General features: G+C 60.1%; 53 protein-coding genes (2 of these 53 cut by a window edge). 27 read left to right on the top strand and 26 right to left on the bottom strand.

Annotated elements, in window-relative coordinates:
- The 6 genes from MRBLMR1_RS29910 to MRBLMR1_RS29885 all read left to right on the top strand — a co-directional run.
- A protein-coding gene (locus tag MRBLMR1_RS29910) for an ATP-binding protein (RefSeq protein ID WP_500067227.1) crosses the window boundary here: on the top strand, positions 1–165 show its 3' portion. 1,866 nt of this gene lie to the left of the window's left edge; only the last 165 of its 2,031 coding nucleotides appear in the window; its start codon lies beyond the left edge, outside the window; it ends in the stop codon at positions 163–165.
- A gap of 201 nt (positions 166–366) precedes the next feature.
- On the top strand, positions 367–1,122 hold the full coding sequence (locus MRBLMR1_RS29905; protein WP_500067226.1) for a helix-turn-helix domain-containing protein: 756 nt from the start codon (positions 367–369) through the stop codon (positions 1,120–1,122).
- Between the two features lie 201 nt (positions 1,123–1,323).
- Complete coding sequence (locus MRBLMR1_RS29900) at positions 1,324–4,623, top strand: DEAD/DEAH box helicase (RefSeq protein ID WP_500067225.1); 3,300 nt, start codon at positions 1,324–1,326, stop codon at positions 4,621–4,623.
- A 198-nt stretch (positions 4,624–4,821) separates the two neighbouring features.
- Positions 4,822–5,151 (top strand): hypothetical protein, encoded by a 330-nt coding sequence (locus MRBLMR1_RS29895; RefSeq protein WP_500067224.1) that lies wholly within the window; start codon positions 4,822–4,824, stop codon positions 5,149–5,151.
- 192 nt (positions 5,152–5,343) lie between these two features.
- Positions 5,344–6,390 (top strand): AAA family ATPase, encoded by a 1,047-nt coding sequence (locus MRBLMR1_RS29890; RefSeq protein ID WP_500067223.1) that lies wholly within the window; start codon positions 5,344–5,346, stop codon positions 6,388–6,390.
- Positions 6,390–7,235 (top strand): HNH endonuclease, encoded by an 846-nt coding sequence (locus tag MRBLMR1_RS29885; protein WP_500067222.1) that lies wholly within the window; start codon positions 6,390–6,392, stop codon positions 7,233–7,235. The genes MRBLMR1_RS29890 and MRBLMR1_RS29885 overlap by 1 nt, the downstream gene beginning before the upstream one ends.
- A gap of 261 nt (positions 7,236–7,496) precedes the next feature.
- Here the strand turns inward: MRBLMR1_RS29885 and MRBLMR1_RS29880 are convergent, their stop codons facing one another.
- The 9 genes from MRBLMR1_RS29880 to MRBLMR1_RS29840 form a co-directional block, all read right to left on the bottom strand.
- Entirely contained in the window at positions 7,497–7,790 is a 294-nt protein-coding gene (locus MRBLMR1_RS29880; RefSeq protein WP_500067221.1) for a hypothetical protein, read from the bottom strand.
- A 229-nt stretch (positions 7,791–8,019) separates the two neighbouring features.
- Positions 8,020–9,411, bottom strand: a complete 1,392-nt coding sequence (locus MRBLMR1_RS29875; protein WP_500067220.1) for a GntP family permease — start codon at positions 9,409–9,411, stop codon at positions 8,020–8,022.
- A gap of 170 nt (positions 9,412–9,581) precedes the next feature.
- A complete protein-coding gene (locus MRBLMR1_RS29870; RefSeq protein ID WP_500067219.1) occupies positions 9,582–10,157 on the bottom strand; it encodes a hypothetical protein in 576 nt (191 codons plus the stop codon).
- Positions 10,158–10,520: 363 nt separating this feature from the next.
- On the bottom strand, positions 10,521–12,038 hold the full coding sequence (locus MRBLMR1_RS29865) for a long-chain-fatty-acid--CoA ligase (RefSeq protein WP_500067218.1): 1,518 nt from the start codon (positions 12,036–12,038) through the stop codon (positions 10,521–10,523).
- A gap of 95 nt (positions 12,039–12,133) precedes the next feature.
- Positions 12,134–13,075: a 3-hydroxyacyl-CoA dehydrogenase NAD-binding domain-containing protein gene (locus MRBLMR1_RS29860; RefSeq protein WP_500067217.1), complete on the bottom strand. Its 942-nt coding sequence runs from the start codon at positions 13,073–13,075 to the stop codon at positions 12,134–12,136.
- A 22-nt stretch (positions 13,076–13,097) separates the two neighbouring features.
- Complete coding sequence (locus MRBLMR1_RS29855; protein ID WP_500067216.1) at positions 13,098–14,021, bottom strand: 3-hydroxyacyl-CoA dehydrogenase; 924 nt, start codon at positions 14,019–14,021, stop codon at positions 13,098–13,100.
- A gap of 90 nt (positions 14,022–14,111) precedes the next feature.
- Complete coding sequence (locus tag MRBLMR1_RS29850; protein WP_500067215.1) at positions 14,112–15,338, bottom strand: CaiB/BaiF CoA transferase family protein; 1,227 nt, start codon at positions 15,336–15,338, stop codon at positions 14,112–14,114.
- Between the two features lie 32 nt (positions 15,339–15,370).
- Complete coding sequence (locus tag MRBLMR1_RS29845; protein ID WP_500067214.1) at positions 15,371–16,225, bottom strand: enoyl-CoA hydratase-related protein; 855 nt, start codon at positions 16,223–16,225, stop codon at positions 15,371–15,373.
- Between the two features lie 56 nt (positions 16,226–16,281).
- Entirely contained in the window at positions 16,282–17,487 is a 1,206-nt protein-coding gene (locus MRBLMR1_RS29840) for an acyl-CoA dehydrogenase family protein (protein ID WP_500067213.1), read from the bottom strand.
- Positions 17,488–18,082: 595 nt separating this feature from the next.
- On the opposite strand from MRBLMR1_RS29840, the gene MRBLMR1_RS29835 reads away from it, so the two are divergent.
- Entirely contained in the window at positions 18,083–18,268 is a 186-nt protein-coding gene (locus MRBLMR1_RS29835; RefSeq protein ID WP_500067212.1) for a hypothetical protein, read from the top strand.
- Between the two features lie 260 nt (positions 18,269–18,528).
- Positions 18,529–20,256 carry a ubiquinone-dependent pyruvate dehydrogenase gene (gene poxB / locus MRBLMR1_RS29830; protein WP_500067211.1) on the top strand — a complete coding sequence of 576 codons (1,728 nt, stop codon included), beginning with the start codon at positions 18,529–18,531 and terminating at the stop codon, positions 20,254–20,256.
- A 43-nt stretch (positions 20,257–20,299) separates the two neighbouring features.
- Here poxB and MRBLMR1_RS29825 read toward each other — a convergent pair whose 3' ends face one another.
- Entirely contained in the window at positions 20,300–21,670 is a 1,371-nt protein-coding gene (locus MRBLMR1_RS29825) for a sensor histidine kinase (protein ID WP_500067210.1), read from the bottom strand.
- Positions 21,671–22,065: 395 nt separating this feature from the next.
- Between MRBLMR1_RS29825 and MRBLMR1_RS29820 the strand changes: the two genes are divergently transcribed.
- Entirely contained in the window at positions 22,066–22,920 is an 855-nt protein-coding gene (locus MRBLMR1_RS29820) for an alpha/beta fold hydrolase (protein WP_500067209.1), read from the top strand.
- A 67-nt stretch (positions 22,921–22,987) separates the two neighbouring features.
- Here MRBLMR1_RS29820 and MRBLMR1_RS29815 read toward each other — a convergent pair whose 3' ends face one another.
- Both MRBLMR1_RS29815 and MRBLMR1_RS29810 read right to left on the bottom strand, forming a co-directional pair.
- On the bottom strand, positions 22,988–23,290 hold the full coding sequence (locus MRBLMR1_RS29815) for a putative quinol monooxygenase (protein WP_500067208.1): 303 nt from the start codon (positions 23,288–23,290) through the stop codon (positions 22,988–22,990).
- Positions 23,291–23,392: 102 nt separating this feature from the next.
- Positions 23,393–24,406 carry a zinc-binding alcohol dehydrogenase family protein gene (locus MRBLMR1_RS29810; protein ID WP_500067207.1) on the bottom strand — a complete coding sequence of 338 codons (1,014 nt, stop codon included), beginning with the start codon at positions 24,404–24,406 and terminating at the stop codon, positions 23,393–23,395.
- A gap of 98 nt (positions 24,407–24,504) precedes the next feature.
- On the opposite strand from MRBLMR1_RS29810, the gene MRBLMR1_RS29805 reads away from it, so the two are divergent.
- Together MRBLMR1_RS29805 and MRBLMR1_RS29800 are read left to right on the top strand one after the other, a co-directional pair.
- Positions 24,505–24,891, top strand: a complete 387-nt coding sequence (locus MRBLMR1_RS29805) for a winged helix-turn-helix transcriptional regulator (RefSeq protein WP_500067206.1) — start codon at positions 24,505–24,507, stop codon at positions 24,889–24,891.
- 18 nt (positions 24,892–24,909) lie between these two features.
- Entirely contained in the window at positions 24,910–25,152 is a 243-nt protein-coding gene (locus MRBLMR1_RS29800; protein ID WP_500067205.1) for a hypothetical protein, read from the top strand.
- Positions 25,153–25,229: 77 nt separating this feature from the next.
- Here MRBLMR1_RS29800 and MRBLMR1_RS29795 read toward each other — a convergent pair whose 3' ends face one another.
- From MRBLMR1_RS29795 to MRBLMR1_RS29780, 4 genes are all read right to left on the bottom strand, one after another.
- Complete coding sequence (locus MRBLMR1_RS29795) at positions 25,230–26,006, bottom strand: alpha/beta fold hydrolase (protein ID WP_500067204.1); 777 nt, start codon at positions 26,004–26,006, stop codon at positions 25,230–25,232.
- Positions 26,007–26,140: 134 nt separating this feature from the next.
- A complete protein-coding gene (locus MRBLMR1_RS29790; protein WP_500067203.1) occupies positions 26,141–28,195 on the bottom strand; it encodes a hypothetical protein in 2,055 nt (684 codons plus the stop codon).
- A gap of 62 nt (positions 28,196–28,257) precedes the next feature.
- Positions 28,258–29,127 (bottom strand): pPIWI-associating nuclease domain-containing protein, encoded by an 870-nt coding sequence (locus MRBLMR1_RS29785; protein WP_500067202.1) that lies wholly within the window; start codon positions 29,125–29,127, stop codon positions 28,258–28,260.
- Between the two features lie 37 nt (positions 29,128–29,164).
- The gene (locus MRBLMR1_RS29780; protein WP_500067201.1) at positions 29,165–31,921 is read right to left on the bottom strand and encodes an ATP-binding protein; all 2,757 of its coding nucleotides are present in this window, start codon (positions 31,919–31,921) and stop codon (positions 29,165–29,167) included.
- 168 nt (positions 31,922–32,089) lie between these two features.
- On the opposite strand from MRBLMR1_RS29780, the gene MRBLMR1_RS29775 reads away from it, so the two are divergent.
- Together MRBLMR1_RS29775 and MRBLMR1_RS29770 are read left to right on the top strand one after the other, a co-directional pair.
- Complete coding sequence (locus MRBLMR1_RS29775; protein ID WP_500067200.1) at positions 32,090–32,953, top strand: MBL fold metallo-hydrolase; 864 nt, start codon at positions 32,090–32,092, stop codon at positions 32,951–32,953.
- Positions 32,954–33,129: 176 nt separating this feature from the next.
- Positions 33,130–33,564 carry a PAS domain-containing protein gene (locus MRBLMR1_RS29770; RefSeq protein WP_500067199.1) on the top strand — a complete coding sequence of 145 codons (435 nt, stop codon included), beginning with the start codon at positions 33,130–33,132 and terminating at the stop codon, positions 33,562–33,564.
- 40 nt (positions 33,565–33,604) lie between these two features.
- On the opposite strand, the gene MRBLMR1_RS29765 is transcribed toward MRBLMR1_RS29770, so the two are convergent.
- The 3 genes from MRBLMR1_RS29765 to MRBLMR1_RS29755 all read right to left on the bottom strand — a co-directional run bounded on the left by MRBLMR1_RS29765 (position 33,605) and on the right by MRBLMR1_RS29755 (position 35,955).
- Positions 33,605–34,447 (bottom strand): alpha/beta fold hydrolase, encoded by an 843-nt coding sequence (locus MRBLMR1_RS29765; protein ID WP_500067198.1) that lies wholly within the window; start codon positions 34,445–34,447, stop codon positions 33,605–33,607.
- A gap of 245 nt (positions 34,448–34,692) precedes the next feature.
- Positions 34,693–34,920 carry a hypothetical protein gene (locus MRBLMR1_RS29760; protein ID WP_500067197.1) on the bottom strand — a complete coding sequence of 76 codons (228 nt, stop codon included), beginning with the start codon at positions 34,918–34,920 and terminating at the stop codon, positions 34,693–34,695.
- Between the two features lie 96 nt (positions 34,921–35,016).
- Positions 35,017–35,955 (bottom strand): LysR family transcriptional regulator, encoded by a 939-nt coding sequence (locus tag MRBLMR1_RS29755; RefSeq protein WP_500067196.1) that lies wholly within the window; start codon positions 35,953–35,955, stop codon positions 35,017–35,019.
- Between the two features lie 97 nt (positions 35,956–36,052).
- Between MRBLMR1_RS29755 and MRBLMR1_RS29750 the strand changes: the two genes are divergently transcribed.
- From MRBLMR1_RS29750 to MRBLMR1_RS29735, 4 genes are all read left to right on the top strand, one after another.
- Complete coding sequence (locus MRBLMR1_RS29750; RefSeq protein ID WP_500067195.1) at positions 36,053–36,886, top strand: SDR family oxidoreductase; 834 nt, start codon at positions 36,053–36,055, stop codon at positions 36,884–36,886.
- Between the two features lie 184 nt (positions 36,887–37,070).
- Entirely contained in the window at positions 37,071–38,768 is a 1,698-nt protein-coding gene (locus tag MRBLMR1_RS29745; protein WP_500067194.1) for an MFS transporter, read from the top strand.
- 137 nt (positions 38,769–38,905) lie between these two features.
- Positions 38,906–39,895, top strand: a complete 990-nt coding sequence (locus MRBLMR1_RS29740) for an HlyD family secretion protein (protein ID WP_500067193.1) — start codon at positions 38,906–38,908, stop codon at positions 39,893–39,895.
- Positions 39,896–39,916: 21 nt separating this feature from the next.
- Positions 39,917–41,575 (top strand): FAD-dependent oxidoreductase, encoded by a 1,659-nt coding sequence (locus MRBLMR1_RS29735; protein WP_500067192.1) that lies wholly within the window; start codon positions 39,917–39,919, stop codon positions 41,573–41,575.
- Between the two features lie 152 nt (positions 41,576–41,727).
- Here the strand turns inward: MRBLMR1_RS29735 and MRBLMR1_RS29730 are convergent, their stop codons facing one another.
- A complete protein-coding gene (locus MRBLMR1_RS29730) occupies positions 41,728–41,928 on the bottom strand; it encodes a hypothetical protein (RefSeq protein WP_500067191.1) in 201 nt (66 codons plus the stop codon).
- A gap of 267 nt (positions 41,929–42,195) precedes the next feature.
- Here MRBLMR1_RS29730 and MRBLMR1_RS29725 point away from each other — a divergent pair, with 267 nt between their 5' ends.
- The gene (locus tag MRBLMR1_RS29725) at positions 42,196–42,528 is read left to right on the top strand and encodes a four-helix bundle copper-binding protein (RefSeq protein WP_500067190.1); all 333 of its coding nucleotides are present in this window, start codon (positions 42,196–42,198) and stop codon (positions 42,526–42,528) included.
- A 62-nt stretch (positions 42,529–42,590) separates the two neighbouring features.
- Here the strand turns inward: MRBLMR1_RS29725 and MRBLMR1_RS29720 are convergent, their stop codons facing one another.
- Positions 42,591–43,139: an OsmC family protein gene (locus MRBLMR1_RS29720; protein ID WP_500067189.1), complete on the bottom strand. Its 549-nt coding sequence runs from the start codon at positions 43,137–43,139 to the stop codon at positions 42,591–42,593.
- Positions 43,140–43,297: 158 nt separating this feature from the next.
- Positions 43,298–43,546: a hypothetical protein gene (locus MRBLMR1_RS29715; RefSeq protein WP_500067188.1), complete on the bottom strand. Its 249-nt coding sequence runs from the start codon at positions 43,544–43,546 to the stop codon at positions 43,298–43,300.
- Between the two features lie 214 nt (positions 43,547–43,760).
- On the opposite strand from MRBLMR1_RS29715, the gene MRBLMR1_RS29710 reads away from it, so the two are divergent.
- The 3 genes from MRBLMR1_RS29710 to MRBLMR1_RS29700 all read left to right on the top strand — a co-directional run bounded on the left by MRBLMR1_RS29710 (position 43,761) and on the right by MRBLMR1_RS29700 (position 47,278).
- On the top strand, positions 43,761–44,606 hold the full coding sequence (locus tag MRBLMR1_RS29710; protein WP_500067187.1) for an alpha/beta fold hydrolase: 846 nt from the start codon (positions 43,761–43,763) through the stop codon (positions 44,604–44,606).
- Positions 44,607–44,767: 161 nt separating this feature from the next.
- Positions 44,768–45,370: an NAD(P)H-dependent oxidoreductase gene (locus tag MRBLMR1_RS29705; protein ID WP_500067186.1), complete on the top strand. Its 603-nt coding sequence runs from the start codon at positions 44,768–44,770 to the stop codon at positions 45,368–45,370.
- Positions 45,371–45,373: 3 nt separating this feature from the next.
- Positions 45,374–47,278, top strand: a complete 1,905-nt coding sequence (locus MRBLMR1_RS29700) for a cation:proton antiporter domain-containing protein (protein ID WP_500067185.1) — start codon at positions 45,374–45,376, stop codon at positions 47,276–47,278.
- 121 nt (positions 47,279–47,399) lie between these two features.
- Here MRBLMR1_RS29700 and MRBLMR1_RS29695 read toward each other — a convergent pair whose 3' ends face one another.
- On the bottom strand, positions 47,400–48,374 hold the full coding sequence (locus MRBLMR1_RS29695; RefSeq protein ID WP_500067184.1) for a TIR domain-containing protein: 975 nt from the start codon (positions 48,372–48,374) through the stop codon (positions 47,400–47,402).
- Between the two features lie 309 nt (positions 48,375–48,683).
- Positions 48,684–49,112 (bottom strand): hypothetical protein, encoded by a 429-nt coding sequence (locus tag MRBLMR1_RS29690; protein WP_500067183.1) that lies wholly within the window; start codon positions 49,110–49,112, stop codon positions 48,684–48,686.
- Between the two features lie 304 nt (positions 49,113–49,416).
- Here MRBLMR1_RS29690 and MRBLMR1_RS29685 point away from each other — a divergent pair, with 304 nt between their 5' ends.
- From MRBLMR1_RS29685 to MRBLMR1_RS29675, 3 genes are all read left to right on the top strand, one after another.
- Positions 49,417–49,968 carry a helix-turn-helix domain-containing protein gene (locus MRBLMR1_RS29685; protein WP_500067182.1) on the top strand — a complete coding sequence of 184 codons (552 nt, stop codon included), beginning with the start codon at positions 49,417–49,419 and terminating at the stop codon, positions 49,966–49,968.
- A gap of 166 nt (positions 49,969–50,134) precedes the next feature.
- Complete coding sequence (locus MRBLMR1_RS29680; protein ID WP_500067181.1) at positions 50,135–50,602, top strand: DUF992 domain-containing protein; 468 nt, start codon at positions 50,135–50,137, stop codon at positions 50,600–50,602.
- 170 nt (positions 50,603–50,772) lie between these two features.
- Positions 50,773–51,324 (top strand): ester cyclase, encoded by a 552-nt coding sequence (locus MRBLMR1_RS29675; RefSeq protein WP_500067180.1) that lies wholly within the window; start codon positions 50,773–50,775, stop codon positions 51,322–51,324.
- A 35-nt stretch (positions 51,325–51,359) separates the two neighbouring features.
- On the opposite strand, the gene MRBLMR1_RS29670 is transcribed toward MRBLMR1_RS29675, so the two are convergent.
- Both MRBLMR1_RS29670 and MRBLMR1_RS29665 read right to left on the bottom strand, forming a co-directional pair.
- The gene (locus MRBLMR1_RS29670; protein WP_500067179.1) at positions 51,360–51,722 is read right to left on the bottom strand and encodes a response regulator; all 363 of its coding nucleotides are present in this window, start codon (positions 51,720–51,722) and stop codon (positions 51,360–51,362) included.
- A gap of 146 nt (positions 51,723–51,868) precedes the next feature.
- Positions 51,869–52,528 carry a response regulator transcription factor gene (locus tag MRBLMR1_RS29665; protein ID WP_500067178.1) on the bottom strand — a complete coding sequence of 220 codons (660 nt, stop codon included), beginning with the start codon at positions 52,526–52,528 and terminating at the stop codon, positions 51,869–51,871.
- A 208-nt stretch (positions 52,529–52,736) separates the two neighbouring features.
- On the opposite strand from MRBLMR1_RS29665, the gene MRBLMR1_RS29660 reads away from it, so the two are divergent.
- From MRBLMR1_RS29660 to MRBLMR1_RS29650, 3 genes are all read left to right on the top strand, one after another.
- The gene (locus MRBLMR1_RS29660) at positions 52,737–55,283 is read left to right on the top strand and encodes an MFS transporter (RefSeq protein ID WP_500067177.1); all 2,547 of its coding nucleotides are present in this window, start codon (positions 52,737–52,739) and stop codon (positions 55,281–55,283) included.
- Between the two features lie 152 nt (positions 55,284–55,435).
- Positions 55,436–55,942, top strand: coding sequence for a GlcG/HbpS family heme-binding protein (locus MRBLMR1_RS29655; protein ID WP_500067176.1), 507 nt, complete (start codon positions 55,436–55,438; stop codon positions 55,940–55,942).
- Positions 55,943–56,627: 685 nt separating this feature from the next.
- Positions 56,628–56,903, top strand: the beginning of a protein-coding gene (locus tag MRBLMR1_RS29650; RefSeq protein WP_500067175.1) for a hypothetical protein. It continues 597 nt past the right edge of the window; only the first 276 of its 873 coding nucleotides appear in the window; it begins with the start codon at positions 56,628–56,630; its stop codon lies off the right edge, out of view.

The following is a 56,903-nucleotide window of genomic DNA, read 5'->3' as shown; positions in this document are numbered from 1 at the left end:
CATGCCACCCTGGTCTTCGATCCGTTCTTCTCCACCAAATCCAACCACCTCGGCTTCGGCCTTACGGTTTGCCAAAGCGTCGTGGAGGGCTTCGGCGGAACGCTCACACTGACCAATCGGCCGGGTGGCGGCGCGCTTGCACAGTTCACGATCCCAGTTCGATGAAGGTGCTGACAGCAGTCCCCCCGATCAAGCGACCGCCACCGTCGACTGTTCTGATAAAGCTCCAAGTCGAGTGTTCCGTGCTATCTCATGAGCTTGTTTGGGAAAGTGCTGCCTACCGGAAAAAATGCAGCTGAAGGATTTTTGGACCTCTTTTGATTTCCCAGCTTGAGGCAATCTACGGTTATCGAAAGGAACCGAACGATGTCTTTGAATGAGCTTCTGAATACCATAGGCAGCCTCCCCGAGCGTTCTCGCGAGATTCCGTCGCCGCCACCACTCGAAACAGTGGCTTTCTTTGTACGGTGGTCACGCGGACTGAAAAACTGGAAGGTGGCGACACTTGCAAATTTCGCTGGCGTTTCGGTTTCGACCGTGGAGCGGGTCGAGCGCGGTGAAAAGGTGAGTGTGGAGAACCTCGACAAGATCACTATCGCGCTGGGGTACGAGGCGGGCAAGCTCCACGCTCCCCGTATACCTCTCGGCCCGGACAAGGCTGCGGAAGACTTGATCGAGACTTACGGCTACCTGGAACAGGTGTCGGTAGTTCCATTGAAGAGCCAGAAGGCCATTCGAGATGCGGCGAAGTGCGCCGGAATGCTTGTTCACAAACACGCCGTACCGGACGATCATGACGACGACATCGCAAACCTGGCGGATTGGATCGACCTAGCCGGATTCATATTGAGCGAGGAAATCGAAGGGTCCGGTCAAGAGCCGAAGAAACGTCGGCTATACGGGGATATTCAGGACCATGTAACTAACATGGAGCGGCAAGGGCTAACGGTGCTCGTCGGGGTTATGGACGCGCCCCAGCCGGAACTTCCCGATGCGAAGATCGCGATACTCGCCATATCGACGAAAGCAGCTGATCCCGGCGCGATAAAACGGGAGCATGTCTGGGTCGATCGTCGCAACGTCAGCAATCTAAGCTTTGCTCCGCCCGGCATGGACCCGTAGGCGCTTTTTTGGTCGCCAATGCCATCGGGCCGGCACCCGACAACTTTCGGTCATCTCGTAGATACCGTTCTGTTCGAACTCTCTTGTGGAGCAGGTGGTTTTCAGAAAGCCGCCTGAGCCTCCCAGCGTTGCGGTCGCCTGGGAGCGCTACTACCTTCGAGGGTATAGACTAGGTTCCGCATCACATTCGCTGGAGGCGACGTGGACACGCTTTTCAAAGAAGATCTGGAAATTTCGCTTCCGCCACAATTCGCGATCGCAGGTAAAATCCACGGTGCCTTTGTCAGGAAACTTCGCCATCCGGGTCGCAAGCTAGTCGCTTCTGCGAACGAGTTCACGGAGAAGCGGGTTCGGGGATTGTTTCTCCGCAGTCCCGATGGACGGCGCGAGGTAGCCGTAATCCCCCGAAAAACCGACGTGGATCTGCCGAGCGGCGAGATATTGCGCCATCCGGCGGCCGCGAGCCTTCTGGAGTTCCGTAAAGACCCGACCCCCGGCGTCTGGATCAAGCCCGCCGCAGCCGATGCTTCGAGCATCTCGATCCAGGACCTCGAAGGCAGATGCGCCGAAATCCGCCAATCCTGGCGAGGGGCGTTCACATTTGCCGAAGAGCGCATCGTTGGCGACATAGTTATCCAGCCGGGTCTCAGGAAACCGCAAATAGGCGCGATTCATGCCGCGCTTGGCCATTGGACCGCGTCTTCCGCACCCGCGACCATCGTCATGCCCACTGGAACGGGCAAGACCGAGACGATGCTTGCGCTAATGGCTGTCGCGGAGGTCGAGCGGCTTCTCGTCGTCGTGCCGAGCGACGCTCTTCGAACGCAGATTTCGGATAAGTTTCTGAGCCTCGGGGTTCTCAAGGCCTGCGGATGCCTTGCTGAAGGCGCAGAGCTGCCCGTCGTCGCGACGCTCGGCGAGATCCCCAAGACGGTTGAAGAGGTCGACGATATTTTTAGACGGGTCAACGTCGTCGTCACGACGATGGATGCGGTCTCCAAGGCAAGCGGGGACGTCCAGCTGAAGATGGCGGAGCTTGTGAGCCACCTTTTCGTAGATGAAGCGCATCATATCGCCGCCAAGACGTGGCGGGAATTCAGGTCGCAGTTCGCGAACCGTGTCGTCCTCCAGTTCACCGCGACGCCATATCGCACAGACGGACGACGTGTAGACGGCAAGTTCATCTATAACTATCCGCTCGCAAAAGCCTTTGCCGAAGGATACTTCAAGAAAATACATTTCAGGCCGATCTACGGCCTCGACCGAGACGATGCCGACCTGCGGATTATCCAGGCTGTCAAGGCTTCACTGGTCCAAGACGAGGTAGATGGGCATTTTCATCTTGCGATGGCGCGTTGCCGGAAAATTGAAACCGCCGTCAAACTGCACCGTCTCTATTGCCAGCAGTTGCCCGCATACAACCCGGTTATCGTCTACAGCAGCCTCTCCTCGAAGGCCAAGATGGAAGCGCTCCGCAAGCTCAGGTCCGGAGAAAGCAGAATCGTCGTTTGCGTAGACATGCTGGGCGAAGGCTTCGACCTTCCCGAACTCAAGATCGCCGCGCTGCACGACAAGCATCAGAGCGAGGCAATCACCGTACAATTCGTTGGGCGGTTCACAAGAACGAGGAAGGACCTCGGTGACGCGACCGTCATCGCCAACGTCGTCGCCGCCGGCATGAGGGACAGCCTTCAAGCACTCTATAACGAAGACGCCGACTGGAATCATCTGCTCGAGGGGCTCGGAACCCGCAACACCGCGCGCGAAGAGCGGAGGCAGGAAGTATTCGAGGGCTTCGACCAGCCGCCGACTGACTTCCCGCTTGATCAAGTAACTCCTCGCCTAAGCGCGGTCGTCTACGAAACCGCTTGCGATAGGTGGGATCCGAACAAGATCATCGATGCCTATGGACCGGGTTCGATCATCGAAGGTCCGTCGATCAACTACGCCGAGCGGCTTGCGGTCTGGGTCTTGAAGACCGAAGAGAAGCTCAAGTGGACGTCCATGAGGCAGCCTGTGAACACGGCATACCATCTTTACGCCTGTCATTGGGATGACGAACGCCAGCTTTTGTATGTCAGCAGTTCGAACCTCAGCGATCTCCACGCCAGGCTGGCCGAAAAAGTTGTCGGAGGCGATGCGAAACGGATTCGCGGCGATGACGTCTTCAGGGTGCTCGACGGCTACAAGCGATTGATCCTAAGCCATCTCGGCCTATCGGAGGCCGTGCGCAAGCCGATCAGATATTCGCAGTTCATGGGCAGCGATATCGCACCTCAGCTCACCGATGACCCCGCCAATCGCGGGCGGATGAAAACGAACATCTTCGGCCAAGGATACACCACGAGCGGCAAGTCGACGATCGGATGTTCCACGAAGGGCAAGATCTGGTCATACGAGTCGGTACATGGATTTGCCGGATGGATGGAGTGGTGCAAGGTCATCGGTGCAAAACTACAGGACTCCTCCATCCAACCCGACGGTATTCTGAGACGCCTGGTTCAGCCGACCAAGCTAACCTCAATGCCCGACAAACACGCTGTCGCCATCAATTGGCCGGAGGCGGTTCTCCATGTTGATGATGATCGGGTGGATTTGGTATTCGGCGACGTCTCCGTTCCGTTCTATGACTGCGATATCCGCATCTTATCCCAGGTTCCCGGAACCGAGATCGTGATGAGGGTCGGCGGAGACGACAGGTTCGTCGATGTCACGATGACCATAGACGGTTCCGGCGCGCACTATAGCCCGACCTCCTCGAGCGGCGTTCGCATCGGAAAGAAAACCACTGATTTGGTATCGTGGTTCAAGGACGATCCGCCGCATATCTACTTCGCGGACGGGAACATGCTCTTGGCATCCGAGTTGCTCAAGCTGCCGGACGATCATGCGCCTCCGTTTGATCCTGACCGCCTGGTCGTCCGGGACTGGAGCGGCGTCAACATCAAGAAGGAATCGCAGGGCAGGAACAAGGATGCCACCAGCATCCAACGGCGCGTTATCGACGGGCTTCTGCAGAACGGCGGCTTCGACGTCGTTTTCGACGATGACGGCTCGGGAGAATCGGCGGATGTCGTGGCGATCAAGAAAGAGGGAGACGTCATCACGGTCGCCATGTTCCATTGCAAGTACGCGAGCGATCTCACGCCCTCGGCGAGGGTCGGCGATCTCTACGAGGTCTGTGGCCAGACGCAGAAGGCGATCCGCTGGCGAGAGCGGCCCGATCTCCTGTTCGCCCGGCTGAGGAAACGCGAGACGGCGATACAGAGGAAATTCGGGCTATCAAGATTGGAAAAGGGCAGCGTTATCGACCTGATCCAGTGGCACAACCGCTGGAGCGAGTTCGACTATCGCTTTGAAATGACCGCGGTCCAGCCCGGGTACTCGAAATCGGAGGCGATCCGTCAGCAGGACAAGGGCCAACTCGAGATTCTAGCCGCCACGCAGTCGTTGCTCATGGATACGTGGGCCATACCGTTCAAATTCGAGTGTAGCGCATGAGAACGGAGATCGCGATGTCGCGCGGGGCCTGGTAGCCGGAAGGAACAACTCTCGATGGGCGGGACGACACTCCGTGCTTCTTTCTCGATGAAGTCGCATATTAGGCCAAGACCACTTCTGCGTAGTGTTATTGAAATATAGAGTGGCGGGTGCTGTCGCCCAATCGGGGCAAGCCGCTCGCGAATTATGGATTGAAGCATGACCTTCAAGGTTGTCGATGCGTATACGTCAGCTGCAAACCCCGGCGATATCCTGCTCGTCAAGGATAAATGGAACGACTGGTTTACCTGGGTCACCCAGTTCTTCGCGGTCGTCATCCTGGATGACGGACGCCGATATGATATCGGCAGTGTCAAGATCGCACGGGCGGGTATGCACCCCAAAGACGCGATTACCAACCTTCCGTCAGAATTCCCCGCGCTGGGAGAAGGCTGGTTTTCGATCGGCCAGGGTGAGAACTACTATCAGACGCTTGAGACCCTTGGACCTCAGTACCGAAGCTGGTTCCTGGAGGCGCTACAGGATTGAGCCTACGATCTTGAGAGATTAGCCCGATATAGTGGCGAGGCAGTACTTAGGGAATCTCTCCTTCGGGACATCGAGAAGGAGCGGGTCCGCAATCGGTTTCATCGCCTCGCTCACGGAAATGCTGCGCTAACGCCATTTGCCTTCAACTACATCTTACCTCTCGATCCGGCTTCGATGGACCCACCGCCGGCGATGACCTTCAAAGTCACCCCCGGATCTCAGCCGCCAAGTAATATTCACGTTATCATTGGTCGAAATGGGGTCGGAAAAACGCGTTGTTTCGATCTACTTGCCCGCAACTTCATCGGTCGTGCTGCCATTGATGGCACGTCGTCCGGCGAGTTGAAATCGCTTTCCGTATTCGACAGTTCGCATGACTTTGCGGGTTTGGTGACGGTTTCCTTTAGTCCGTTCGACGAATACGGACCGCTTGTCCCGGAGCAGACTCCCCTTACCGTCCGGTATTCCTATGTCGGTCTGATCCAGGAGGTCGCACCAGACTTTTTCTCTGGGCCTCCGAGAGAGGCGCAGTCGAGCCTGACCATCAAAGGGCGCAAGGAACTCACCGAAGACTTCGTAAAAAGCGTTGGCATGTGCCGCGCCGGCGCGAGGAGGGAGCGATGGGAACAGGCGCTCAAGACGCTTGAAGCCGATCCGTTATTCGAGGAAGCGAACATTTCGACAATCGCCGACGAGACGCTTGAGGATTGGGAGCCAGTTGCGCGTAAGCTATTCAAACGTCTCAGCTCGGGCCATAGCGTCGTCATCCTCACGATAAGCAGGTTGGTGGAACTCGTCGAGGAAAAGTCCCTGGTACTTATCGACGAACCGGAAGGACACCTTCATCCTCCACTGCTTTCCGCGCTGGTGCGGGCATTGTCCGATCTGCTGATAAGCCGAAACGGTGTGGCGATCATCGCGACCCACTCTCCGGTCGTCCTTCAGGAAGTGCCATCCGATTGCGTTTGGGTACTCGGCCGTTCAGGACACTCGTCCCGAGCGGATAGGCCTGAAATAGAGACCTTCGGTGAAAATGTCGGAATATTGACCCGGGAAGTTTTCGGTCTCGAGGTGGTGCGGACCGGGTTCCACCGGATGATTTCCGAAGTAGCGGAGAGGAAGTCCTACGAGGACGTCGTCGGGGCTTTCGGCGACAAACTTGGTGCTGAAGCGCGCGGACTTGCCAGGATAATGACCTTGCCGTCGCCCGACGATTTCGACTTCGGAGACATCGAGTAGTGCGTTCTCTGCCATTGCCGCCGATCACATTTTCCGATGTCTTAGCTTTATGCATTTCCGGAATCGCCGACGCATCACTAAGCGCTCGCCTCAATTCGATATCACCGACGCTAAACACGTCTGCTGAGACGTATGGTACGCTCGCGACTTCTGAGCAGCTGCATCTCGTGCCGCGGATACTATCTGTTGGCGCGGTGACGAAGGAAGAATTGGTCAATTTATATTCGGATCACCTGAGTGCGACCAAAGGTGCGGCGCGCGCCGTCTATGACCAGATCCGAAACGCGGCCCCAAACAAGAAATGTCCGTTGTGCGGTGTCGGCACTGTGGGCGCTCTTGACCATCATCTGCCCAAATCCCGCTATCCTGATCTGTCGATCACGCCCGCCAACCTGGTTCCCGCTTGCCACTATTGCAACGATACCAAGAAGGCGAAGTTTCCGAAAAACGCCGGAGAGCAGACGCTTCATCCATACTTCGATCATCGCCTAATCGAAATGCAATGGCTTGGGGCGGTGGTCGATAGAGGGCCGCCCGCAACACTTGTATTCCGTGCTGAACCTCCGAGCATCTGGCCAGCTGTCGATCAGCAGAGGGTCAAGCGCCACGTCGCTGCGTGTGGTCTCGCGGTACTATACGCCTCCAATGCAAACGACGAGCTGCCAATTTTGAAGCCGACTCTCGCCGGGCTTTATGACCGCGGTGGACCGGTTCCGGTTCAGGAGCATCTGGAAGGAGAGCGGGACCGCTATCGCGTCCGACCGAACAGCTGGCAATTCGCGATGTACGACGCTCTTTCTTCCGACGACTGGTTTGTGGACGAGGGCTTCAGGAATATAGCCTGAGGGCTATCAAGAGCGGCAACGTGCTTCGGATAGCTGTCGCGAGTACCATGCACGATCCGATATGAACTGTCTTGATCGGGTCGTGCACGGCTAGAGCTGGACAAGGATAATCAAGGCTTCACGACCGATAGAGGGCCAGGGCGAGCGCAAGAAGCCCCATGCTCAAGAAGTACAGCCCGACGACCATAGAGAGGCTAGGAACGGCTTTCACGGCGACCAGCGCGACCGCGCCGCGGCGTCGTGGATATGACGGAGACATTGTCATCGCTGAGCCTCTTTCGCCTTGGAGGTGAGGGCGCTTGACGGTTCCTTCCGCATGGCCTTCGGAGCGGTTCCGCTCCCAATCTGGCGAGCGCCCGACGTCTTGTTGTCCTGCGCGGTGGACCCGGTGACGGTGCGTTCGGGCTTCGCCATCGGCGCGGGTACGGTTTCCGGGAACACGAGATCAGGGATCCACGTGGGGGAGGCTTCTGTTGTCGTCGCGGTCGTTGCGAGAAGCGCCGCCACCGCGGAGATGACAAGGATACGTCGGTTCTGCATGCTTTTCGGGGACATTCGCATTTCCTCTCTGTTGTGACGAAAGGGGTCGAATTCGTCATGAAGGAAGGATAAGGACCCAAGCGAAGGCGCGGTATTCTATACAGGTTTCGTCTGGGTAACCCCTTGGTATTAGGCATTTAATCTTACCGGACGCGTAAGCGCCCGCACGGTCGTCTTTCATGCGCGGCTGCTGCTGCGCGCGGCCTCGACGCCACTGTTTCCGTCGGCGAATTCTGCCGCCGTCCTAAACGAGCGGCGGGAGCAGGTTCATCAGCAGCACCATCACCAGGCCGACGACCGAAACGATCGACTGGATGGCGGATATCGTCTTTGTCGCCTCGCCCATCGTCATGCCGAAGGACTCCTTCACCAGCCAGAAGCCCGCGTGGTTGGCGTAGTTGAAAAAGAGGGACCCGCATCCGATCGCCAGAGCGAGGAGGGGGGTGTTCACGGGCTCGGCCATGGCAAGGGGCGCAAGCAGTCCTGACGCGCCGACAATGCCGACAGTCGCCGATCCCGTGGATACGGACAGCAGCATCGAGATCAGCCAGCCGAGCATCAACGGCGATAGCGCGAACTGTTGGCTGAGATGGACGATGGCGTCTCCGACCTTCGCATCGGTCAAGACGTGCTGGAAAGCCCCGCCGCCCGCGATAATCACGAGCACGTTTGCAATCGGCTTTAGACTGGACGACAGGGCGTTTCTCAGCTTTTCGGCATCGCCCGACCTGGTATAGACGAGGACAGTCGCGGCGAACACGACGCCGACAAGCATCGCGATTACCGGATCGCCAACAAAAGCTGCGGCACGCGCCATTGCCGTGTCCTTGGGCAGGATGAGTTCGAGTATCGCGTTCAACAACATCAGCAAGGCAGGAAGCAGGGCGACGACCACGCTCAGCGCGAGGCCCGGATGCCGTTGCCGCGAGGCCAGGCCGTCCCCATCGGAAGCTGAGAACTGTTTCACAAGGGACGCGTCCGGCCTAACGGCAAGGCGGGGCGTGATGAACGCTCCATATATCGGGCCGCCGAGGACGATCGCCGGGATCGCGGCCACGAAGCCGTAAAGCATGGTCGCGCCGATATTCGTCTTGAGCGATGCGATCGCGGTCAGGGGGCCGGGGTGCGGCGGAACCATGCCATGCATCGAAGCGAGGGCGGCTATCACCGGAACACCCACATAGACGTATGCCGATCCCTTGATGCTGGCTGTTTCGTCGAGCTTCCTCGCCACGCTGAAAACGAGCGGCAGCAGCACGACAAGGCCTACCTCGAAGAACATCGGTATCCCGATGATAAAGGCGACACCCGACATCGCCCAGGGCAACATGCGGATCGAGGTTTTCTTGATGATCGTCTCGGCGATGCCGTCGGTAACCCCTGTCTCGGCGAGTATATTCCCGAGCATCGCGCCGAGCGCCACCACGAGGCCTACAGCGCCGAGCGTGCCGCCAGCTCCGCTTTCGATCGACTTGATGACTTTGTCCATCGGCATCCCGGCGGCCAACCCGACCAGTACCGAGGTGAGGATCAGCGCCAGAAGCGGATGCATCCTTGCGCGCGAGACGATCAGCGTCACAAGTAGAAACACTCCTCCCACCGCGATCGCGAGAAGCTGGATATCGGAGCTATTCATTTGCATTTCCCGAGAATAGAGCCGTCCGGCCAGCGTCGTCGGACGCCGCCGGGACTGGAGTAGGTTTTTTCAGAAATCCGCCCGATTTTCTTGTACCAATCGCGCTTGCCGCGCTTCGGCGGACGCGCGAATTCTCTCTCGCGACGGTACGTGATAAACGGCAAAGAGGCCTACCGTCGCATCACGTCGGCGAGCGCAGCCAATGCGCTGGAGACGGCCGCATAGGTCTTGGTCGCGTTCCCGGTGGCGTCTCCAGTCTTGAGGAGGCGTGCTTCTGTCTGGTCGAGGGACCCGAGGGCTTGGGTTTTTGCACGATCCAAGCCGCTCTGAGCCACGGGAGTGTAGTAACGCCGCGCCTTGAACCGGGGATTGGTGCCGGGCGGGACCACCATACGCTCCTGTGTGCGATCCGCATTGAGATCGACGATATCGGCGAATGACGCCTCGCTCTCGCGTAGCGCTTCACGGATTTGACCGTACTCTCCGTGGAAGGGTATGCGACGCGACGTCAGATCGATACCCTGGCGCACGCAGTCCAACCTGTAGACCCGCGCCGCCGCCATGCACTCGACCCGTACCGCGTCAAGGTCCCGCGAGACGCTACCCGTGACGAGGTCATTGAACGTCAGATCATACTCCGACGTCTCAGTTCCACCGCGCTCGCCTCCTTGGCCGCCTTCGGACTGCGCCCCGGTTGCCGCAAGCACGCCGCAGAGGGCTACGGTGATGAGGGTCTTGGTTCCCATCGTCTTCTCCAGTTCATTTGATGGCGGACAGACTGGATGAATAGCGGCGACTGTTATTGTCCGATGGCGTCGCGGCCGAGATTTGAGAGCGCGTCGCGTCCCCGGCAGCAGCCCGCTGGTTCGCCAATTCGGCGCGAGGTGACGGTAGGGTGAATATGCGGGGGCGCGCCCGGGCTTATCCGAGGTGATCCGGCTATACTGGAAGCCTGCTCTCTACTCGCGCCTGATCGGCTGCACACCCATAGACGCGCCGAAGCTGCTTCTTGTCGAATTTGCCGACACTGGTCCTCGGCAGGCTATCGACGAACTCGATCCTGTCGGGAATGCCGAATTTCGGAATGATGCCGTCGGCGACCAGCGAATTCAGGCGGGCCTTGATGTCGGCCTCCGAGAGCTCGCTGCTCCTGTCACGCTCTTCACCACCAATGCCAGCGGCCGTTCGCCCCATTTGGCATCGTCGACGCCGATGACAGCCACTTCCGCGACGCCGTGGCACTCGGAAATGAGTTCCTCGATCTGTAGCGACGATACCCATTCCCCGCCGCTTTTGATCACGTCCTTGATCCGGTCGACGACCACAAGCGAACCGTCGGACTCCATCACGCCGATATCGCCACTGTGCATGTAGCCTCCGGCCCACAAGTCGTCCGATGCTTCCGCGTTGTCGACGTAACCAGGGGTGAGCCACGGAGCACGCACGACGATCTCGCCAGGCGTCCGCCCGTCATGCGGGACCGCGTTCCCCGCCGCGTCAACGAGACGGAGATCGACAAGAGGCGCGGCAATGCCCGCTCGGGTCCTGATGTCGACCTGCTGCGCCGGGTCTTTTCCAAGATCCCCGGATTTCACCTGTACCGACGTCAGGAGAGGCGCGCTTTCCGACAGTCCGTAGCCGGAATAGATATCGACGCCGAGCTCCATCGCCCGGGCGGCAAGCGATTTCGGGAGCTCCGATCCGCCGACCGCCATCTTGAGGCCAGCGAGGTCGGTCCCGGCGGAGGCCGCCGCGGTGAGGACCATCTCGAGAACCGTCGGCACGCCGTGGGTGAAGGTCACTCCTTCCGTTTTGATGAGCTTGAGCAGAAGCGCGGGATCGTAGCGTCCCGGATAGACCTGCTTGATGCCCGCCAGGGTCGACGTCCATGGAAAACCCCAGGCATGGGAGTGGAACATCGGGGTGACGGGCATGTAGACGTCATCGCGCGACAGACGGCCCTGGCGGGCGGCGACACCCGAGAAAGCCATCTGGGCCAAGGTGTGGAGAACAAGCTGTCTATGGCTAAAAGACACTCCCTTAGGCAGCCCCGTCGTCCCGCTCGTGTAGAACGTGGTCGCGAGCGCGTTCTCGTCGAAATCCGGAAAATCGTAGCTGGCGGAGGCGGAAGCGAGCAGGGCTTCGTATTCGCCGACAAACTCTAGGCGACCCGTATGCGGATCAGCCCGGTCCGACATGACGACGAGGCTCTTCACCCTGGGCAGTTTGTCCCGGATCTCCTCGAGCAGCGGTACGAAGTCGTCGTTGACGAGAAGAACGGCAGCGCGTCCGTGATCGATCGTGTAGGCCACGTTTTCAGCAGGCAAGCGGACATTGACGGTCTGCAGGACGGCACCCATCATCGGAACGGCAAAGTAGGCTTCGAGGAAGCGGTTGCTGTCCCAGTCGAGAACGCCGACGGTGTCTCCCGGCCGGACGCCGAGCTGCGCAAGCGAGGAAGCGAGACGACCGATCCGCTCGTGGAGCTGGCGATAGGTAAAGCGGGCGATGTCGCGATAGACGATCATCTGGTCGGGGGCCTGCTGGAGCGTCGTGTGCCACAGTTGCTTGATCAGCAGCGGGTACTGGTATGCCGAGGCGGAGCCTTCCGAAAGTCGCGCGTTCATGATCATTTCTTTCGGAAGGCTCGTGGGAGATCGGGATTGGCGGCTGAAACCGGGCGGGAAGTACAAGCCCGGCCTGCCATGAGGTTGGCGCGTTTTCAGGTCGCGTTGGCCCGCAACTGAAGAATGCCGATCAGCAGTTCGTCGCGTGCGGCCGCGAGCTCCTCGATGGTGCGCGAGCCGACTTCCGCGTGGACGCTGTCGACCAGCTTTTTCTGCACTTCCGGTGTCAGTTCCGGCGACCCGAGGCTGCCCCAGGAGGTTTTCAGCGGGCCAGCGAACTGCTGGAGGAAGTGCTCGATGCCGCCGGGGCCGCCGCCGAGATGGTTGAGCATCATGTTGCCCATGATCCCCCAGCGCAGGCCTGGTCCGGCCGTCAGCGCCTTGTCCACGTCGGCCGCGCTGAGGATACCTTCCGAGACGAGGTAGTAGACCTCGCGTGCGAGCGCCGCCTGGAGGCGGTTCGCGACATGGCCGGGCATTTCCTTGTTGATGCGCACCGTCTCCTTGCCGAGCGAGGTGTAGAATTCCATCGCGCGCAGGATCGTGTTTTCGGAAGTCTTCGCGCCGCCGACGATTTCCACCAGAGGCATGAGATGGGGCGGATTGAACGGATGGCCGATGACACAACGCTCGGGATGCACGGTCGCCCCGAGCTGTATCTCGCTCATCGGGAGACCCGAAGAGCTGGATGCGATAATCACCTCCGGGGGCAGCAGCGCATCCAGCTGGGCGTAGAGCTTCTGCTTGAAGTCCAGGCGCTCGGGTCCGTTCTCCTGAACGAGATCGACACCCTTCATCGCCTCGGCCAGATCGCTGGAGAAGGCGAGCCGCAAAGGCGAAGCGCCGGGGGTCAGGCCGAGCCTCTCGAGCGCGGGCCAAGCGTCGTAGACGTATTTCTTCAACGCCTCCTCCGCGTTCGGCGCGACATCGGTGGCGACGACATCGAGGCCTTTGGCCAGGAAGAATGCCGCCCAGCTCGCGCCGATAACGCCTGTTCCGATAACCGCGACCGAGGAAATTTGCTTGAAGTGGGACATTGTAGAACTCCTGTTGAAAACGTCAGATGAAGGCAATGCCGGCGAGGTTGCCCTGTGCGAATAGAAGCGTCTTCTTCTCGGAGCCATCCAGGCGCGCCGAATAGACGGAGCCGCCGAGATCGGTGAAGAACATCCGGTTTCCGGCCAGATCGAGCGCGATGCCGATACCCTCCATGAGGTCGCTCGCGACGATATCGGGAACGCGGGCTTTTCCGGCGACCCGGTCGAGAGGCGCGCGATTGACCGTGTTGCCGTCCGGCGGGTTGCCGCGGTCGGTCCAGTACAGGACGCGGTTTGCTGTATCGAGCTCGAGGTCGATCGGCTCCGGCAGGTCATCGAAAATGACCTCGATATCACTGCGCTCGGCGGCTGAATCGCCCCGGGGCATATTCACGCCCGCACGGAAGATGTACCCGAGGCCCGCGTTGTCCGGGCCTTTCTGCGTCCAGTAGAAATGCCCGCGAACCGGGTCGACCGTGATCCCGACGCACCACTTGGTGGCGTCGCGACGATCGTCTTCGCCCTGTCCCGTCTGTACGAGCGTCTCGACTTCGGTGCCGTCGAGGTTCGCGCGCATGACCCGCATCCCCTCGCGATCGCACCAGTACAGCTTGCCATTCTGCTTATCGAGATGGATCTGCTTGGGAGTATAGGTGACGCCGACCGGGATGATCACCGTCCGATTGCCGCCATCGAGGTCCGCGCGCTCGATGGAGCCGTCATCGGCCTTGGGTTGGCCCATGTTCGTCCAGTAGATATGCCCGGCTGCGATATCGACCACGATACCGTCGGGGAGGCGGCATTCCGTCACGATGACCTTGTGGTCGCTGCCGTCCGCGTTCATCGAGTGGATCCGGCCTCCGCTCAGTTCGAGAAGAAAAAGCCGCCCGCTCTCGCCATCGCGGTTCGATGTCGAGTTCGACCGCGTCGCCAAACCGTTGTCCATGTGTAGGTCCTTTACTTGCCACCCGTTCCGGGCATCTGGCTTGTGTTTCCCGCCGCCCCTGATCCGGGGCCGCGGCGCTGCACGCCGAGCTCAGGCTGCTTTTTCCGCTCCGCCGAGTATGGCTCCGTCGGCCCTGAGGGTTGCGACCGTGGCTGGGTCGATGCCGAGTTCCGCGAGGATTTCGTCGGTGTGCTCTCCAAGTCCCGGAGCGCTCTTTGCCTGAACCTTCGCGACGTCGTGCACCTTGATCGGGCTGCTGACTGTCGATGTCACCTTGTCGCCAGCTCCCTCGATCGGGACGACGATGTCGTTCGCTCGCAGCTGGGGATCCTTGACAACCTCCTGAGGCCCGCGAACTTCGCCGAAGGTGACGCTCAATCCGGCGAAAACCGAATGCCAATGCTCCATCGGCTTGGCCCCGAAAACCTCGTCGAAGATGAACGTAAGCTCTGACATGTGCGCCATCAGCTGCTCGGAATTGGCAAAGCGCGGATCGGTCAGAAGGTCCGGACGGCCGATTGTCTCGGCGACGGCGGGCAGCTTGTCGGCAGTGAGGACAAGGACGAACCACGTCCCGTCGGCGGCGCGGTAGACGTTCATGGCCGCGCTGGCGGGATGGGTGCGGTCATGCATCGGCGGGAACCTGGCGTCCGCGAGGGCCGCCTGGATCGAGACGCTCGCCGACCAGACACCCTGCGCGAGAAGGGACGTGGTCACGTGCGAGCCCTTGCCCGTCCGTTCCCTCCGATAGAGGGCGGTCACGATGGCCGAGTAGAGACCGACAGCCGTCGCGTTGTCACCACTGCCGCTGACAGGCCAGGTCGGAGGCAGTCCGGCGTCGCGTGTCATGGAAAGCAGGCCGCTCCGCGCCCAGTAGGACGTGATGTCGAAGCCGGGGAGCTTGGCGTCGGGCCCGCTCTCGCCGAACCCGGTGAGGTCGGCGTAGACCAGCCGATCGTTCCACCCGGCGATGTCTTCATATTCGAGGCCGAGCCGTTTGCGGGCGTCGTGCGGGGTGTTGACGATCAGCACGTCGGCCCATTCAACCAGCTTCCGGACGACCTGACCGGAATCGGGTGATTTCAGGTCGAGCGCGATGCTGCGCTTGTTCCTGTTGGCGAGATGCCATTGGTAGGGCTCTTCGGACTGCGGCTGGAACGGCACCTTGTTGCCCCGTCGCCAGGGATCGCCATGGAGCGGCTCGACCTTGATGACGTCGGCACCAAAGTCAGACAGGATCACCGCTGCGCTGGGTCCGGCGATGTAGCTCGACAGATCGACGACCTTGAGCCCGGTGAAAATGCTATCGGTTTGCATGGAATTCTCCTCGATTGAAGGGGCAGGGCGCGTCAGCGTCCGCGAAAACGGGCGGCGCGCTTTTCCAGGAAGGCCGCTGTTCCCTCCTTCTTGTCGTCAGTTCCGGCGCAGAGCCCGAAATACGAGGCCTCGAGTGCCAGGCCCTGGCTTTGGTGGGTGTCCATCCCCTTGTTGGTCGCCTCGAGCGCATATCTCACGGCGACGGGCCCGTTTCCGGCGATCTCGTACAGGATCGCCTCAGCGCGCCGGATAAGTTCCGCGTCCGGCACGATCTCGTTGATCAGCCCGATCCGGTACGCCTCCTCGGCGCTGATCATGCCGCCAGTCAGGATAAGCTGAAGCGCGCGGCCCTTTCCCACGAGGCGAGGTAGCCTCTGTGTGCCGCCGCCGCCGGGGAGGAGGCCGAGCTTGACCTCCGGCTGGCCGAACTTCGCGTGGCCGACTGCGATGCGTATAGTGCAGGCCATCGCCGTCTCGCAGCCGCCGCCGAGCGCGAAGCCGTTGATCGCTGCCACGACGGGTTTGCCAAGGCCCTCGATAAAATCGAGAACCTTTTGGCTCCGACGGCTGGATGCTTCGGCCTCGACTGCACTCAACTGGGCGAGCTCGGAGATGTCGGCTCCCGCCACGAAAGCGCGATCACCAGCTCCGGTGAGGACCACTCCGCGGATGCTGTCATCGTCCCGCGCGTCCAGAAAGGCAGCGCGGAGCTCGGACCAGGTTTCGCCGTTGAGCGCGTTGAGGACCTTGGGACGATTGACCGTCACGTAGGCGATGACACCTGTCTTCTCGTAAAGGACATTCCGGAGGTCCGTTCCGGTCCCACTGGTCGCGGGGTTCAGGGCTGCGGTATCGGCGAGCGGACGCGCGGCGGCTGGGGAGTCCATGGCCGTCTCCTTGTTTCGACTTGTATTGACTTGAATTCGGGCGTTTGGATGCGTCTTCAGACGAAGGCGCTGTAACCCGTGGCGGCCTTGCCGACGATCAGGTTCTGCATCTGGAAGGTGCCCTCGTACGAGTAGAGCGCTTCGGCGTCGGCAAAGAGCCGTCCGACATTGTTGTCGACAACGATGCCGTTCGCTCCGCAGAGTTCCCGTGCCCAGGCTACCGACTCGCGCATCCTGGCCGTGGTGAACGCCTTGGCGAGAGAGGCGTGCTGGTCGAGCAGCTTGCCTTCGTCTTCGATCTCGGCCAGCCGCAACATCATGGACTGGCAAGCCGTGACGTTGGCCAGTATCTTCGCAATGAGTTCCTGGACCATCTGGAACGCGGCGATCGGCTTGCCGAACTGCTGCCGCTGCTGGGCGTATTCGAGGGCGGCGTCGTAGGCCCCCATCTGAACGCCCGTCGACATCCAGCCGACGCCGGAACGGGTGAGGCGCAGGACGTGCGCCGTATCGCGGAAGGAGTTGGCGTTTGCGAGGTGGTTTTCATCGGGGACGCGGCAGTCTTTCATGGTGATCAGACCGTTCTGGACCACCTTGAGCGCCATCTTGTTCTCGATCTTCTCGACGCTGAAGCCGGGGGTCGTCTTGTTCTCGACGATGAAGCCCTTGACCTGGTTGTCGGCGACGTCGCGTGCCCAGATGATCGAGATGTCGCACCACGGCGCGTTGCCGATCCACTTCTTCTGGCCGTTGAGGACCCACGTGTCGCCGTCGCGTTTCGCCGTCGAGGTAAGTCCGCCACCCGTTCCCGAACCGACCAGAGGTTCGGTCAGGCCGAAGCAGCCGATCCGCTCGAGGCTAGCCATGGCCGGAAGCCATTTCTGTTTCTGTTCGTCGGAACCCAACACGGCGATGGAACCCATGGCGAGCGCGGTATGCACGCCGAAGAACGTGGCGAAGGACGGATCGACGCGACCCATCTCCATCGTCAGCATGCCGATCAGCTTCGAACTGTGTCCGGCGGTGCCGATGCCGCCGATATCCAGAGCCTTGAGCGGTTCGATCAGTTCGAAGGGGAACGCGTCCTCGACCCAGTATTTGTTGATGATCGGAGCAACCTTGGCATGCATGAAGTCGCGAACCTTTGACAGGATCGCCTGTTCGTCGGCGCTGAGTGTCTCCACGATGTTGTAGAAATCGCTGTTGGGCAGCGGAAGCGGCTTGTGGGCGTGGTCTTTTATCGCGGTGGCTGACGAAGGCATGTCGGGTCTCCATGTAAGGCAGGAACCGGGACGGGCTGTTTCCGGGCCATCTTGCGGTTAGTGCCGTTGACTTGGATGGAAGGTGCCCACAGACGCGCTCCAATTCTTGTAAAACGCTGGCTTCATTGGCTGTCCGACCGGAAACAGCCGTTGCGCACTCTGCCAGGGGCTAGTTGAAAACCGCTTGGATGCCGGGGTTTGAGCTGGCCCACCCCGGTTTTCTTCCTAGATATCCCGCATGACTTGCCGGAGAGCCGAGACCGTTTTGACAGATCAAAGCCATTTCAGGTTCGATATGCACGATCTCGAGACAATTCATTTCGCGGTCACGCGCTGGTGTCTGGCGACGGGGATCGCGATGTCCCATCCCAAGGCACTGCGAGCCGCACGAGAGGCTTTCAGACTGTACCGACAGGATATGGATGAACAGGAGCTCGCAGTGTTGCTTCATCACAGCATGCGAGCGATTCACTGAACGGCGAGCACCTCAGTCAGGACCGTCGTCTCTCGTTGAAGGCGAAAACAGGACGGGATCATCCAAGAAGTGCCGTTCCGGTCGCGCTCTAGTCGTGAAAGACCAACGGAGCAGATGAACATGCACAGCAGACTCGAACAGCAGACTGAACAGGTCAGGGACGGAGCCGAAAGCCTGCCGGAGTTCGCCGATGTCGCACTCGCGGTTCCACAGGTGCCCAAATCGAGGCCGGACGAGTTGCTCGACGAAGCGCTGATGGAATCCTTTCCCGCCAGCGATCCGATGGCATCGGGCCGGATGGACTGAGCCGCCGCTCCGGTCGCTCGCGACGCATAGCTGGCATGCGGTAGGGCTGTCGGAGCTTGAAGGTCCGAGCCGAGCCTCTACGTCGGGCTAGTGCCCGGCTTGCGGCAACGAGATCGGCGGCTGCGAAACCCTTTGCGTTTCGCATACACCGAACCGACCTTACCGCGGCCCGCTACGTTCATTTTCCGGGGCGCTCCTTTGGGGCTGTTCCGCCCGGCCCGCAATTTGAGGGCCACCTCACATGCAGGAACGAGGTTCTCATGGCAAAGCAGACAATAGCCGAATTGATCGTAGACACGCTCGAAGCGGCGGGGGTGAAGCGCGTCTACGGCGTTACCGGAGATTCCTTGAACGGGCTGAGCGACGCCCTTCGTCGGAAAGGTACGATTGAGTGGGTCCATATGCGGCACGAGGAGGCTGCGGCCTTCGCGGCTGGCGCGGAAGCCCAGCTCACCGGGAAGCTCGCGGTATGCGCGGGCAGTTGTGGTCCGGGTAACCTCCACCTCATCAACGGTCTCTACGACTGCCATCGAAGCGGGGCGAGGGTGCTCGCCATCGCCGCCCAAATCCCCAGTTCCGAGATCGGCAGCGGATACTTCCAGGAAACACATCCCGACAAGATCTTCGCCGAATGCAGCCACTACACCGAGTTGGTCTCCACGACACAGGTCATGCCGCGGGTGCTCGACATCGCAATACGGCAGGCGGTATCCAAGCGCGGCGTCTCGGTCGTGGTGATCCCCGGCGACGTCGCGATGGAAAAGGTCGAGACGGCCGCCCCGGACAGATGGGTCATTCCGACCGACCCGATCGTCGTGCCGACTGACGACGATCTCGACCGAGCCGCCGCCCTGCTGAACGAAGCGGGCCGCGTGACGATCCTGGCAGGCGCGGGATGTGCCGGAGCGCATGACGAGGTCGTAAGGCTCGCTGGAATTCTGAAAGCGCCCGTCGTACACGCGCTGCGCGGCAAGGAGCACGTCGAGTGGGAAAACCCCTACGATGTCGGGATGACGGGTCTCATCGGCTTTGCGTCCGGCTATCACGCCATGAAGCAGTGCGACACGCTCCTGATGCTCGGTACCGACTTCCCATACCGCCAATTCTATCCGGAAGGGGCCAAGGTCATCCAGATCGATCTCGACGCATCCAGGCTCGGCAGGCGAACCACGCTGTCACTCGGACTGGTAGGTGAAATCGTTCCGACTGTATCCGCTCTCATTCCGAAACTCAGGGACAAGGACGATCCCGTACACCTTGAGAAGTCGCAGGCAAACTACAGGGACGCCCGGAAAGGCCTCGACGAGCTCGCTACGGCCGGAAAGCAGGGCGAGGCCATCCACCCGCAATATGTCGCGCGTCTCCTCAGCGAGATCGCCTCGGAAGACGCCGTGTTCACATGCGACGTCGGCACTCCGACGGTATGGGCCGCGCGCTACCTCAAGATGAACGGCAGGCGGCGTCTGCTGGGCTCGTTCGTACATGGATCAATGGCGAACGCCATGGTCCAGGCTATCGGTGCCCAAGCGGCATTCCCGGGGCGCGAAGTCGTGTCGCTCTCCGGCGACGGCGGCTTTGCGATGCTCATGGGCGACCTTCTCACCCTTCGGCAGAGCAATCTTCCGGTCAAGATCGTCATTATCAACAACGGCGTTCTCGGCTTCGTTGACATGGAGATGAAGGCCGCCGGGTTCCTGCCGTCGAATGTCGATCTAGCCAACCCGAATTTCGCCGCGATGGCGGAAGCCGGAGGCATCATGGGCATCCGGGTCGAGAGCGCGGCCGATCTCGACCATTCGCTTAGGACGGCCTTTTCCCACAATGGCCCGGCCGTGGTCGATGTCGTGACGAACCACGACGAGCTGGCTCTCCCGCCCAAGATCACGCTCGAACAGGTAAGCGGCTTCAGCCTCTGGATGGCCAAGGCGGTGTTGAGCGGCCGGGGCGACGAGGTCCTCGACCTCGCAAAATCCAACATTCGTTGGTGAACGGTGAAATCGCCGGGCCATCCGGAAGAGGACAGCCCTGCGATCATGTAGTCGCGTGCTGCGGCGGTTTCCCGCTATCCGAAACCGGAGGCAGCGGAAGGGAGATCACGAATGTCGCCCCGCGCTCTTGGTTGTTCCTGACATTCAGGGTGCCACCGAAGCTTTCGATGATGGAGCGGCAGATCTGCAGACCCATGCCCATCCCACCCGACTTGGTGGAGAAGAACGGCTGGAAGACGAGCTTGAGGTTTTCCTCCGAGATGCCTGGCCCGTTGTCGCTAACCTCGATGGTCAGCCCCTGTTCGGGAGACCGACGGGATGTGATGGTAACGATGCGCTCGCACTCGACCTGTGACATCGCGTCGGCGGCGTTGGTGATCAGGTTGATGAAAACCTGCTGGATGTCTGTCCTGTCGGCCATGACTTCGATGGCGTCGTCATCCAGCGAGAGCTGCATTCGCGAGCGACGGGCAGCGAGATCACCCTCGAGAACGTAGCTCGTTTCCGTCAGGAGTTGCCTGAGATCGACACGGCTGGGGTCCTTGGCACCCTTCACGAGCTTGTCCCGGGTGTTCCGGATGATCGCGCTCATCCTGTCGGCGTTGAGACGGATGCCCTCAAGGGAGCGGGCGACCTCCTCAAGGCGTGGCGGGGTCCTTTGTAGCCAACGTTCCGCGCTCTTTGTCCCGAGACCTATCGCCAGCAGCGGCTGGTTGAGTTCGTGCGACAACGTCGTGGAAATCGCGCCGACCGCCAAAGCCCGGCTGGCCCGAGCGAGGTCCTCGCGGGCGGAAAGGATCGCCTCGCGATCCCGGAGCTGTTCGGTGATGTCGATATGCGTTGAAAGCGAAACGGACCAGTCGTCAGGCACATTGACGCCGACAGCGACAGTTACCTTCCGGTTGTCCTTGCCGATCAACGTTGCCGTAGAAGCAAAATGATGGCGACCGTCGAACATAGCGTGCAGCTGCTCCTGCATGACGCGACGGGAGTCCACGGCGTTTTCCGTCGGGGGCTTCGCGACCAGCTCTGCATGATCGACATATCCCATCATGTTGAGAAGGGCGTCGTTCACGCGGTTGACCTTGACGGCCGCCAGGCAGCGATCGATGAACTCGGGGTTCTCGGCGGCCAGCCGCTCGAAGCTGGTAGCGCCGTTGGCCTTGGCCTCGTCGATCATCCTCTTGGCTTCGCTGATGTCCTGCTCGGCGTGGGCGTGGTTCATGTCGGAGAACAGGGTGGCGTATCTGACCTCGCTCTTGGCGATTTCATCCGCGTAGGAACGAGCTTGCGCCTCTATCCTCTCGGCGAGCTCACGCGCGCTGTCGCGCGCTGCCAGACCATTCGCACGGGCGTATCCGAAAGCAACGGCGATGCTCGCGTAGAGGCTCGTCGTCACGAGTGTCTCGCCCAACCCGGAAGTCCCCGGCGAACCGACTTGGACTGCTAAAAGCAACGCCACGCAGCCGACCGTCGAAAAAAGCAAATGTCGTCTGATCGCCATACACCAGAGTGCAAAACCCAGAATGATCGTGGGAGACACCCACTGCGCGGCTGCGGGATGCAACAACCCGATCGAGATAGAAACCAGAAGGACCAACAACCCAACACACCAAAGCAATCTCGGTCTCAGTAACTCGTCCACGCACGGTCTCCACAATCAGCGGCATCAAATTTCTGATCCGGCAAAGCGATGTCAATCGGTAATTCGCTGGCTACTCGGGATGAAATCCTTCGGCGTGAATGCAGCATCCTACAATAAAAGCGCGCCTCGAACCTGTTGGCTTTCCAAAACATCAGGAGAGTCCCATGACTGAAACCGCTTCGACGACCCTCACGAAATTCGCAGACCTCGGAGACCGGAAGATCGCCTACCGGAAGTTCGGGAGCGGTATGCCTCTCTTCCTCAACATCAGGTTCCGCGGCACGCTCGATTCCTGGGATCCCTTGTTTCTCGACGAGTTGGCAAAGAATTTTACCGTCGTCATCTTCGACTACACGGGCCTCGGGGCATCCACGGGCACTCCCACCTATGACCGGGCCTCCCTGGTGAAAGACGCCAAGGACCTCATCGACTTCCTCGGCTTCGAGAAGGTCGTCATCGGAGGATGGTCGCTCGGCGGTGTCGTGGCCCAAAAATTCACTGTCACACACCCTGAAAAGGTCTCGCACACGATCCTGATCGGAACCGTACCTCCGGGCAAACCCGAGGTCAGCGGCGAACCTCTTTTCATCAAGACCGCCATGCACCCTTTCAACGGCCTCGACGACCAGACCATCCTCTTCTTCGAACCCGCTTCCGAACGGAGCCGGGACGCCGCCCGTCGATCCTACGACCGCATCGAAAGCCGGAAGACCGATCGCTCCCCGGCGATTCCGGAGGCGGTTTTCATGAAGCTGCTGAGCGAAGCCAAGGACAAGACGACGATCTACCCCGACCCCGAGGGCGTGGATATGGCGGCCCTCGCTTCCGGTCTGCATCCGCTGCTTGTGATCAGCGGCGATCACGACATCGCTTGCCCGATCGGAAACTGGCTGCCACTGACGACCAAGTGGAAGACGTTGCACCTCGTCACCGTCCCACAAGCCGGACATGGCCCCCATCACCAGGAGCCAGCATTCTCTGCTGGAACGGTCGCGTCGTTCGTGAGAACCGTCCTCTGATCTCGCCGAATGAAATGGCCTCGGCTGAAACCGAGGCCACAAGCCGTGTCCTGCCATCGGGACGCCATTAGGCGAGGCGGCTTAGAAGCTGAAGACCCAACGGTTCGGCCAGCAGTTCGTCGAAGTGGGACTGCAGGGAACGAAACGGTGCCGCGCTGCCGTGCGCGTCAAGCGCCGCGACGCTTTCCCATGCTTCAATCATGACGAAGACGGAGCCGTCGCTCCGGTCAACGTGCAGATTGTATGCCAGGCATCCCGGCTCTTTCCTGACATCGGGAATTATCTCATCCAGCCGACGGTGAAGTTCTCCGGCCTTGCCGGGCTTCGCCTTCAGTGTTGCGACGAGATGTACGGTCTGGATGGCGTCCATTGATCTGCGCTTTCTTGCTCTGGCCCTCCGCGGCGACAGGCTGACGGACGGGCGGCGTCGACAAAAAGGAAAGGCGGCCACCCGAGTGGCCGCCCGTATTGCTCAGAAACCCTCGAGAACGATCTTGCCTTTGGCCTTGCCGCTTTCGAGCGTGGCATGGGCCTTCCTGAGGTTCTCTGCGTTGATCGGACGGATGACTTCGGTGACGGTCGTCTTGATCTTGCCGCTGTCGATGAGGGCGGCCACTTCGTTCAGCAGCTTGCCCTGTTCACCGATATCGGCAGTGCCGTAGATGGATCGGGTGAACATAAGCTCCCAATGGATGGAGACCGACTTACGTTTGAAGCCGACGACATCGAGTGCCGCCGGGTCGTCGATGAGACCAAACCTGCCCTGCGGTACAATCAGCTCGATAATTTCGGCAATCTGTGTGTGGGTTTCGTTCGTCGAGAATACAAAGGCCGGAGCGCCGATTCCCAATGCCTCGATCTGCTTGGCCAATGGCTTTGTATGGTCCACGACATGGTGAGCGCCGAGTTCCTTTACCCATGCCCGGGTTTCCGGACGCGAGGCAGTGGCGATCACCGTGACGTCGGTAAGTGCCCGCGCGAGCTGGATCGCGATCGAACCGACGCCGCCGGCACCGCCGATGATCAGGATCGCGTTCGCCGCACCCGGCACGGGTTTGCGGATATCCAGGCGGTCGAACATCATCTCCCATGCGGTGATCGCGGTAAGCGGCAACGCGGCCGCCTCGGTATCCGAGATGGACTTCGGCTTGGTACCAACGATCCGGTCATCTACGAGGTGGTACTCGCTGTTTGCACCCTGACGGATCAGCGACCCGGCATAGAAGACCTCGTCGCCCACCTTGAATGCGCTGGCATTCTCACCCACGGCTTCGACGGTGCCGACAGCGTCCCAGCCGAGGACCTTCCAGGCCCCGTCCGCGGCGGAGACATTCTTCCGGATCTTGTAGTCGACCGGATTCACGGAAATGGCGTTCACCTTGACGAGGATGTCGTGGCCCGTCGGTGTCGGCTTGTCCAGTTCGATGTCCACGAGAGCTTCGGCGCGATCCAGCGCGCCCGCTTGCTTGTAACCAATGGCTTTCATCTTTGATGTCTCCAGTTGCGATGAGCTCGAAGTAGTCCTACATTCTCTGGTAGCCAATACGCACAACGAACGCACATAGTGTCAAAAAGGATACCGTTATGGGAAAGGTCCGCCATTCTCGTTTTGACTGCACCCCGGGATGCTCGGTGGAGGCGGCGATTGCCCTGATCGACGGCAAATGGAAGTCCGTCGTGATGTTCCACCTGATGGACGGGACGCATCGCTTCAACGAGATCCGCCGTAAGATTCCTGGTGTCACGCAGCGCATGCTGACCAATCAGCTGCGGGAACTTGAGGAGGACGGCCTCGTCGATCGGAAGGTCTACGCGCAGGTTCCGCCCAAGGTGGAATACACGCTGTCGCCATTGGGGCAGAGCATGGGTCCGGTCCTGCTGGCTCTCAAGGATTGGGGCGACGCGAACATTGATCGTTTCGGCAAACCGGTGCATGCATCGACCTCTTCCGACGCGCTTGAAGCCGCGTGAAAGAGATGGAGCATTCCTGTGAGTGATCCGGTTGAGAAAGCTGTGACGGCCGCAAAAATCTCTACGCTGTTCAGCGACCCCGACATGGGTGCTAGGCTTTCGCGACTTATACCTGTCGCTGTAGACGAGTTCAGAGAGGGCATCGCCGCATTCGGTCGAGAACTCCGGTACAGCAGGTCGTTTGTCAAATCGCTGACCGTGACGGAACTGCGCGCAAAATTGACGGAAGTCGCCAAGGGCATTCCAAGCGAGGACCGTTAGACGAACCCGCACCGTCAGCGGGTCCGTTGTAGTTTCCTGTCTTGGCAACAGCACCCGGGCTGCAAAGGAGAATGGCTTCACTTTGCCGTCGCGGCGTCTTCGATCACCTTGGCCACGCGGTCGGGATGGGAGACCATCACGACGTGGGACGCGCCTTCGACCACCACCGTCTCTTTAGCGTTGGCGCGGCCCGCCATCCACTTCATGGCTTCGGGCGGGATGTTCTTGTCGGCAGAACCGTAAATCGACCAGGACGGGATGTCCTTCCAGCCCGCGTTCGTGGCGGCTTCGCCGAGCGCGACGTCGGTGACCGGACGCTGGGATGCCGCCATTGCAAGAGCGGCCTTCTCGGGAACGTCGGCCGCGAACTGGTTGTGGAACTTGGCCTGCTGGATGTAGAGGTCCTTCACCCCGTTCTCCAGTTCGACGGGCTTGTCGAGGGTCGGCGGCAGCGTACTGCCCGGAAACTTGCCCGTCAGCGCCAGCGAGGATTCTCCGATGTCCGGCGCGAAGGCGGAAACGTAGACCAGAGCCTTGATCTTGCTGTCCTTGGTCGCCGCTTCCGAAATCACGGCTCCGCCATAAGAGTGACCGACCAGGACGACGGGCGTATCCAAACCAGAAACGATCCGCTTCACGTAGGCGCTGTCGCTTTTCACGCTACGAAGCGGATTGGCCACCGCGACGACCTTGTAGCCATCCTTCTCGAGCTTCGCGATCACCCCGTTCCAGCTGGAGCCGTCGGCGAACGCTCCGTGAACCAGGACGACAGTGGGTTTCGTTTCGGCGGCAAGTCCGCCTCCGGCGCTCAAAGCCGTCGCGAGAAGGGCTGAGCCTACGATCGTTCTCAACATGGGATTTCCTCATCCGTTAATTGCTACAGATGCAGGAAACACCTTCAAGACAGAGAGTTATTGTATGATCGAGGAATGATTTCGGACGGAACAACGGCGGTTATCTGACTTTCAGCCGCGAAGTCGTTCACCTCCTATACGGATGCCAGCAGGTCGTTCGGATCCGGGAGTGTTCTCATATAGGCGTCGCTATCCATGGATGGGCTCCAGAGATGAACCGCCCCCTCTATAAGCAGGGGTATTTCGACAGTCTCCCACATTACGGAGGCCAAGTATGCCCTAAGGCCGGGATGGTTGGAAAAGACATCCGTCGCTACCTGCTCCGCTTCCTCCGCCGATGTGTAGAGTGTTTGATGAGCGAACCCGAACTTGTTCTCCTCGGTGAAGTCGACCGCGCCGCCGGATCGATAGCTTCCAGATGTCAGATAGAGACGCAGGAAATGCGCATCGATAACCGCACAGTCCCCAACGCGGAAGCCAGAGCCCGTACTCTGGTTGACGACGACCAAGGGTACGAAACGCATCGTTTCGTACCCTGGTAGCGGCCCAAGGTACTTCTCCGCCTCCTGCGGGTTGAGCCTAAGCCATTCGGCTTTGCGGCTAGCCTGGGCACAAGCTTTTTCCAGCTTCTTGAGATAGTTGTAACGCTCACGGGGCTCGGATGGTGAAAGGAAGCATTTCACCTCAAGTACGAATACCGTCGATCCAATCCTAAATAGGCCATCGACCTCTTCCTTCGCCTGGTTCTTGGGGATCGAAGCGACTCCGGAGCTGACACCTTGGAAAAGCTCGTTGCTATGTATGGCGAGAGCCAGCTTTTCGCGAACCAGCGCTTCGTACTTGATGCCCAGAGGCGTCTTCGAAAGATCGTCGTTCTGTTTTTTCGAGACCCCTTCCTGCAGCCACCGCTCGAGTCGGCGAACCGGGGAGCCCCAAATAAGAGCCCCGACAAGAAGATAGAGCGTGCCGTCACCGGCAAGAGATACCAGTGGACGATGCCACAGCCCGTTGCGGAACAGGGCCGTCATATCTTCGAACGGGCTAGAGACTAGGTGTGAGAGAATGGTCTCCGCCTGTCCAGGGGAGAGAACGAGCGCCTCCTCCAATAGCAAGGCGATTTGGCTTCCCGGCACGCCGCAGGCGATCCTGTCGATGTCGTTTTCTGTGGCGTATTCGGTGTCGGCTGTCGGAGGAAGGAGGACCTCTGCGAGATCCTGCAGGACTGCGACTGCACGAGCCAAAAGACGGAGAGTGATATCCGGGTGCCTCTGAGAAATCGGCTCGTCAAGGAGTTCGCCAAGATAGGAGCTTTCTATCGTGATCATCGCACCTTCGTGGATGGAACGTCGCTCGTCTGACGGCTCAGTGATCGTTATCTCCAGCGATGCTCCGGTTCCACGATATGCAGTCGCGGTTTTGTTTATCGCGTGGTCTTGCGCGACCGATCTCTGTCCTCCGAAATGGGCTCTTACCATTTGATCCTGAAACATCAGGTTTTCGTCTCTCCAACCCCAGGCAGACCACAGCGCACGATCCGCGGGGACGTTCGGCTTGGCCGTCCAAAAGTCCTCGTCTTCCTTCCCGAAGGACCAAGGCTCCCAGAACACCTGGTGCCATACCTCCTTGAGAACATGTTCTATGGAAAGGATATACTGCGCGGCAGGACCCATCTTCGCGTAGTCGAAACCTTCTCGGGATTCGCTGTCAGGCGCGGTCGACGCTAGGAATAACCAATGCGGAACGCAATCGACGACGGTCATGTTCAATACATCGACACCGCCCGGCGTGGCTATTGGACCTGCTTCTACTTTAAGCCGCCCGACCAGTCCGGAGTAGACTGCTTCTGATCTAGCCGCTTGCTGACGCTGCGCCTCCAGCCCTTTCTCGCGAAGAATACTCCATGACCGATTGGCGTCCGCTATAGCGAAAGTCCCGATTTGCAGCTTGCTGAGACCTGGAAAAAGGAACGGAAAACAGCTTTCCCGCAGTTTCGTCTGGTTGGCTCCGATGATAAGCCCGGCAGATATCAGGGAGAGATTGCGATCTGACATCTCCACTTCGTCGTCGGTAACGAGCGTATTCCACACCGCGACATCCCAGTCGCTCGACGTCGGATGCGCGAGTTTCCTGTCCGCCGAGCCGTTCACCCGATTGAAAATCTCGCATTTTACAGCTTCACTGCCGAGCATATCTAGTTTCCTGCCAATACTGCTACTTTATAGTGCGGATGACGCGCCGACCGATCGAAGGTTCACTCGAAGAAACTGCTATTGTCGACGCGGACACGACCAGCGATCCCCGGCTTGAGGTCTGTCACTTTGGCGACCATATCGACCGAAAACGGGTACTTGTCTTTCATCGACGCGCCGTCGCCCCGGCGGAAGTCGGAGCTGGAGCCGTAGTTCAACTCGACATAGACTGTCCCCCTGACATCGAGTTTGACCTCCTGCGGGCCTATCTCCACGACGCGGATATCGTCGGCGATGACCTCATGCACGACCGTATGTGTCGAAAGCTCGTCCAGTTCCTGTACGACGCTGTCCGTAAGGGCGTCGATCGCGAGATCGTTGGCATGCTCGGAAACGGCAGTGGAGATCGCCGAGCGAACATCGGCGACGGCACTGAGGAACCGCATCATGGCTTCGAGCGCCTGCTCCATGAAAGTCGCCACGGCTTCGTCTCCCTCGATAAGGGTTCCGGGCCTGACATGGGTATACTTCGACAACTCGTCCACGACAGTGCGTAGACGCTTGTGCGCATCGCCGATATCGACGCCCAGCTCCTCGAGTGCCTTATCCGATATGCCGCCCTGCGTGGCGTAAACCATCCGATGCACGCGTGTGGGCTGGTCCTTGAACTCGACCTTCCGTTTCTCGCAGTCCTTTTGCTGTTTCTCGCGATAGGCTTCGTACCACTCGCAGGCTTTGACAGCCTCTTCGGGGGCAAGGAGGTGAAGGACATAGGTCACCGCCTCTCGTATTCCCGCCGCGAACAGGTTGGCCCTGATCGGGTTCGCGCTGTCCCAGGCTACGCCGAGAGAGCCGGCGAGGACCGTTCTCGCGAATTCGTCGGGGAGCATGGCAGCAAGCTTTTCGCCAAGGGCGAGGGTGGACGAACGCAACAAGACAGGTTTCCTTTCATCCGGTGGCCGAGGGCCATTATTGTTCAAACCCGCACATCTCGCGCGTTCCTTCGAGGATTCGCGTCGAGATCGCGAGGTCGATCGGCGGCGCTTCCGCGAAATGGCCGAGCGATCGTTCGACGCGCAGACGGTCCTCGTCGAACGAAGCGGCCGTGGCGAAGGCCGCGAGACTGTTGGCACATCTTAGCTGCCATGTGCGGGCAGACTGGCGCGACGCCAACTCGAAGCCCTGCGACAGCCATTGACGGCCTTCGCCTTCGCCGCGTCGCAGGAGCTTGATACCCTTGAGGCGAAGCAGTTCCGGCTCGCACCAACCTGCTTCTCCCGATAACGCCATTTCGAGGAGATCGAGCCCGATACGTTCGCCGCCGATCGTGATCGTGTTCTCGAGCCTCGGCCCGTGCCCACCGAGCTTTAAACTGGCCAGGGCCGTAGATGGCGCGACGATATCCGTACCGAGAGCGTAGTCGAAGCCGTCGGCCCATTCCTGCCATCGCACGAGTGAGTTCCGGGTCGACGTGTCCCGAAGGACCTCGAGATAGTATCGCCCTTTCTCGTTCATGCCGAGGCCGAAATACACCGGACACACACCGACCGAAAGTGCAAGGCAAGTCGATATCGGGTGATCGACCTCGATGACGTCAGCGGTCAGTTCGTCCAACAGCTCGAGCGAATTGGAGATCTCTCCGCGCAGGTAGGCCGTCTTTGCCATGATCATCAGGCAAAGTGTCTTCTGGCCGAAATTCGCGCCGCTCGTGAGGGTGCCCCTGACATTTACGCCGTTCGCATGGAGGGCCTTTTCCGCCATTCCAAAAGCGTCCGCGTGACTGCCGAGATAGTGGCTATTGTGAGCCAGTATACGGTTGACGGCGGACTCCGCCGCGACTCCAAGGTCGTCGCGCAACGTCAATGCCAACTCGTAGGCTTCGCGATATCTTCCCTGCGTGGTCAGGACGGCGCAGACCCCGCTTTTGGCCCGCAGCGTCTTTGTCGCGTCACCGAGCGCTCTGGCCGAAGAGGCGGCGAGATCGAACTGTCGTACCGCTTCTGCGTCGCCCGCAACGCTGTGAACGTTGTAGGCGATAGCGCCGTATGCCGACCGGAGCTGCGTGTCGATGGCGGGATCGCGGGTCTCCGTCCGATCAAGGACCTCGATGGCCTTCTCGATGTAGAGGAGCTGTTCGTTCATCAGGCCTAGCTGTGTCCAGAGCAAGCCCGAGCCCGCCACCAGCTCGAGGAAAAGCCGCGTGTTTCGCACTGTCTCGCAGAATGCCAGCGCCAAGCGCAAATCGTTGATCAACCCGCCGTAGCTCGCTAGCCACTGGTATGTCGCAAGCTTGTCCCATTCGAGTTCGGCATCCCGCAAACGGGAAAGGACAAAGTGCGCGTGCGCGTCCCGAATCGGAGTTTCCCTCCTGGACGACTGCAGCTTTATGGAGGCGTATTCCCTCGTTGTCTCAAGCAGTCGAAGGGCCGTGCCGGTGTCGGACCTGCTGAGAAGGGATTTCGACTGAAGACCCCAGATCGCGTCCTCGATGTCGTCGTTTTCGAGGAGCGGACCGCAGACCGAGGCCGCGCCGTCTCTGGAGAATGTCTGGGCGAAAACGGAAAGGGCCTGCAGGGCTGTCTTCTCGTTCTCCGTGAGAAATCCGTAACTCCAGTCGAGCGTCGCCTGGAGTGTCTGTTGTCGATGAGGCGCGGTGCGCCGACCGCGTCGGAGTACGGTCAGGGGCTGGTTCAGGGAGTTCAGGAGCTGGTCGAGGCCAAGGTCTATGACCCGGGCTGCGGCGAACTCGATAGCGAGAGGAATTCCGTCCAGCTTCCGGACGATCGCCGCGACGCGAACGAGGTCGTCGATCTGGTTGAGGGACCCTATATCGAGAGAGTGCTCCACGCGATCCATGAACATCGCCATAGCGGAGTAGCTGGATGGGTTGACGGGATTTTCTCCTTCTTGGGGAGTATCGAGCGGGCCGAGCCGTCGGACCATTTCCGACGGTATCCCGAGTGTTTCCCGACTTGTCGCGACGATGAACACGTTTGGGCAGGCAAGGCTCACCTTTTCGATCACTTCTGCCGCCTGCTCGATGACGTGCTCGCAGTTGTCGAAGACAAAGATGATCTTGTGCTGCCCGATGGCGGTGATGATCCCCGGCATCGGATCGGACCCGTAGACCGAAAGCCCCATGAGCGAGGCAAGTGTCGGTCCGATGCGCTCTCCCGCGTTCAATGCGGCGAGGTCGAGGAAGAAGGCGGATTCGTAGCCCTCGCGAATGGTGTTGGCGAATGCGATCGCGACGGTCGTTTTTCCTATCCCGCCGGGACCAACGACACTCATGACACGCGTCCTACGCGATTCGAGGCACCTCTGGATAAAGTCTTCCCGACCTATGACCGCCGTGTGGACACCGGGCAGATTCCCCCTGATCTCCAAGGCGCGCGGCGCGGGGACCTCTACGGGTTTCCGGCTTTGAACGGAAGCGGACAGCAGGTAACCACGACCTGCGACGCTCTGCACCAGGCCATCCGTTTCCCCGGACGCCAGGGCCTTCCTCAGAGCCATGATCGTGACGCGCAAGGAGTTCTCGGCAGACGCGCTTCCTGACCAGACGGCATCGAAAAGTTCTTCGCGCGTGACGACTTCGCCCGCTCTCGAGGCGAGTACGACAAGGACATCCAGCGCCTTTGAACCGATCTTGACGGGCTGTCCCGAGCGCGTGAGGAGCCGTCGAGATTCATCGAGTTCGAATTCGAAAAACCTCAGTACCGACATCAGTTCCCCTCAACCTCGCGGACAATTGCACAAGACGACGCGATCCACGCGGAACGCCATCGTTGTCATATCCGCTCGGGAGCTCCCGCCATACCTAGCCATAGGGTTAGCTTGATCGGACCCTTCTGCCCGTCATAACTGGACCAGCATCTAAGGGGACGGAACAGGATGAAGATCGGTAACGCCGAGGTCACGCGCATCGAGGAGTATCACGGTCTCGGGTTCCCGCCGCAGGCGTTCCTTCCCGACTGGAACGACGCCGCGGTCGAAAAGCACCTCCACTGGATGGTCCCCGGTCACTACTCGCCGGACGACGGGCGGTTGATGGGATCCATACACAGCTGGTTGATCCGGCTGCCGAACCTCACCGTGTTGGTCGACACATGCAGCGGCAACCACAAGAACCGCCCCGACAGCCCGTTCTTCTCGATGATGAACTCACGATATATGGAGAACCTGGCCGCAGCCGGGATAGATCCCGACGATATCGACATCGTCTTCTGCACGCATCTCCACATCGACCACGTCGGCTGGAACACCCGCCTCGTCGATGGTCGGTGGGTCCCCACCTTCAAGAACGCGAAATACATCGCTTCCCGCTCGGAGTTCGAGCGCCTGCTCGCTCACGAGAAGGACATACCGGACAACATGCATATGATCGCGGATACGATCCAGCCGATCGTCGACAGCGGCCAGTGGCTTCTCGTCGATACGCCGTACCAGATCTGCGACGAACTCCATATCGAGGAAAGCCCCGGCCACACGCTCGGGCACTGCCACCTGACTCTCACATCAGGCGACGGGAAGGCGGTCTTCACCGGAGATATCGTCCACCATCCCATCCAGATCCACATACCGAGCTGGAATTCCGCAGCATGCGCAGCGCCCGAGCTGGCCGTACCCACGCGGCTTCGGGTGCTTGAAGGCCTCAGCGAAACGGGGGCATGGCTGATGCCCGTCCATTTCGCGAAGCCCTTCTGTTGCCGCGTCGGCAAACCGGAAGATGGCGGGTTCGTCTGCGTCATGGAGTGATGCGACCCAAGAAGGGTAGCGTATCGCGCGAAGATCGCCTGATGCGCGATGTCTTGGTCTGTTTCACATGATGTTGGAGATCCATGCGGAGAGTATCGCCAAGCCGGAAGGACCAGACGAGCGGCCAGAACGGGACAGGCCTCTTCAGCTGGGACATACCGACGGATTCGTTCAGAATGGACGCCACACTTAGCCGTCTATTCGGCATTGATCCCGCATCCGGTGCAGGGGGACTGCCTTTCCTCGTATTCGTCGATATGCTGCATGCGGACGACCGCGCAACCGTGTCTCAGAGTATCGGGGAGGCTGTTCGCGTCGGCGGAGCGGGCAGGCAGAGCTTCCGGATCAGAAGCCCCAACGGACTCAGGCGGGTCGCCGTACTCGGGCAGGCATTCTCCAACGCCGGAGAAAAGACGTCGCAATACACCGGAGTGATTTTCGAGGCTGGTGTACCTAGCGAGGAACAGCGAACCGGGCTGGTGGACCATTGCATCGCCGCCTACAGGCTCGCCCGGGAACTTAACGCCGAACTCCCGGTGTACTTCATTTCGATGGCGCTCATTGAAATGGGATTCGAAGAGGCGCAGCTTGAAGGCGGCGAACCCCACTGAGCCCGCCGCCGTCTCGTTCGATAGTTCTCGGATGCGGGCCTCAGCCCTTAACGAACGCCAGGAGGTCCGGGTTGATGACGTCGGCGTGTGTCGTCAGCATGCCGTGCGGATAGCCGGGGTAGACCTTGAGCGTGCCGTTCTTGAGCAGCTTCACGGAGAGGCGCGCCGCATCGTCGATCGGGACGATCTGATCGTCATCGCCGTGCATGACCAGCGTCGGCACCGTGATCTTCTTGAGGTCTTCGGTCTGGTCGGTCTCGGAGAACGCCTTGATGCCGTCGTAGTGGGCCTTCGCGCCACCGATCATGCCCTGCCGCCACCAATTCTGGATGACGCCCGGATAGACCTTCGCGCCTTCGCGGTTGAAGCCGTAGAACGGGCCGGAGGCAACGTCGAGATAGAACTGCGCGCGATTGGCCGCCAGGCCGTTGCGCAGGCCGTCGAAGACCTCCATCGGAAGGCCGCCGGGATTGGACTCGGTCTTGAGCATGAGCGGCGGAACGGCGCTGACCAGTACGGCCTTGGCGACCCGCTTCTGGGGCTCGCCATACTTGGCGACGTAGCGTGCGACTTCGCCGCCACCCGTCGAGTGGCCGATATGAACCGCGTTCTTGAGGTTCAGGTGTTCGTAGACGGCAGAAGCGTCGGCTGCGTACTGGTCCATATTATGGCCGTCCGCGACCTGCGACGAGCGGCCATGGCCGCGACGGTCATGGGCGACGACGCGATAGCCGTGTTGGACGAAGAACAGCATCTGGGCGTCCCAGTCGTCAGACGACAGGGGCCAGCCATGATGGAACACGATCGGCTGGGCATCCTTGGGACCCCAGTCCTTGAAGTACAGCTCGACGCCATCCTTGGTCTTGACGAATGCTTCGGTCATTTCGAATTCTCCTTTGATGTCCGTGGTTCTCTTTTTGTCGGCTGCGTCGGCGACCGGCACAAACATAGAAAAAGAGACGGCTGCCCCTGCAATGAGTGTCTGTCGGCGGGAAAGGTCGTAGGTCACAAGTCGCTCCGTTATTCGTGCCGGGTCTCGGCATGCACTGGAAACTAGGGGCGGCACGGATCGGATTATTGTAGGATCGGGCACACTTGTGCGGGGGCGGGGTCGCGAGGGCCCGGCGCTCAGTCGATGTGCGCGACGGGCAGGGTCACCCGGTCCACGACGACGTTCCGGCTTGCACTTTTCGGCTGAGCATGCGGCGTTGCCCAGGCTATCGATGCGCCACGATATCGCGGGGCGTCAGACTTGAGGACGCTGTAGGCGGCAACACCGATCACGACGATTCCATAGGCCGCTATGACGGGCCAGACCTGCGGATGTCTCGGCGAGTAACGATTGTCTCTATCCATGTCCGGATCTCCTTTGACGGGAAATCGGTAGGCCCGGACGGCAGACGGATATTGTACCAAGCGGTGTCCGTGTCGCCTTTGATTAAGTTCGGACGCCTACACTCCGGCCTCATCCGCGACCTGTCGCGTGCCCTTACGCCCGAGATCCGAGGCCTTGAGGACATCTATGAACGCCCTCAGACCGGGAGGAAGCAATCGTCTGCCGGGATAGTAGAGATATATTCCGGGGTAGGGCGGACACCATTCCTCCAGCAACGCGCGAAGCAGGCCGGAACCGAGATACGGGGCTGCCATGATCTCCGGCACGAACGCGATACCCATTCCGGAAAGCGCCGCCTTGAGCATATGCTCCGTCCGATTGAGTGTCAGCGGCCCCTGGATCTCAACGGAATGGGGATGCCCGTCGCGTTCGAATTCCCATCGGTAGTTCCGGCCCGCAGGGGTTCGCGACCGGATGCAGTTGTGCCGCGCGAGATCGTCCGGGGTCACCGGGATCTCCCTGCCGAGAAGATACGAGGGGGAGGCGACCGCCAGCATCCGCGACGGACCTCCGACATGGATGGCTATCATGTCCAGCGGAACCGCTTCACCAAGCCGGAACCCGGCATCGAAACCCTCCGCGACGATGTCGACGAACGCGGCTTCAGCCACCAGATCCACGGACATCTCCGGGTACTGATCGAGGAAGGCCGGGATCACGGCCTCGACGAGCATCATCGCGACCGTGTCGGACGCCGTCAGCCTCAGCAGTCCGCGAGGCTGGTCTTTCGCTTCGTTCACCTCTCTTAGCGCGGTATCGAGTTCAAGGAACAGGGGGCTTACGCGAGCCACCAGCCGCTCGCCCGCTTCCGTTGGCGAGACGCTACGGGTCGTCCGGTTGAAAAGCCTGGCTCCGAGACGGGTTTCGAGATCGCGGATGATATGGCTAAGCGTGGAGGGCGAAATCTCCAGCTCGTCTGCGGCCTTCCGAAAGCTGCGTAGCCGGAAGACTGTCGCCAGCGCCGTCAGTTCCGAGAGTGTCGGCCGTTCATTCATGGCCATTTCCCCATTGGTCCATGCCGGATTGCACAATTCTACCACGCAATGCAAATGCATATTGTCTCCCGAGACATTCCCAACAAGGAGACCTGCAATGTCCAAGACTTGGTTCATCACTGGCATAAACAGCGGCCTCGGCCGCGAAATGGCGACACAAGCGCTGGAGAAGGGCGACCGGGTTGCCGGCACGATCCGTAAGCAGGGTTCGGTCGACGATCTCAAGGCGCGCTATCCCGACAGGCTCTGGGTCGCGCAGCTCGATCTCACCGACATCAAGGCGATCGAGGGCTGCGTCAAAGCGGCCTTCGCCGAATTCGGCACCATCGACGTCATCGTCAACAACGCCGGGTACGGCCTCTTTGGCGCTGCCGAAGGGCTTTCCACCGAACAGATACAGCACCAGATAGACACCAACCTCGTCGGCCCGATCGAGGTGACGCGGGTCGCCATTCCTTATCTGCGGGAGCAGGGCAGCGGCCACATCATCGCGATTTCCACCTATGGCGGTCAAGCGACGCATCCGGGCGCTTCGCTTTACCATGCCAGCAAATGGGGCATCGAGGGCTTCTTCGAGTCCCTTTCCCAGGAACTCGCTCCACTGAACATCGGCGTGACCATCGTCGAGCCCGGTTCCGCGCGCACGACGTTCCGCGAAGCCGCCGCCTCCAACGCAGGTTTCGCGCCCGACGCCTACAACGGAACGCCGGTCGGCATGGTGAAAGCCTTTCTCTCCGACACGTCGAGAATGCCTCTCGGCGATCCGGCGAAAATGGCGGCTGCCATTCTGGAAAGCGCGAGCCAGGCGACCGCACCGCGCCGCCTCGTTCTCGGAAGCGACGCGTTTGCCGCGATCGAGAAGGCGCTTCAGGCGCGCACGCAGGAGCTTGAAAGCAGCAGGGCCATCGCTCCGACTACCGACTTCCGCTGAGACCATCAGCGCTATCCGGGACGTAACGCGCCAGACGACTTCCCGAGACAGGATCGTTCAATATGCGCAACTGGCCCGCCGCTAACCTTTCGGCGGGCCTCATGACCGGACGTCAGGGCCGAATACTTTCTCGGTCATGGCGGAATACCCCGCTCGACCCGGTGAATCGGAAAGGCGGGTTGCCGTGGGAATTGCCCCGTGGAAGCTGACGGAAGGAAGGCGGCGGGCTCGTTCCGCGGTTCCGAGGCAGCATTTCTACCAGGACGACGAGCCCTTCGAGTATCCGGAAGGACAGCGCCCGGCTATCCCCGGCGCTCCCGGATTTCCGCCACACCCGACCCGCCGACGCATCGTTTTTGCATTCACCTCGGTCCTCGTCGGGATCACCGGAGCGCTCGGAAACGCAATCGTCGCGGCCAATCTCCCGTATCTTCAGGGCGCGCTTGGTCTCGACCTCAGCGAGGCGGCATACCTTTCCGTCGCTTACCTGGTGACGAACGCCATCACGGGCTGCGTGCTCGTCAAATACCGCCAGGAGTTCGGGATCAGGTCTTTCTGCATGATCTTCCTCACCCTGCAGGCGCTTCTCATTACCTCTCACCTCTTCGTCCACGGGTTGGCAGGGGCCATCCTCGTCCGGGCGGCGAGCGGGATATCGGCGTCGGCGCTGACGACCCTCGGCGTGTTCTACATGATCCAGGCGCTTCCCGCCGCACACAGACTCAAGGCCGTGTGCCTCGGCATCGGGACGCCACAGCTTTCCCTACCTCTCGCCTGGCTCATACCGAAGGACTTCCTGGCCTTCGGAAACTGGAACGGGCTCTACCTCTTCGAACTTGGCCTGTCCCTCGCGGTTCTCGGCATCGTGTCGATCGTCCGCCTCCCGCCGAGCGTGAGATCCAAGACCTTCGAGCCTCTCGACGCCGTCAGCTTCTCCCTTTACGCGGTTGGCTTTATCCTGTTCGGCTCTGCCATGGGTCTCGGGAGCTATCTATGGTGGACCAACGTCGCCTGGATCGGCTGGTTCTTCACGGCATGTATCCCCTGTCTCGCACTTTTCGTCTCGATCGAGGCGCGTCGCAAGCGGCCACTGGTCGACGTGAAGTGGCTTTCGGCCGGGACGTTCGTCAGGTGGGCGTTGATTGCCGTGCTCTGCAGGTTTGTCCAGTCTGAACAGACGATCGGCATTCTCTCGATGCTGCGCGATTTCGGGCTTACGAACGATGACATCAGACCGTTGACTGGCGCAATCTTTGTCGGGGCGGTGCTGGGATTGGCCGCTGCTGCCCTGACCGTCTCTCCGGCGCGGCTCCCGTACATGGTTCTCGCTTCCCTCCTGATTGTCGCGACGGCGACGTATCTCGACTCTGGATCGAGCGTGTCGACACGGGTGCCGCAGTTGCTGATCACGCAGGGGATGATGGGGTTCGCGGGAACGCTGTTCATCGGCCCTCTCTTCATCTTCGGACTGGGGCGGGTACTGGCCGACGGTGGGGTGCGGATGACGAGTTTCATCGCGCTCTTCAACGTGACGCAATCCGTCGGAACGCTGACGGGAAACGCCTTCACGCAGACTTACCTCTTCCATGCGCAGCAATACCACCTCGGGACCTACGCCGCCCAGGCGGCGAGATCCGAACCCGATGTGACGTCGCTCCTGTCGTCGCTCACCGCCCGATACTCCCCCCTGATCGCGGACCCGGTGCTTAGATCGGCCGAAGGCGTCGCGGCGCTCTCTCAGCAAGTCTCCCTCTATGCTCGCGTCGCCGGATACGTGGACGTCTTCACTGCCATTTCTCTCGCGGCTTCAGCCGGGGTGGTCGCGCTTGTCGCCGTCATCGCGGTCAACCTGATCAAGCAATATCGGAGTAAACCCTCATGAACGCGGTCTCCCCGGTCCCCTCTGTCCCGACTGCGCGGGCAGGGGACGAAACCCCACCGCCGCAGCAGCAGCTATGGCAACCAAAGATCAGCAGCCTGCTGACCAGGGCCTTTGCCGTAGCGCTCGTGGGAGCAGGCATGACCGCGATCCTGGCAGCCTGGCAATTGCCGCCTTTCTCCACACACGTGGTGAAAACCGACAACGCGTACGTCCGCGGACGGACGACCGTCATCAGTCCCCAGGTTACCGGATACATCCGGGAAATCGCGGTCAAGGACTATGCGGGGATCAGGCAGGGCGACGTCCTCCTGCGTATCGACGACAGGGTCTACCGGGCTCAGGTCGCCGCCGCCCGGGCTGACCTGGACATCGCCAGTTCGAACCTGGCGAACAACAAGCAGGCGATAGCCCAGAGGCAACTCGATATCACGACGGCGGAAGCAAAGATCGCCAGCGCGAACGCCCAGCTCATCAAGGCCGAGGCGGACTTTAAGCGGGCGTCACAACTTGCGGGGCAGGGGTCCGGCTCGGTCAGCGCCGAAGATGCCACTCGCGCCGCCCGGGGCGTTGCGTTGGCGTCCGTTCAGGAGACGGTGGCGGGCCGGGGTAGCGCGGAGCAGGCGCTGAAGGCCGCCAGCGTGAACGAGAAGGCTCTTGAAGCAGACGTCGAGAGCGCCAGAGCCAAACTGCAACTCGCAGAGATCAACCTCGGTTACACCGTCGTGAGCGCTCCCGAAGACGGAAAGCTGAGCGACGTGAGCGCCAGACAGGGCCAGTACGTGACGAATGGCAGCCAGCTCATGTTCCTGGTGCCCAAGGCACGTTGGGTTATTGCCAACTTCAAAGAGGCCCAGTCTGCGGCGATACGGCCCGGACAGCGGGCTTGGTTCTTTGTCGACGGATTGGCGGGGGCCCGCTTCGACGGGACGGTCGAGGACATTTCTCCAGCCGCCGGATCCGAATTCTCGGTTCTGCGCACCGACAACGCCATCGGCAACTTCACGAAGATACCGCAACGTATCGCTGTCCGCATCCAGATCGACGAGAACCAGCCAGATATCGAAAGGCTCGGCCCGGGAATGTCCGTGGAAGCCCACGTCGATACCTCATCCAACAGCACGCCGTAGTCGGCCATACAGGAGACAAGCATGTCAGTAATGCTCAACGATCCGACGGACCCGTGGCGGCGGGAAGCGCAGACCTATCCGGTGCTGCCTCAGGAAATGATCGAACGCGTCCGTCCCTATGGCGAGATGCAGGTCAGCCACGAGGACAGTATCGCCTTTACACGCGGGGACCGCGCACTTGACCTTTACCTGATACTGGATGGCGAAATGGAAGTGCATGCCGACCATCCGATCCAGGGAAGGCAGTACCTTTACAGTTACCGCGGTGGGCAGTTCAGCGGCGAACACAACATGTTCAACGACCGCAACACGCTCCTTTCCGGCAGGCTGATGGCCGGGACGAAATTCATCCGGGTTCCTCACGACAGATTTCGCGGCCTGATGACGGGCGAACCGGATATCGGCGAAATGATCATGCGAGCCTACATCCTCAGGCGTGCCGGCCTCGTCCGCCACCTCAAGGGCGGCGGAGTGCTCGTCGGGCATCGGGACCACACCGAACTGCTGCGGATACAGCGGTTCCTCACCCGCAATCTCTATCCGGTGGAAGTCCTGGATATCGTCGCCGATGCGGATGCCGCCAAAGCGATCGCGGAGTTCTCCATACTGCCTTCTGCGCTGCCCGCGTTGATCAAGCCGGACCGCACGGTATTGTCAAAGCCGTCCGACGAAACACTTGCCGAAGAACTGGGGCTCTACGAACCCCCGGAACCCGAGGCAATCTACGACGTCGCGGTTCTCGGGGCCGGCCCCTCCGGGCTGGCCTCGGCGGTCTATGCGGCCTCCGAAGGACTTAGGACGATCGTCGTGGAGACGCTCGCTCCGGGCGGACAGGCAGGGACATCCTCGAAAATCGAAAACTATCTCGGCTTCCCGACCGGGATCTCGGGGGAAGCTCTCGCGGGCCGAGCGCATATCCAGGCGCAGAAGTTCGGCGCTCGCATCTGCGTCTCGCGGAGCACCGTGTCGCTCGACTGCTCCAAGAAGCCGTTCGAGATCGGCTTGTCCGACGGCAGCACGCTCCGGGCAAAGGCGGTGGTCGTGGCGACAGGAGCGCGATACAGGAAGCTGGACATTCCGAACTACGGCCGCTTCGAGGGGCAGGGCATCCACTATGCGGCGACGGCGATGGAAGGGAACCTGTGCTCAGCGCAGGAAGTCGTCATCGTCGGGGGAGGCAATTCGGCTGGACAGGCAGCGGTATTCCTTTCGCGCACCGCCCGGCATGTAAACATGGTCATGCGGAGCGGCATATCCTCGACCATGTCGGATTACCTCGTCCAGAGGATCAAGAACTCGCCACACATCAGCCTGCACGAGTCGTCCGACATAACCGGATTGCGTGGCGAAACCGGGCTTGCAGGAGTGAGCTGGACCAACAGGAAAACCGGGCAGATATACGAGCGTCCGGCGACCAATCTGTTCGTCATGATCGGCGCATCGCCCAACACGGACTGGATGGAAGGCTGCGTCGATCTCGATCGGAGCGGTTTTGTGGAAACCGGGTTTTCCGACGAGGGAGAACTGTCCACGCCTTCCACTCCGTACCGTACAAGCAAACCCGGCGTCTTCGCGGTCGGAGACGTCCGCTCGGGTTCGATCAAGCGGGTCGCTTCCGCGGTAGGGGAAGGTTCGGTGGTGGTCGCGGCGATACACCAATACCTGGCTAGCGCCTGGTGAGGTCTGTCGGGTCGGTCCCGTGGCGGGAACCGCCGGGTCGCCTCGATAGAACCGGGGAATGGGGCCGAGGTGAGGTGTCTGATCGGGCAGATCGACGAATACGCCTCTTTCCTGTCTTTACCGAATCGGCGGTCCGACACGTCAGGACTGTTTCACGGATAGAACATCGGAAAAGATTTCACGTAACCGGAAAGCACGGTGGAGATCACGTAGAAGGTCCCGCCCGAGATCGCCATGAGAGCCAGGATCGGCCCGACATCGGCAAGCGACGGGTTGTCGTCGGCTGACGTCGCTTCGTCTGCCTGGGCGCGCACAACATTGTCGTTCGCCGGGAGCATACCGCGTGCGGTCACTCGCGGCTTTATCCTCCTCAGCGGAACCTGCCTGAAGATGCACGAAGTTTCTGAAAGCCTGAGAGCCATGACGTCACCTGTCGGTTGGAGTTGATCGTCCCTCTTAGCTACAGGTAACTCCATGCGACGCGGGTCCTATAGTACGATCGTTCCCTCAGGCTTCCGACCGGCCGAGCCGTCGACGATTTGGTCGGTGACGGAATTCTACAATCGTTGGCGTCGCGCAGAGTGGATGGTTGCCCGGAAACGAAAAGGAGTCGTTCAACAATGAAACATGCCGACCCCGCGATGAACGAATGTATCCAGAACTGCCTGCGCTGCTACAGCGTCTGCCTATCCACCGCGATGAACCATTGCCTGGAAACGGGCGGAAAGCACACCGAGCCCGACCATTTCAGACTCATGATGGCCTGCGCCGAGATGTGCAGGACGTCAGCGCATTTCATGCTGATCGGAACTGAGCACCACAAGCATACGTGCCGCGAATTCGCCGAGATCTGCGCTCAATGCGCGGACGATTGCGAACGGCTCGGCGACATGCGGGAATGCGTCGAGGCGTGCCGCGAGTGCGCCAAGAGCTGCGCCGAAATGGCTGCTTGAACTGATAAAGCCGATGGCCCGCATACGCGGGCCATCGGCTTTTCGATCGTGGTTTGCAGAGCCTACGAAAGTGAAACCTCGAGAGGAATGGGATTCCGCATCGAGTTGGCGACAGGGGAGAAGTAATTCGCCTGCCTGACGATTTCGTCCAGCTCCTCGCGGGTGGCGTCACCTTCGACGTCCACTTTCACGCGGATCGCCTGAAAGCCCATCTGCGACGGCTCGCGGGTCGCACCGCCCGCACCCCAGGCAGCGGTATTGCCGACGTCGCCCTCGATATGGAGTTCGAGCCGAGACAGCCGGACGTTCCTGAACGTGGCCACCGCGGTGATGCCGACCGCAAGGCACCCACCCAAGCCCGAAAGCACGATCTCGCCGGGTGCCGGCGCGGTGTCCTGGCCAAACAGGTGCAGCGGCTCGTCGACAACCACCGGATCGTGTTCGCCGACGAAGCTCAGCGTGCGATACTGGCCCTCGCACACTGTGTGAACCACGTTTGTACCACGACGATCGGGGTTCTCGCGGCCGCGCTGGGCAAAGGCGATCAGTCCGTCACGATCGATCGGACGTAGATAAGCCTTGATGGTAGTCTGCTGTTCATTCTGCGACATGATCGTCTCCTTGCTTCCGTTGAAAATGGAGTCGCTCCGGCGGGCCGACCCATTGCGGCCCTCGATCAAGCGAAACCTTCGTCCTGGACAAAACGGGATCGGTCACGCTGCCCCCGATGGAGCCGCGCGACCGATATCCGGCGCATGGGCCTCCGCGCCTATCGGTCGCTGCCGATGCGGATGCGGCTCGTGATGACCAGCGACCTGTCGGGCTGGATCATGTAGGTCTCGGTATAGCGCTGCCCGTTGGAGTAAAAGGTGTTGTCGAACGTGCTTCCGACCGGAGCCTTCTGCAGGCGATGAGCGGGCTGGCCACCGTAAGTGACGCTGCCGGGGATGGGCTCCAGCGCGAATGCGGACGAGACGAAGAGTGCCGATACGCCAAAGGCGGCAAGTACGAGTTTCATTGTTCTATCCTCAAGTTGACCAGGGATCATTCCCTTGCATGAGGCGAATATGAGCAGGAGCTTGTCTTACTTATTGTAGGATAGCGCCCTCGGTGCCTTGGACCGCCGATCGCACGATCGGACAATCTCCAGGAGGCGTCGTTGACCGATCCTATCGGCACAGCTCCGACGATGGCCACATCCCCGTCCCATCCGAGCGTGTGGAGGTAGTGAGATGGCAAGTGTGCTTCCGGATATCGGCGAAGTTTCATATATCGAAATCGACGGCGTCAACGTCCGCCTGGCCACCGGCGGGCGAGGGGATGGTATCCCGGTGATGCTTTCCAGCCCTTGGCCAGAAAGCATCTACGCGTTCAGGGGCATCTTGCCGGAGATCGCCAAGTCGGCTCCGTACGTGGCGATAGACTTGCCGGGTTTCGGGATGTCGCAAGGCCGCTCTGACCTGATGTCGCCCACCGGCATGGCGCGCTTCATAGTTAGGGCCGCATGGAAACTGGGCATCAAGCGCATGCACGGCATCGGTCCCGACGTCGGCGCTCTCGCGATGCTTTCCGCCGCCGCAGATCGCTCCGATCTGTTCGAAAGTCTTGTCGTGGGCAGCGGGGCTACGAGCGTCGAGCTAGCCGCCGGCGGCCTTACCGATCTGATTTCGTCGCAGCCGGGGGCATTCGCCGAGGCGGAGGGTGGCGATCTCGCCGTCGGGTTCGTCACTCAATCCGCAGCCAGTGGCACCCCTCCGGCCGTCATGGAGGACTATTGGCTTTCTTCATCCGCCTCGCGCTTCGACCATGCCGCAAATTTCGTCCGGTCATATCCCGAAGAGCTGCCGATCCTCAAAGAGCAGTTGCACAGGATCGAGACGCCGGTGCTGGTTCTGGCCGGCCGCGAAGATCCGCTGGTCCCGCCCGCGAACGGGCAGCTCCTTGTCGATCATATCAAGCGTAGCCGACAAGTTCTTCTCGAAGGAGGGCACTTGATATGGGAGGACGCTGCGGCGCAGTACGGAGCGACAGTCAGGGATTGGATCGACGGAGCCTACAGGCTGCTCGATCAGGGCTAGGGTTAGGCTGAGCTTCAACATCGATTTGTAGACCTGGCCGCCAGGCTCGAGAGCACGATCCTGCAATAATTTGCGTCGGGCGTAGGAGATAAGGTCGGCATCACGGGTGCCGCGTAGCAACTTCGGGTCGCCCGACACGATATGATGGGGAAAAAACTCCGATGCGAATTCTAGTTCTGTTCGCGCATCCGGCGCAGCGGAAGTCGAGCATAAATACGGCGATGGCGGCGAGAGCTAGAGCGGTGGAAGGCGTGACCTTCGTCGACCTTTACGCCGAGTATCCCCGTTTCTCCATCGACGTGGACCGCGAACAACGCCGCCTTATCGAGCACGACGTGATTGTCTTCCAGTTCCCCGTTTTCTGGTACTCGACGCCGGCTCTTCTCAAACAGTGGCAAGATTTGGTTCTCGAATACGGCTTTGCATACGGCCCTCAGGGTAAGAAGCTGGCGGGAAAGCGCGCGCTGGCATGCATCACGACTGGCGGAAGCAGGTCGGACTACGCGGCAGATGGGGGCAACCGACGAGACGTCGAGCACTTCCTATACCCCCTCGAACAAACGGCGATCCTGTGCGGCATGGAGTACCTTCCGCCCTTTGTTCTGCACTCCGCCAATCATCTCGATGACGATAGGGCACAGCATCATATCCAGTCGTACCCTCGTCTTCTGACCGCCCTTCGCGAAGAAAGGCTTGACTTGGCGGGTGTCCGTCTCATGCCGACTTTCGGCAGCTTCGATCTGACTAACCTGGTGAGGGACTGACCATTGGAAGGCTTGGCATTCTACGCTCTGTGCTATCTTGCGGCTGCGGTTCTCGCCGTTATCGTGTCCCAGCGGATCGGGCTTGGCTCCGTCGTCGGCTGTATAGCGGCAGGTGTCCTGATTGGCCCCGTGTTTCAAATTTCGGTGGCTGGATCTGGATATCTGGAACAGTTTTCCGAATTCGGCATCGTCATGATGCTGTTCCTGATCGGACTGGAAATAGACCCCCAGATGGTCTGGCGGCTCAGGGACAAGTTAATCGGCCTCGGCGGGCTTCAGGTCGTCGCGACAATCGCTGCCGTGACTGCCGCCGGGGTGGTCCTGGGTTTCAGCTGGCAGCAGAGCCTCCTTTTTGGCTTTGTCGCCGCCTTGTCCTCGACGGCAATCGTCCTCCAAACCCTCGAAGAAAAGGGTCTTCTAAGGTCAGATGGAGGGCAGGCGAGCTTCTCCGTGCTTCTTTTCCAGGATTTGGCGGTCATCCCGATGCTCGCGTGCATTCCGCTGATTGCCGCGGGTGGACATGGGACTTCGTCGGGGCACGGCGGAGCCACATTGCTGACAGACCTTCCCGGATGGGCGTCGGCGATCCTCACCCTCGCGGCCGTCGGTGTGGTTGTGGCCGCGGCGCACTTCCTTTCTCGACCGGTCTTCAGAACCATCGCGCTCCTCGGCCTCCGCGAGGTGTTCACCGCAGCCGCGCTTCTGGTCGTGGTCGGTATCACCGTATTGATGTCCGCTGTGGGCCTGTCGCCCGCACTCGGTGCGTTCTTGGGAGGCGTCGTCCTTGCGAACAGCGAGTTCAAACACGAGCTGCAGAACGACATTGAGCCATTCAAAGGCCTGCTGCTCGGACTGTTTTTCATGACGATAGGCGCGAAGATCGACCCGGAAATCCTCTTGGCGAACTGGTTGACGGTAGCCGCCGCCACATTTGGCCTAATAGCGATCAAGGCGATGGTTCTCCTACCGCTGGCCTGGTTTTTCCGCGTCCGGGCGGCAGCCGGGTGGCTCTTCACTCTGGGACTCGCGCAGGCCGGGGAATTCGGTTTCGTCCTATTGACGATCGGCGAAGACCGCGGACTGCTCTCGCCTGCGACCGCTTCGGTATCCGTGCTGATTGTCACCTTCAGCATGGTGCTCACTCCCCTGCTTTTCGCGCTATCCAATCGGATCGTCGTCATTCTTGAGAGGCGGGGACGACACCAAAGAGACGCCGACACGCCCGAAAGAGGCACGATCATCCTGGCGGGCGTCGGGCGCTTCGGGCAGATCGTGAACCGGATGCTCTTGGCGAACGGCTACAAGCCAGTCGTCCTGGACTACCGGGCGGACGTAGTAGACAACGTCCGAAAATTCGGTGTGAGGTCGTTCTTTGGTGATGCTGGTCGCCCAGACCTCTTGGAATCGGCCGGGCTCGCCAACGCTTCGCTGCTTATCGTCGCCATCGACGACCCCGAGAGAGCCACCGAAATCGTGGCCCACGCGAGGCGTAGCAATCCCGGCATTCAGATCATCGTCCGCGCCTATGATCGGCTTCATCACTATAAGCTGGTGGACGCTGGGGCGGATCATATCGTCCGCGAGATGTTCGATGGTTCGGTGCAGGCTGCGGGCATGGCCTTGGAGTCCCTCGGCATGCATCCTTACGAGGTCGAAAAGCGTAAAACCGTATTTGTCGAACAGGATACTGCGGGGTTGGCGCGAATGGCCGCCTTGGTGGACGTTGATACGCCCGCTGCGAACAATCCAGATTTCGTTGCTGGTTTCAACGACATCGGGAAGGTAATTGAAAACGCCATGATGGGGTATCGTTCTGGTTATGACGAGATGGTAGCGCGTGGCTGGAATGCACCTGACGCAGGCTCCATTCATGTCCCGAAGAGCAAGGGGATCGGTCTTCCATCGTGAGTTTCGCGCGTCGTATTGCCCTGCACGTCGCCTGTCGGACCATAGTATCCCGAACATCGATGATAGGCTTACTCCGCCTCGGTAGGCCTGGAGTGCTTTTCTGCGAGCTTTTGTACCAACCTTACGAAATGATCTTTTCGCGTTCGAGAACCATCCTGATTTCCTCGAACTTCGCACTGATTTTCCCGGCCGGAAACCTGATTTGTCCGAGACCGACGATATTGGAGAACTCCTCGCAGCCCTCTTCGAGCAGAATGATCGCCTTCTTGAACCCGAGACGTCCTTGGAAGAGTCCGGCTTCGTGTACGACGTTCAACCGCGCGGTCATTGTTCCTTGGGCAGTCTCATCCTCGCCTGTCATTACAAGGAAGGCGACGCTGGCGGCATCAAGCATTTCTTGCAAACGTTCCGTAGTGGCCAAACCGGCAGCGGGTTCGCGATTGAATTCATCCCACTCGAGTTTCAGTCGGTCCTGCAAGAAGTCCTTTAGATCGCGCCAGACATCAGACCTACCATGGCCGATGAAAACTCGTCCTCCAATCTTGGCCACTCGCGCCTCCTCCCTTTCCTGCTCCAACTCGTGGATTTCCCATCCTGCGACCGTGAGGGCATAGTGGTCCTCCGGCAAATAGTCGATGAACCCAGCATCCTCCGCATCCTTGATTATTGCGGAGGCACCGTCTGCGTCGACCGCACCGATCACGCCAGCGATAAAGTCGTCGTTAATTTCGATATACTTGAACCGATCGTCTTGAGCGGTTTCGGCCATCCAATTGAGAAGTAACGATCGTTGCTGTCGAGGTTTAGGCAGTGGTTCGCCGCACCATTCATCGAGGACGTACGACGTGATTTTCGGCCAGTCGGCCCCACGCGCGCGACGTCTGACCGCATGACTCAGCCGGGCGGCAATCCTTCGGTCGGCTATACGAGTGGCCAGCATAGCTGAGGCAGTACCTGACAATTCGTAATGCCCACAGCGCGGGCAGTCGAACTGCATGCTGTCGCCACCCGGCTCGCGGCCTGTATCGGCATTGTTTTTACAGATCGGGCATTTGGTCATGCGGGCAGGGTAGTTGATTCTGAACGGAATCAGCAACGATCACCCATCGCCTCATTCGAAATTCACCGGATTGCGGAGAGCACTACCGACCCTACTCGTGCGGCAACGCAGCGACCGCCGTCAGCCTTTTCTATCTTTGGGGCATTCCCGCCGCCAATGCTCCAATGATAGCGTTCAGGACGGCCTGCTGCGCTCGGTCAAATTGCGAGCAGGACGGCGCTAGCAGCGGATCTTGCATGTTTACGGATGCAGAATCCATGCCTGCGGAGCTCGGCTGCATGCGATGGAGGTGTTCTCGTTCCCACAGGGACCTATGCGGGACCGGGGACATCGACGATGCGTCAATCAGAAGCCCAAGTCCAAGCCAAGCATCTTGCTCAGGAAGAAGGCGAAGAACCCAATGCCGAGTACCGCTAGCACGAAAACTGCGGCCAGCTTGCCGCCGGTTCGCAGAAAGGCTCGCCTGTCCGCCGTCTTCCCCTGATCATAGTGCCATTTGATGGCGAAAAACATGGCCACGCCCAAAGCGACGACCTTGAACGTAACAAAGGTAATAGGGACCCAATCCATAACAAAAACTCTCGTGTGAACCAGCAAGACGCTGAGAGATATCATCTGAGGCAAACGCACAATTCTGTATTGTGCAATGCTGGCATGGGGGAGCGGGTGGCGTTCTCCTAGCTCGCATCTCCGAAACTCACTAAGAGCTTGTTGAAGCTCCCGATACGGGGTGAGCCCCTGACGGCGAATATCGCACGCCATTTTCTGGCCCATCGCTATACCCCTCCGGTCCCTTGGCACCCTGCTGGCGTAAGCCTAGCAATCGCAATTTTCTTGCACATTCCGGCAGCCGATCATGGCTCCAAGTGATTCCGTCTGGTCTCTATTCGTCGGGACCGTCACCACCGCCTCCGGCCTCTCCAACGCGAAACTATCAGCGGATCTTAGATCGAGGTCACGCTTTGGCCTGTAGGACATAACCAGAAGGTATGGTCCCGACACACGGTGGTCCGGACAGATTTCGGACCCTCGGGAAGGCAACATCTGCTCATCGAATTTCAAAACACGGAGAGCACCGATGAACGCCAACGCCCCCACCAAGGACCACAAGATCATCGCAGCCGCATCGCTGGCAATCGTCTCGGATATCGATCTCTCGGCCGCCGTCCCCGCGGCCATCCATGCTCCGGTCATTCTTCCGGACCTGTCGTCGGAGGTCGTGCAGCGTGACCTTCTTCTGCCGTGGCAGCGCCGCAAGATCATGCAGTTCATCGAAGAGCACCTGACGGAGACGATCAAGGTCGAGGAACTGGCCGCCCTGACCAAGCTCAGCAAGACCTATTTCTCGAGGGTCTTCAAGTCGGCCTACAAGGAGAGCCCCTACAACTATGTCCTTCGCCGCCGCATGGAGCTGGCAAAGGAGCTCATCATCGAAACCGACACGGCTCTCAGCGAGATCGCCCTGGATTGCGGGATGGCCGACCAGGCCCACCTCTGCAAGACCTTTCGAAAGGTCTTTGGCACCACGCCGAACTACTGGCGTCGCCCTTCCCGATCTGTGAACCACACGTCGGAAGCGGGTCGCTCCTCGACAACTCGTGGGGAAGCGAACTCAGCTCGCTTCAATTGATCAATGGGGCACGTTGAACTGGAATCGACAAGCCGACAAAGCTCAAGGCTGACATCCTTTCATCGTCAGTGACAGCTTCCGCTCAGCGGACCGTCACGTCCGTGGTCCGCCAAACGGGACCACAACAAAAATTCAAGACCAATCGACTGGATAGAAAGGACCTACCATGCGTTTCACGTTCCTAATCGTCTCGCTTACCGCGACATCTCTCCAACCCGCCTTTGCGGCTTCCGAACATTTCGTCGCCGGCCGGCTGGAATGCGAACTTTCACGTTCCGAAGGAGCAGTGCTCGGTTCGAAGCAGAACGCCGCTTGCGTTTTCCTCCCCTCGGAGCAGGGAGCATCGGTGCGTTACACAGGACTTATCGACAATTTCGGGCTCGATATCGGCGAAGTAGACAAAGTGAAAATGGTCTGGGCCGTCACCGCGGTCAGCAGGCAGCAGACCTTCAATCTGGAGGGCACCTACCGCGGTGTGGAAGCGGCGGCAGCTGTCGGTGTTGGCGGCGGCGCGACAATCCTTACGGGTGGCACCCACGGCACGTTTTCCCTGCAGCCGGTCGCCGTCAACGGACGAGAAGGGCTTGATGTGTCCGTCGGGATAACGCAGTTGCATCTCAAGCCAGCCATCTGAGCGCCTGTTCGTCCAAATGATGACTTTACGCGAGGCCGACGAGAGATTTCCGTCGGCCTTTGCCTGTTCCCTGGATGGTCGCCGGTACTGCTTTTTACAAGATTCCAAGGGAGCGAAAGCCCATGATGGCGATAATAGTTCGATAGCCAAGCTCGTCTGGATAGTATCGCATGCGCAACGCTTTTATTTCGGTCACCCTTTTCCTCGTGAGCGTCTCCATCGCGAGTGCCGCTCAAGTAGATGACAAGGTCGCAGTTCAGATCGCGCAGCCGCGCGAGACCATCTTCGAAAGAGGGGCGGACCGAAAGCTTTTCGCGGAAAGCGCAACTGCCGCCGACAATTTCTATGGTTTCTGGAACAACGGGAGCCAGGCGCTACTCGACGCCGCGATATCAAACTACTTCATCGATCACACTCTCCCCGCAGGCCGACCGCAGGGACCTACTGGTCCCGCGATCGCTTCGAAGGCGTTTCTTGCCGCGGTACCCGACCTCCGCGCGGAAGTCGTGCAGCGACTTTTCGTGGGAGACCGTGTGGTTTCACACCTTCGGTTCACGGGGCATTTCACGGGCGAATTCATGGGCAGGACAGGCAACGGTGAGAGCGTCGACTTCATCGCAACGGATATCCTCAGGGTCCGCGAGGGGCGCATCACCGACAACTGGCATTTGGAGGACAATCTGACTTTCCTTCAGCAGATCGGCGTCATTCCCAAGGAGTGAACGAGAAATCTCGTCTCGCCGAGCAACTCACCAGCTCAGACTTCTTCGATGCACCTGATCAGGTCGTCGGCTAGGATCGGCTTCTGAAGAAGCTCCTTTGCGCCGCCAGCGATCGCACGCCGCCGAATGACTTCGTCCTTGAGGGCCGTCATCATTATGATCGGCATTTCCGGCCAGCGCTTCTTCACGATATCAAGCAGTTCCAACCCGGTCATCTCGGGCATGTTGATGTCGGTCAACAGCAGAGCGACAAGGTCGATATGGTCGTAGGCGAGAAACGATCGCCCAGAGCTAAAGGGAAGGGCGTCATAGCCCATGGACTCGAGGAAGCCTGAAGTGGCCTCGAGAAGCGCCTCGTCGTCGTCGACGATCGCAACGGATTTTTTGTCGCCAGACACCTGATGTTTCCTTTTGCCCGACATACGGGCTTTGACATCTAGTTAGATGGACTGGCGGGAATTTGTAATAATACGATTGTATGGGTTGGCGGCGTTCGCGCGCGAAGTCGCGGGGACTCTGGAGTTGACGCCCTCGATTGACGAAATCAGGCCAGCGACTTGAGGATTTCGGCCTTGCGAACCAGGTCGGCAAGCGATGTGACGTTCATCTTCCGCATGACGTTGCCGCGATGGATTTTCACGGTCACTTCCGAAATGTCGAGGAGATGGGCCACTTGCTTGTTGAGGAGGCCTTTAACAACAGCCTCCATCACTTCATGTTCGCGGGGGGTCAGTGACGAGGCTGCCTTGACCGCTTCATTGGCGGCAGTGAGCTCGAGACGCCGCGACCTGTCGCGCTCGATGGCGACGGAAACCGCGTCGAGCATTTCTTGGTCCCTGAACGGTTTGGTCAGGAAGTCCGTCGCTCCCGCCTTCATTGCCCGCACGCTCATCGGGACGTCGGCATATCCGGTCATGAACACGATCGGCAACTTGTTGCCCATGCCGTTCAGCTTCGTCTGCAGGTCAAGACCGCTCAGGCCGGGCAGTCGAACGTCGAGGATCAGGCAACCGGGGCGATCGGGCAGGGGCTCCGCGAGCAGTTCCGTCGTCGAGGAAAACCCGAGTGAATCGATGCCGACCGAACGCAGGACGTCCATCAGGCCATCGCGCATTCCGTCGTCGTCGTCCACGACGACCACAAGCGGCGTATCGGCTTTGGCAGCAGAGGCGTCATGCGCCCGATTACCTATTGCAGCCGACATCGGCGAAGACCTCAAATTAGTCGATTGGAAGCGGCGCAATCCATCGACTTCACAATGGAGCCTGCGCACCTGTACCGGGAAATAGTTACTACGCGCGAGGGCAAACCTCGACCTAGCCATAAGGATAGGTTCTGGCCACCCGCCATTATTGTAAAGTTCGGTAGGTTTGGGAGGGCCGAAATATAAAGAAATCCCGGGATCCGCATCTATGAACGTCAGAGCTCAGTCCGATACTCCTTACGTCGGCGAGGAACCGATGCCGAGCGGTATGACGTTCCGGATTCTCATGTCGAGTTTGGTCGGCACCTCTGTCGAATTCTACGATTTCTATATCTACGCGACAGCCGCGAGCCTGGTGTTCGGACCGCTCTTCTTTCCAGCATCCGTGTCCTCGATGGAGTTGATTGGAGCCTACGCCAGCTTCGGGATCGCCTTCATAGCTCGACCACTAGGAGGCGCGGTTTTCGGGCACTTCGGCGATCGGGTAGGGCGCAAGGCCACCTTGGTGGCGTCGTTGTTCCTCATGGGGGCATCCACAGCGGCAATCGGACTGCTGCCCACCTACGCCGTCGCTGGCTGGCTCGCTCCGGCTCTCCTGTGCCTGCTGAGGTTTGGCCAGGGATTGGCGCTCGGCGGCGAATGGACGGGGGCGGCACTTCTGGCGCTCGAAAACGCGCCCAAGGGTTGGCGAGCTCGATACGCGATGTTCGCGCCGCTCGGCGCGCCGATCGGGTTCATATTGGCCAACAGCCTTTTCCTCGCCCTGACACTGACGTTGTCGCCCGAACAATTCGCTGACTGGGGATGGCGAGTGCCGTTCCTCCTAAGCGCGCCGCTGGTGTGGATGGGCATCTGGATCCGCTTCAACCTCGTCGAAACCCGCGACTTCCACGCCGCGATCAGCAAGTCGAAGCCTTCCCGCGTACCCCTGCTCGACATTTTCCGCCTGCATATGGACCAGGTGATATCGGGCGCGTTCGGCGTCGTAGCATGCTTCTCGCTTTATTACGTCGTCACGGCATTCGCCCTCGGATACGGGACATCGGTGCTCGGCTACACACGATCGTCGTTCCTGATGGTGGAGCTGGGCGCGATCCTATTCATGGCTGCTGGCATCGTGGTGGCGAGCTGGCTTTCCGACCGGATCGATCCCGAGCGCATCCTGATTTTCGGATGCGCCGGCACTATTCTCTCAGGCGTCGTGCTCGCCCCGATGCTGGGAAGCGGATCGCTGGTGGTCATTTTCCTCTATCTGGCTTTCTCTCTCTGGGTGATGGGCTTCGTGAACGGACCGCTCGGCGCTTGGCTGCCAGGCCTGTTCCCGACCCGGGTCCGCTATTCCGGGACGTCGGTCGCGTTCAACATCGGCGGCATCATCGGCGGGGCATTGACGCCCGTGGTCTCTCAGGCCCTCTCCCAGTACAGCGGACTTGTCGCCGTCGGGTTCTATCTCGCCATCACTGGCGGTTTAAGCCTCATCGCCTTCGACGCGAGCGCGAGACGAAAGGCGCTGGGAGCACTGGCTCAGAGCGAAATAAGATACCGTTCGATCTTTGCGCAGAACCACGTTTCGCTCTGCGAGGTCGATCTTTCCATGCTGTGGAAGCGGCTGGAGGCGGTGCGGACCTACCCTCAGGCGCAGTTGCGCGCGTATCTCGATGCCACGCCGGAATTCGTGGACCAGTGTTCGAGACTCGTGAGGTTCGTCGACGTCAATGACGCTACCGTACTGCTACTCGGCCGGGAGACCGAGCGTGAGGTTCTCGGTTCGATAGACCGCTTCCTTCCGCCACATAGTGAGTTGGTCGAGGCGATCATACTCGGCATGTGCTCCGGAGACGACCGCGTGGAGATGGAGGCGCGACTTCTGCGCAGCCCGGGCAACGAGGTCATCGTCATCTTTGTGATCGCCTTCCCGGATGACAAGGACGCCTTCGACCGCGTCGCGTGCGCGATGATCGACGTGACGCAGCGCGAGCAGGCCAAGGAAGCTCTCATGGCGGCGCAGGGCGAACTCGCTAGGGTTGGAAGGGTCGCGACGGTGGGCGCGATCTCCGCCTCGATCGCCCACGAGGTGAACCAACCGATCGGCGCTGTCGTTATGAGCGCCCAGGCCTGCATGCGCTGGCTTCAGGCTAACCCGCCGGATATCAAGGCGGCCTCGACGGCCGCGGAACGCGCGATCAAACACAGCATGCGAGCCAGCGAAATCATTCAGCGCACCCGAGAACAGGTTCGCGGCACCAAGAGGAGGCTCGAGAGCGTCGACCTCAGAAATATCGTCACAGACGTACTCGGGCTGCTGGACCGAGAACTGATCACCGCTTCGACCCGCGTGACGACCGACTTTTCCATCGACGACCCGGTTGTTCTGGCCGACAGGGTCGAGATGCAGCAGGTAATCGCAAATCTCGTTACGAACGGCCTACATGCCATGGGAGGGACGCCCATCGAACAGCGCGACCTCATCATATCGATGGCCGCCGTGGAACCGGATATGGTCAGGCTGCAAGTCCGCGATCATGGCACCGGGATCGCGCCGGAAAACCTTGCGAAACTCTTCAGTCCGTTCTTTACGACAAAAAACGAGGGCATGGGTATCGGGCTTGCGATCTGTAAGACGATCGTGGAAGCCCACGGCGGCTCGCTGACGGCGCGCAACCACGACGAAGGCGGTGCGATCTTCGAGATCGTGATACCGCTGTCGATCGAAGAACAACAAGACCTGCCTCAGGCGGCAGCCCAGGGCGCATAGTGGATGGATCTGACGCCGTCGCATGAACCTGGCCGTCTTCTCGCACAGCGCTTCTAGCCATGACCCGAAATTACAAGAACGCGCCACTCCGAGAAACTAGGGTGGCGCGCCTTGGAGGCGTTTCACGCCTCGCAATGAAAATGGAGTTTCCGATGAAAACATACGCGGGCAACCTTTTCCCGACAGCTCAGTCCAAACGTAGTGCCGCCATTATCGTGGGTGCACTCGGCCTGGTCGCGACCTTGGCGGTGCAGGCTCAAGCTCAATCGGCAGTCGAGCTCGATGCTGCCACGGCGCGCAAGGTGATTTCCGCCGCGGAGGCGGAAGCGAAAAAGGGGCCGCCTTCGAGCATCTTCGTGGTCGATAATTCGGGAGCGCTCGTCGCCGCCGAACGCATGGATGGTGCGTTCCCGGCGAGCGCCAAGATTGCACAAGGCAAGGCCGAGACGGCCGCCGCATTTTGGCAAAGCACGGGTAATCTGGAAAACGCCGCGAACGGCGGCCGGGCGGCATTGCTGTCGTCGGGGTATATCGTCATGCAGGGTGGTATTCCGCTCAAGATTGACGGCAAGGTCGTCGGTGCTATCGGCGTGAGCGGTGGCAACAAGGACCAGGACGAGGCGGTCGCCAAAGCCGGAGCGGCGGCGTTCGCGAAGTGAGCGTAAGGGTTCCGACCCGAGCGAAGTTTCCAAGCTAAATCACGATCCAAACCAGCCCGTCGGGATAAATTTGACGGGCTGTCCCATTCTACGAGATACCCTCAGCACAACCGATGCTCGCTCTCTTGTCGTCTTCCAAGACCTTTCAATGGCTTGCCCGCTAATGAGCGACAGGACTTTGCCTGCGCAAACTGCAGTTGAAATTCCCAGAAGGTCAGCCCTGACGGATCGCCATCCTTTTTTCCAACATCATTGCCATAAGCTAGGGCGAACCGACGGTTCGATGGCGCAGAATTAGTCTGGGCGGATGGTTCTCTGAAGTCGCCTGTCGGCCCGAAGCGGTCATTCAGGACCGGGTTGGGTTTGTCCGAGTTGGGGTGGTCAGTGGACTGGAAAGTTTAGCAGGTTATGCCGGGAAAGCTGCCCTTTACCTTGTCACCGAGGTTCGGCAGCAACGCACCCCTCTATCGCCGTCGACGGTTGCGATTGCCAATCACCTCACCCGCTGTTCGCGAGCGGAGTGGCGAAAGATAGTTTTCGGCGGGACAGTCACTTAGGCGCGAAACGAAACTTACTCGCCTAAGTACCGACAACCTGTTACAAGATTTTGCTGATTGACCTTGGTAGCGAAAAATTTCTCCGATACTGGAAGAGTAAGATCTTTCGATCGCGCACGGAGCATGACTTGACTCAGGGAGACTATTTCATCGGTCATCGGTTGACCAACCTCCTCATCCCGGGAGAACCGGACGTTCTCGAGATAACCACATCAGTCGGTGTTTGGACCCTTCGCAAGGAACCAAGATATGAGGAATGCAAGGCGGCGATTGGCAACGGTCAATGCGCTGAAACGTATTCGATAAATATCAGCGGCTCATATTCGGGGAGCCGCTCAACTGCGATCGATGCAGCCAGCGATGAGTTGATACCGCTCTGTCTCGGAGCAAGCTTCCTGACGGCG

Origin of the sequence: Neorhizobium sp. LMR1-1-1.1 (assembly GCF_040675795.1) — a bacterium.
GTDB classification, from domain to species: Bacteria; Pseudomonadota; Alphaproteobacteria; order Rhizobiales; family Rhizobiaceae; genus Neorhizobium; species Neorhizobium cellulosilyticum.
The sequence above is the reverse complement of the archived record's forward strand: the minus strand, read 5'-3'. Positions and strand labels throughout refer to the sequence as shown.

What these genes read in the sequence shown, in the direction of transcription:
- MRBLMR1_RS29750 (WP_500067195.1), top strand. Translation starts at nt 36,053, where the DNA reads ATGTCCAAGACTTGGTTCATCACTGGCATAAACAGCGGCCTCGGCCGC.
- MRBLMR1_RS29665 (WP_500067178.1), bottom strand. Translation starts at nt 52,528, where the DNA reads ATGTCGGCTGCAATAGGTAATCGGGCGCATGACGCCTCTGCTGCCAAA.
- MRBLMR1_RS29770 (WP_500067199.1), top strand. Translation starts at nt 33,130, where the DNA reads ATGGACGCCACACTTAGCCGTCTATTCGGCATTGATCCCGCATCCGGT.
- MRBLMR1_RS29795 (WP_500067204.1), bottom strand. Translation starts at nt 26,006, where the DNA reads ATGTTGAGAACGATCGTAGGCTCAGCCCTTCTCGCGACGGCTTTGAGC.
- MRBLMR1_RS29660 (WP_500067177.1), top strand. Translation starts at nt 52,737, where the DNA reads ATGAACGTCAGAGCTCAGTCCGATACTCCTTACGTCGGCGAGGAACCG.
- MRBLMR1_RS29710 (WP_500067187.1), top strand. Translation starts at nt 43,761, where the DNA reads ATGGCAAGTGTGCTTCCGGATATCGGCGAAGTTTCATATATCGAAATC.
- MRBLMR1_RS29760 (WP_500067197.1), bottom strand. Translation starts at nt 34,920, where the DNA reads ATGGATAGAGACAATCGTTACTCGCCGAGACATCCGCAGGTCTGGCCC.
- MRBLMR1_RS29850 (WP_500067215.1), bottom strand. Translation starts at nt 15,338, where the DNA reads ATGCAAACCGATAGCATTTTCACCGGGCTCAAGGTCGTCGATCTGTCG.
- MRBLMR1_RS29840 (WP_500067213.1), bottom strand. Translation starts at nt 17,487, where the DNA reads ATGCCTTCGTCAGCCACCGCGATAAAAGACCACGCCCACAAGCCGCTT.
- MRBLMR1_RS29880 (WP_500067221.1), bottom strand. Translation starts at nt 7,790, where the DNA reads ATGTCCCCGAAAAGCATGCAGAACCGACGTATCCTTGTCATCTCCGCG.
- MRBLMR1_RS29705 (WP_500067186.1), top strand. Translation starts at nt 44,768, where the DNA reads ATGCGAATTCTAGTTCTGTTCGCGCATCCGGCGCAGCGGAAGTCGAGC.
- MRBLMR1_RS29855 (WP_500067216.1), bottom strand. Translation starts at nt 14,021, where the DNA reads ATGGACAACGGTTTGGCGACGCGGTCGAACTCGACATCGAACCGCGAT.
- poxB (WP_500067211.1), top strand. Translation starts at nt 18,529, where the DNA reads ATGGCAAAGCAGACAATAGCCGAATTGATCGTAGACACGCTCGAAGCG.
- MRBLMR1_RS29815 (WP_500067208.1), bottom strand. Translation starts at nt 23,290, where the DNA reads ATGGACGCCATCCAGACCGTACATCTCGTCGCAACACTGAAGGCGAAG.
- MRBLMR1_RS29805 (WP_500067206.1), top strand. Translation starts at nt 24,505, where the DNA reads ATGGGAAAGGTCCGCCATTCTCGTTTTGACTGCACCCCGGGATGCTCG.
- MRBLMR1_RS29690 (WP_500067183.1), bottom strand. Translation starts at nt 49,112, where the DNA reads ATGGGCCAGAAAATGGCGTGCGATATTCGCCGTCAGGGGCTCACCCCG.
- MRBLMR1_RS29765 (WP_500067198.1), bottom strand. Translation starts at nt 34,447, where the DNA reads ATGACCGAAGCATTCGTCAAGACCAAGGATGGCGTCGAGCTGTACTTC.
- MRBLMR1_RS29735 (WP_500067192.1), top strand. Translation starts at nt 39,917, where the DNA reads ATGTCAGTAATGCTCAACGATCCGACGGACCCGTGGCGGCGGGAAGCG.
- MRBLMR1_RS29865 (WP_500067218.1), bottom strand. Translation starts at nt 12,038, where the DNA reads ATGAACGCGCGACTTTCGGAAGGCTCCGCCTCGGCATACCAGTACCCG.
- MRBLMR1_RS29820 (WP_500067209.1), top strand. Translation starts at nt 22,066, where the DNA reads ATGACTGAAACCGCTTCGACGACCCTCACGAAATTCGCAGACCTCGGA.
- MRBLMR1_RS29905 (WP_500067226.1), top strand. Translation starts at nt 367, where the DNA reads ATGTCTTTGAATGAGCTTCTGAATACCATAGGCAGCCTCCCCGAGCGT.
- MRBLMR1_RS29775 (WP_500067200.1), top strand. Translation starts at nt 32,090, where the DNA reads ATGAAGATCGGTAACGCCGAGGTCACGCGCATCGAGGAGTATCACGGT.
- MRBLMR1_RS29675 (WP_500067180.1), top strand. Translation starts at nt 50,773, where the DNA reads ATGCGCAACGCTTTTATTTCGGTCACCCTTTTCCTCGTGAGCGTCTCC.
- MRBLMR1_RS29680 (WP_500067181.1), top strand. Translation starts at nt 50,135, where the DNA reads ATGCGTTTCACGTTCCTAATCGTCTCGCTTACCGCGACATCTCTCCAA.
- MRBLMR1_RS29725 (WP_500067190.1), top strand. Translation starts at nt 42,196, where the DNA reads ATGAAACATGCCGACCCCGCGATGAACGAATGTATCCAGAACTGCCTG.
- MRBLMR1_RS29720 (WP_500067189.1), bottom strand. Translation starts at nt 43,139, where the DNA reads ATGTCGCAGAATGAACAGCAGACTACCATCAAGGCTTATCTACGTCCG.
- MRBLMR1_RS29655 (WP_500067176.1), top strand. Translation starts at nt 55,436, where the DNA reads ATGAAAACATACGCGGGCAACCTTTTCCCGACAGCTCAGTCCAAACGT.
- MRBLMR1_RS29845 (WP_500067214.1), bottom strand. Translation starts at nt 16,225, where the DNA reads ATGGACTCCCCAGCCGCCGCGCGTCCGCTCGCCGATACCGCAGCCCTG.
- MRBLMR1_RS29860 (WP_500067217.1), bottom strand. Translation starts at nt 13,075, where the DNA reads ATGTCCCACTTCAAGCAAATTTCCTCGGTCGCGGTTATCGGAACAGGC.
- MRBLMR1_RS29755 (WP_500067196.1), bottom strand. Translation starts at nt 35,955, where the DNA reads ATGAATGAACGGCCGACACTCTCGGAACTGACGGCGCTGGCGACAGTC.
- MRBLMR1_RS29875 (WP_500067220.1), bottom strand. Translation starts at nt 9,411, where the DNA reads ATGAATAGCTCCGATATCCAGCTTCTCGCGATCGCGGTGGGAGGAGTG.
- MRBLMR1_RS29685 (WP_500067182.1), top strand. Translation starts at nt 49,417, where the DNA reads ATGAACGCCAACGCCCCCACCAAGGACCACAAGATCATCGCAGCCGCA.
- MRBLMR1_RS29790 (WP_500067203.1), bottom strand. Translation starts at nt 28,195, where the DNA reads ATGCTCGGCAGTGAAGCTGTAAAATGCGAGATTTTCAATCGGGTGAAC.
- MRBLMR1_RS29870 (WP_500067219.1), bottom strand. Translation starts at nt 10,157, where the DNA reads ATGGGAACCAAGACCCTCATCACCGTAGCCCTCTGCGGCGTGCTTGCG.
- MRBLMR1_RS29810 (WP_500067207.1), bottom strand. Translation starts at nt 24,406, where the DNA reads ATGAAAGCCATTGGTTACAAGCAAGCGGGCGCGCTGGATCGCGCCGAA.
- MRBLMR1_RS29715 (WP_500067188.1), bottom strand. Translation starts at nt 43,546, where the DNA reads ATGAAACTCGTACTTGCCGCCTTTGGCGTATCGGCACTCTTCGTCTCG.
- MRBLMR1_RS29835 (WP_500067212.1), top strand. Translation starts at nt 18,083, where the DNA reads ATGCACAGCAGACTCGAACAGCAGACTGAACAGGTCAGGGACGGAGCC.
- MRBLMR1_RS29890 (WP_500067223.1), top strand. Translation starts at nt 5,344, where the DNA reads ATGACCTTCAAAGTCACCCCCGGATCTCAGCCGCCAAGTAATATTCAC.
- MRBLMR1_RS29780 (WP_500067201.1), bottom strand. Translation starts at nt 31,921, where the DNA reads ATGTCGGTACTGAGGTTTTTCGAATTCGAACTCGATGAATCTCGACGG.
- MRBLMR1_RS29740 (WP_500067193.1), top strand. Translation starts at nt 38,906, where the DNA reads ATGACCGCGATCCTGGCAGCCTGGCAATTGCCGCCTTTCTCCACACAC.
- MRBLMR1_RS29895 (WP_500067224.1), top strand. Translation starts at nt 4,822, where the DNA reads ATGACCTTCAAGGTTGTCGATGCGTATACGTCAGCTGCAAACCCCGGC.